The organism is Aeromonas sp. s4 (genome assembly GCF_040907855.1).
GTDB lineage: Bacteria > Pseudomonadota > Gammaproteobacteria > Enterobacterales > Aeromonadaceae > Aeromonas > Aeromonas caviae.
Genome location: NZ_JBFOCP010000026.1, coordinates 1 through 56949 on the forward strand (window position 1 = coordinate 1; position 56949 = coordinate 56949).

Genomic DNA, 56949 nt, shown 5'->3' on the forward strand with positions numbered 1-56949 from the left:
ATGCTGTAGGGGGTCTGACCCTCCATCATCCTGCCCTGATGTGGCCGCTGGGTGTTGTAGTGTTCCAGGTAGCTATCCAGGTCTGTCTGCATCTGCTCCACCGACTCATACCAGGTCGTCCTCCCCTTGATACGGAAGTGCTCATCCAGCAGTGTGCGGTGCAACCGCTCGATAAAGCCATTGCTCTGCGGCCTGCGTACCTTGGTTGTCCGGTGTTCAATTCCCTCCAGTTGCAGAAACAGCTCGTAGGGATGATGGTCAGGGCGCCCACAGAACTCGCGCCCGTTATCTGACAGGATGGTATAGACCCGTGCCTCGTGGGTTTCAAAGAATGGCAGCACCGTTTCGTTGAGCACATGGACCGAGGTGATGGGCAGCTTGCTGGTGTAGAGCCGCCCCCAGGCGTGGCGGCTATAGCAGTCCAGCACGGTTTGCAGATACACCTTGCCGACCCCCTTGAGCGCGCCGACGAAGAAGGTGTCGACCGCCACCAGTTCCCCGGTGTAGTGGACCTCAATCTGGCGTTCGCGAAACTCGGGGCTGAAGCGCTCGAGCAGGCGAATTTGCTCGTCATTGAGCTCAATCGTTTGTTCCCGATGGGTTTTCTCAAGGCGCAGCAAGCGGTCGTGTTTGGAGAGCAAATCGTGACGTTGCCACACGCCACGCACGCCGCCGGCACTGACGTTGATGCCTTGCAGAGCTAGTTCTTGCGCGACCCGCAGCGGACCGTGAGTAGGCCTGGTGAGGGAGTAATCGAGGATGGCCTGCTCAATCTCGGGCGCGACCCGGTTGGGATGAGCCCCTTTACAGCCGGGCAGTTTGTCGAGCAAGCCCTCGGCGCCATAGGTCTGGTAATTACGACGGATTTCGTAGAACTGCTGACGACTGTAGCCGATGAGCTTGCAGGCTTTGCTGACGTTATTGAGCTCTTTGGCGAGTTCTAGCAGGCTGAGTTTACGACGTGCTACTTTCTCGTTGGTGGTCATACGGTGACTCCAGATAACACGGTAGGGGTACCGTTTTGTTATCCGGTTTGAAGCCGTATGACCACTCCCTTTTGTGGGCAACTGTCAGGTGAATACCATCTCCATACATTCTGACAATCGCGAATAACCCTGCCACGATATAAGCAATGGTCGGAAGGTCTCCTTGCAGGGTTGCTATCGGCAGCCTTGGAATAGCCAAGGCTCGTCGGTGTCACTATAAGCTGGATTTATGGGTTTTCCGCTGATGACCCAACTTCTGCTTATAGTGGCTGCCGCCAGCACACAAATGCTTGTTGCGGTCCACTTATCGGCCACAGGCCGCTTGTCAGATGTGCTGCCGATTCCATGACACGCTCAGAAAAAAAGAGGGTCGCTTTACCCTTGCGACACCCATCTGCGCTCTATTTGCTGCTTACGGCTTACTGCCCAGGTGATTACCCGGTTGCCGGGATAACACCGGCTCCAGACGCCACAACTAATGTAAGACGGCGCCACTCAACAACTACAGATAGTTCCCCTGTCGTAGGGCAGTCAGCAACTCATCCACCAGCCTTGCCGGCGTTTAGCAGGTGGATTTCCGGCAGCTCCGGTGCCTCGTAGGCGGAGTCGATACCGGTGAAATTGCGGATTTAGCCCTCGCGCCTTCTTGTAGGCCCCTTGGGATAGCCGCGAGCAGTGCATCGACATTCTCCTCGATAAAACCATCAGTCAAGTTGATGGGTTTATCTAATTTTGCAGGTCCTCCTTCATCATTGTAAGCACAATATTTTCACCTCCAATTAGCTGATACAAGGTAAAGGAAAACCTATCAGGAAGAGAATTATGAGAGCCTTATCTTGACACACCACCAATACATGGAATAATTATGATAATTGAATGCCCGAAATGTTTTAAGAAAAATGATTTACATCTAGAGGCAAAAGTTAAATGTGGTCATTGCCAAGAAGAATTAACAGGAAGCACTTTCAAAAAACCGATTATGTCAGGCGGCGCTATATTAGTTATTGGCCTAGTGAGTGGACAAATAGCTGACTATGCTTTGTTTGATAATCGATATCCAATGCACGTCGAGTATTCTATTGTTGATGCATGTGCCAACTCAAGTCCTGAGCTGATAAGTAAAAATATCTATATTGATAGAAGGAATGTTTGTTTATGTGCAATGCAAGGCACTATGAATGAGATCTCATACATCAGATACAAGGTTGATAAAGAAAGCTTTTTATCAGCGTTTCGAAAAAACTCTAATGAGTGTATGAGGCGGGAAGGCTAGCTTCACCGCCTTTTCTTATCTAGAGTTATTTGCCACTTTTTGAAGGTGCGTTTCCTCTTCCTCCTCCTGAGGGATTGCCCGTCGTCGACGGCCAGTTACCACCTGTTCCTGTGTGTGAAGAAGGGCCTCGACTACTGCCCCCCTTACCAGCATTACCTGCATTACCTGAATGTGAAGTGCTACCTTTTGCCATATCTCATCACTCCCTATATAAGTTCACATATCCAGAGTCATACTGGACATGTAAACATTAATGATGATGTGGGGGACATTTGGAGACAAAGATGCAACCAGATGATTTTGCAGTAAAAATTAAAAATGAGATGTCTAGGATCGGCTGGAGCCTTAATGATTTTGTCATGGAGTATGATAAGTATCACTCATATAAATCAAAGCTCACCATTGACTCGCTAAAAAAACAGTTATCAAGAAAAACAACCAACCAATCCTTACTTAAAAATTACCTTGACTTCATCTATCAGCATGAGACATGGAGGAAACTAGATAATATCAAGCCCTTATTTATCGATGATGAACTTGAGGGTGAATTCATTATTGAAATGGCCAAAATATCATGCGAAATCACAAAGACACTGAAAAAAACCTAGTTTCCTCCACCGTCTGAATGCAACAATCTGGCATACAGCTTGGTAAGTACTCATCTCGGTCACAGACAGATTTTCTTTTCCTTGACCACCTGCACTGAGGCAACAATGCAGTGTCGTGAGACAGGAATTTCGAGAGATGGAAGTAAATGTAATCCCTTTGACCAACACTGTCGGAACTTTATCAGGGGGAATTAGAGGCGCTCGACAATATAGAGCTAATCTGCGGAGGGAATCCTTTATTTTCACGTTTATTGCGCCCAAGTTCAGCCAGCAATAGACAAAGGGGCAAACGCCCCCCTGTTTATCAAAATTCGACGCTGACAACCGACCTTAATCAATCAACCCCCGCTGCCGCAGAGCCGTCAGCAGCTCATCCACCAACACCGCCACCGGCTTGCCGGCGTTGAGCAGATGGATTTCCGGCTGCTCGGGCGCCTCGTAGGCGGAGTCGATACCGGTGAAGTTACGGATCTCGCCCGCCCGCGCTTTTTTGTAGAGCCCCTTGGGATCGCGCTCTTCACACACGCTAAGGGGCGCATCGACAAACACTTCGACGAACTCCCCTGCACCCACGAGATTGCGCACCAGCTCCCGCTCGGCACGAAACGGCGAGATAAAGGCGGTGAGGACGATCAGTCCCGCATCCACCATGAGTTTTGCCACTTCGCCGACCCGGCGGATATTCTCCTGGCGGGCGGCGTCATCGAAGCCGAGATCGCCACAGAGGCCGTGGCGCACATTGTCCCCATCCAGCAGATAGGTGTGCTTGCCCGAGGCGGCCAGCGCCTGCTCCAGCGCCCCCGCCAGGGTGGACTTGCCAGCCCCGGAGAGCCCGGTAAACCAGATCACCAGGGGCTTTTGCCCCTTCTGCTCGGCCCGGCTCTGTTTGTCGACGGCATGGGCATGCCACACGATATTGCTCATCCAACACTCCTTGATTGGCGCTCACGCCTCAAAACTTAAACTGTCCGGCACCACAGGGAGCCACCTCGGACTATCAGCCGACAACGTGCTGATGCCATGGCATTGCTCACCCAACACTCCTTGATTGGCGCTCACGCCGCGATACTGAAAACTGTCCGTTACCGCAGGGAGCCGCCTCGCACCATGAGGCGGCAAGGTGCTGATGCCCTGATATTGCGCATGCAACACCCCCTGATTGGCGCTCACGCCCGGATGCCAGTGCCCTGGCACTCCCCTGCATCATAAGCAGCCTTGATAAAAGCCGCGTTAACATAAGCAGCCCTTAACACATCCCCCGGTATCAGACCTTAAAACGGAAACAGCAGGGGCACCATGACGATCACCCCGATGCTGTAGGCCAGGGAGACAGGCAGGGCTAATTTAAGATAATCCGGCATCTTGTAGTTGCCCGCCGCATAGACCATCAGGTTGGTCTGGTAGCCGTAGGGCAGGATAAAGCTGGAACTCGCCCCGAACAGCACCGCCAGAATGAACGGCATGGTCGAAACGTCCATGCTGAGCGCCAGCTGGAATCCCATGGGGAAGGCCAGGGCCGCCGCCGCGTTGTTGCTCATCAGCTCCGTCAGCACCAGGGTAAACAGATAGATCCCCACGAAGGCGATAAAGGGACTGGCCCCGTTGAACTCCCCCATCAGCCAGTCGGCGATGAGCTTGGCCAGGCCGCTCTTCTCCAGCTGATCGGCGATGGCGAGCGCCCCGCCCACCACCAGCCAGATATCCAGCGGAAAGCGGCGGCGGATCTCGTCCAGGGTCAGGATGCGGGAGAAGAGCAGCACCACCAGCATCACCAGCAGCCCCTTGAAGAGCGGCACCAGATCGAGCACCGACAGGGTCAGCACCCCGAGGAACCCCGCCACCACGGCGGCGCTGCGCGTGGCATCGAGCCGGGTGGAGGCCTCCAGCCCGCTCACCACCACGAACTCCCGGGAGAGGGACTTGTTGCCCGCAAACTTGGGGCCGGGGGCCAGCAGCAGGGTGTCCCCTGCGTGCAGCTCAATCTGGCCGAGGCCGCCGGTGAGCTGGGTCTCGCCCCGGCGCACCGCCAGCACCACCGCATCGAAATGGGTGCGAAACTCCGCATCCTTGATGGTCTGCCCCACCAGGCGCGAGCTGTGGCTGACGATCACCTCCACCAGGTGCTGGCCGTTGAGGCGGTGCTGGCCGTAGAGATCCAGCCCTTTGAGCTCCTGCAACACGCCGACGCTCTCCACGTCGCCGCAAAACAGCAGCATGTCCCCCTCGTGCAGCTCGTGTTCCGGCTGCACCGGGCAGATCACCTGGTTGCCCCGGATGATCTCGGCAAGATAGAGGCTTTTCAGGCTGCGCAGGCCGTTCTCCTTGACGCTGCGCCCGGCCATCGGCGAGCCGGGGCCCACCTTGGCCTCGAGAAAATAGCCGGATTCCCGGCTCATCTCGGTGTCCTGCTCAGGCAGGTGGCGGGCAAACAGCAGCACGGCGATGAGGCCGGTCAGCAGGGTCCCCGCCCCCACCATGAAGAAGTCGAACATGCCGAGCGGCTTGGCCCCCATCTTGATGAGGAAGCTGTTGACGATGAGGTTGGTGGAAGTGCCGATCAGGGTCAGCACACCGCCAAAGGTCGCCGCGAAGCACATGGGCAACAGCAGCCGTGAGGGCGCATGGTTGGGGTTGCGTTTGACCGCCCCCAGCATGGACGCCACCACGGCGGTGTTGTTGACGAACGCCGACAGGAAGGCGGTGGAAAACCACACCTTCACCAGCACCTTGTTGAAGGAGCCGGTGCCTACCAGGTTGGCAAACCAGCTCATGACCCGGGTCTTCTCCACCGCGAGCGACACCAGCAGCAGCAACACCAGGGTCAGCAGGGCGCTGTTGGTGTAGCCCGCCACCACGGCGTTGATGTCCGCCAGGCCGCTCAGGTAGGTGATGAGCACGGCGCCCGAGAAGAGCAGCGCCGGCCGGAGTTTGCCCTGGATCAGCAGGGCGACGAGGGCAGCCAGCAGACCCAGCACCAGGGATTGTTGCCAGGTCATGGGCTTACTCCTTGCCGGAATCGTTGCTGATGGTCAGCGCCTGCCAGTGGGGGAAGTGCTTGCGCACCAGGGCGTTGAGCTCCACTTCGAACTCGCTGTATTGCCCTGCCATCACCTTGGCCGCCAGCCCTTCCACTATCATGCCGGCACCGACGGTGACGTTGGTCAGCCGGTCGATGAGGATGAAGCTGCCGGTGTCGCGGATCTCCTTGTAGGGGTCGAACGCCACCGGGTCGGTCAGGCTGAATTCGCACAGGCCGATCTCGTTGAGCTTGAGCTCGGAGGCGGGCAGCTCGTCGAGCTTGTTGATCTCGATGCGGTGGCGGATGGCCTCCACCTGGCCACGGCTCTTCTTGGTGGCCAGCTTGACGTCATAGACCCGGCCCGGTTGCAGGGACTCTTCCCCCATCCAGACGATGTGAGCCAGCACGTTCTGGGTCACCTGGGGCTTTTTCGCCGCATCCACCAGCAGGTCGCCCCGGCTGATGTCGATCTCGTCCGCGAAGGTGACCGTGATGGCCTGACCCGGCAGGGCGTACTCCAGATCCCCGTCGAAGGTGACGATGCGGGTCACCGTGCTCTCTTTGCCGGACGGCAGCACGGCAAGCTTGTCGCCCACCCGCAGGATGCCGGAGGCCAGGGTACCAGCGAAGCCGCGAAAATCGAGGTTGGGGCGGTTCACGTACTGCACCGGCAGGCGCACCGGGTGACGCTCCAGCTCGCGCTCCACTTCGGCAGACTCCAGCAAGGAGAGCAGGGTCTCGCCCTGGTACCAGGCCAGCTTGTCGCTCGGGTTGACCACGTTGTCACCGTCCAGGGCCGAGACCGGCACGATGTGGATGGTGTCGACGCTGAGCTTCTTGGCGAACTCGCGGTAATCGGCGCTGATGCGCTCGAACACCTCCTGGCTGAACTCCACCAGGTCCATCTTGTTCACTGCCACCACGAACTGCTTGATGCCGAGCAGGCTCGCGATAAAGCTGTGGCGGCGGGTCTGATCCAGCACCCCCTTGCGGGCGTCGATCAGGATGATGGCCAGATCGCAGGTGGAGGCGCCGGTGGCCATGTTGCGGGTGTACTGCTCATGGCCCGGGGTGTCCGAGATGATGAATTTGCGCTTGGCGGTGGAGAAATAGCGGTAGGCCACGTCGATGGTGATGCCCTGCTCGCGCTCCGCCTGCAGGCCGTCCACCAGCAGGGCCAGGTCCAGCTTTTCGCCGGTGGTGCCGAGCTTCTGGCTGTCGGACTCCAGTGCCTTCAGCTGATCTTCATAGATCTGCTGGGAGTCGTGCAGCAGGCGGCCGATGAGGGTGCTCTTGCCGTCGTCCACGCTGCCGCAGGTGAGAAAACGCAGCAGGCTCTTGTGCTGCTGGGCGTGCAGGTAGGCTTCAATGCCCTGTTCGCTGATGGCGGTCTGAATGTGGTTGTTCATGTTGCGATTCCTTAGAACATTTTTTAGAAATAGCCCTGACGCTTCTTCTGCTCCATGGAGCCGGCCTGATCGTGGTCGATGAGCCGCCCTTGCCGCTCGCTCGAGGTGGTGATCAGCATCTCTTCGATGATCTCCGGCAGGGTGGTGGCATTGGATTCGATGGCCCCGGTCAGCGGGTAGCAGCCGAGGGTACGGAAGCGCACCAGCTCCTGCTTCACTTCGTCTTCCGGGCCGATGGGCATGCGATCGTCATCCACCATGATCTTGATGCCGCCGCGATCCACCACGGGGCGCATGGCCGCGAAGTAGAGCGGGACTATGTCGATGTTCTCGAGATAGATGTATTGCCAGATGTCCAGCTCGGTCCAGTTGGAGAGCGGGAAGACACGGATGCTCTCCCCCTTGTTGACCTGGCTGTTGTAAACGCGCCACAGCTCCGGGCGCTGGTTCTTCGGATCCCAGCGGTGGGACTTGTCGCGGAAGGAGTAGACACGCTCCTTGGCGCGGGATTTCTCCTCGTCGCGACGGGCACCACCGAAGGCGGCATCGAAGCCGTATTTGTTGAGCGCCTGCTTGAGCCCCTCGGTCTTCATGATGTCGGTGTGCTTGCTGCTGCCGTGCACGAAGGGGTTGATGTCCATGGCCAGACCGTCCGGGTTCTTGTGGACGATGAGATCCAGCCCGAACTTTTTGGCGGTCTCGTCCCGGAACTTGATCATCTCCTTGAACTTCCAGTTGGTGTCCACGTGCAGCAGGGGGAAGGGGATCTTGCCCGGATAGAAGGCCTTGCGGGCCAGGTGCAGCATGACGGAGGAGTCCTTGCCGATGGAGTACATCATCACCGGGTTTTCAAATTCGGCGGCCACCTCGCGGATGATATGGATGCTCTCGGCTTCCAGTTGCTGCAGGTGAGTCAGTCGCTCGCGGGTGACACCTGCACGGATGCTCTGTGCATCGGATGGCTGCAGTTGGGTCAGTCTTTCACGGTCCATGTCTGGGTCCTCGGTTCATTGCTATCGCACCTGCTCGGGGCGCGGTGTTGGTTCAGTTCGGTGCCGCCTTGGCCGCACCGTCAAATCGATTCGGGTCTCGCCTCTCAGGCCAGGCTCACCAGCTTGAGCTCGTGGCCGCTTGCTGCCTCCTGCCCTTGCCCCTGTTCGCCAAACCAGGCGAGTTGCTGGCGCAGGGCCACCACTTCACCGATGACGATAAGCGACGGGCTCACCGCCTGCTGGGCCAGCTCGGCCAGATCCGCCAGGGTGCCGGTCAGCACCCGCTGACGGGCCGTGGTGCCCCGCTCGATGATGGCGATGGGGGTGGCGGCGCGTCGGCCATGGCTCACCAGTTGCTGCTGGATATGCTCGGAGCGCATCAGCCCCATGTAGATGACCAGGGTCTGGTTGGTGGCCGCAAGCTGCTGCCAGTCGGGCTCCTTGCCCTCCTTCTGGCAGTGGCCGGTGATGAAGACGGCACTCTGGGCATGGTCGCGGTGGGTGAGCGGAATGCCCGCATAGGCGGTGGCACCGGCGGCGGCGGTGATGCCGGGCACCACGGAGAAGGGAATGCCCTCCTCGGCCAGCACTTCCAGCTCCTCGCCACCACGGCCGAACATGAAGGGATCGCCCCCCTTGAGGCGCACCACCCGGTTGCCCGCTTTGGCATATTCCACCAAGAGGCGATTGGTCTCTTCCTGGGGCACGCTGTGGGCCCCCGCCTTCTTGCCGACCGACACCAGGGTGGCATCGCGGCGCACCAGGTCCAGGATCTCGGGGGAGACCAGCTGGTCATAGAGCACCACTTCGGCCTGCTGGATCTGTTGCAGCGCCTTGAGGGTCAAGAGGCCTGGATCCCCCGGGCCCGCCCCCACCAGCACCACTTCGCCCACTTCGGTACGGGCTTTGTCCAGTCCCTCGTTCAGCCACTGCTCGGCACCCTGCCAATCGGCTTTCTCAATCAGACCGGCCAGGGTGTTGGAGGCAAAGGCGCGCTCCCAGAAGCGGCGGCGATCGGAGAGGGAGGCAAGCACCTGCTTGGCCCGGCTGCGCACCCGGCCGGAGAGCTCCGCCAGACCGCCAAGATGGCGGGGCAGCAGGCTCTCGAGCCGCTCGCGCAACAGGCGCACCAGCACGGGGGCCTTGCCGCCGCTGGAGACGGCCACCACGATGGGGCTGCGATCGATGATGGAGGGGAAGATAAAGCTGGAGCGCTCGGGGTCATCCACCAGGTTGACGAACAGACCGCGCTCGGTGGCGCTCTGGTAGACCAGGGCGTTGACCTCGAGATCGTCGGTCGCGGCCACCACCAGGATCTGCCCTGCCAGGTGGGCCGGGTCGAAACGCGCCGCCACATGGGTGAAGCGACCGGCAAATTCATGGAACTCGGGCTCGAGCGCGGGAGAGACCAGGGTGATCCGGGCACCTGCCGCCAGCAGCAGGCGCGCCTTGCGCAGGGCAACCTCGCCCCCGCCCACCAGCAGTACCGGGCGGCCTTCCAACCTGGCAAACATAGGTAAATAATCCATCAGGGCCCGCTCCTCGGCATCGCGACATCTGGGGCGACTATAGGCAGGAGCGCTTATCCCTCAAAATAATAAAAAATGCTCTTTAATGCGTTTTGGTAATTAGTAAAGCCGTGTGGCGGCAATAGAGAAGCGAATCTGCTTGTGGTGGATGGCACCAGACCCTAGGCTAGTGAAAGTGTTTCATAAGGAGCTTAATCATGAATGAGTCATTGATTGTATTGGGGATCTTCATATTCCTGGTACTCGCCACCCTGAGTGCCGGCATCAAGATAGTGCCCCAGGGTTACAACTGGACCGTGGAGCGCTTCGGCCGCTACACCCGCACCCTCTCCCCGGGCCTCAACCTGCTGATCCCCTACATCGACCGCATCGGTCACAAGATCATCATGATGGAGCAGGTGCTGGACATCCCGGCCCAGGAGGTGATCTCCCGGGACAACGCCAACGTCACCATCGACGCCATCAGCTTCGTGCAGGTGGTGGATGCCCGCAAGGCGGGCTACGAGGTCAACGATCTCACCAGTGCCATCCGCAATCTCACCATGACCAACATGCGGACCGTGCTCGGCGCCATGGAGCTGGACGAGATGCTCTCCCAGCGCGACACCATCAACGAGAAGCTGCTGCGCACCATGGATGCCGCCACCGCCCCCTGGGGCATCAAGGTGACCCGGATCGAGATCAAGGATGTGCGCCCGCCCCTCGCCCTGGTGGAAGCCATGAACGCCCAGATGAAGGCCGAGCGCCAGAAGCGGGCCGAGGTGCTGGAGGCCGAAGGGGTGCGCCAGTCCAAGATCTTGAAGGCCGAGGGGGAGAAGCAGTCCCAGATCCTGAAAGCCGAGGGTGAGCGTCAGGCCGCCTTCCTCGCCGCTGAAGCGCGGGAGCGGGCCGCCGAGGCGGAAGCCAAGGCGACCCACATGGTCTCCCAGGCGATCGCCGAGGGCGACATGCAGGCCATCAACTACTTCGTGGCCCAGAAATACACCGAGGCCCTGGCCCGCATCGGTGAAGGCCCCAACAGCAAGATCATCATGATGCCCCTGGAAGCGGGCAGCCTGATAGGCTCGGTGGCGGGCATGGCCGAGCTGTTCAACAAAGACGGCAAGGCGGGCAAATCATGACAGCCCTGTTCGAGGGGCTGACCCACTGGCACTGGCTGGGACTCGGCTTCGTGCTGCTGGCCATCGAGGTGATGGGGTCGGTGGGCTTTCTGCTCTGGACCGGCATCGCCGCCCTGGAGGTGGGACTCTTGCTGCTGGTCTGGCCCTTTGGCTGGCAGGCGCAGTTGCTGCTCTTCGCCCTGCAATCCCTGCTCACCACCTGGGCCTGGTGGCGCTGGCAGCATCGCCGGGATCGCTCCGGGCTGGATGCCGCCGCTCCCATCAACGAGCGGATGCAAAGCTACATGGGCCGCGAGCTGACCCTGCTGGACGAGGTCAGCCAGGGGATGAGCCGGGTGCATCTGGACGACACCGTCTGGACGGTGCGCTGCAACGCGCCGCTGCCGGCTGGCAGCCGGGTCAAGGTGGTGGGGGCCGACTCCCACATCCTGCTGGTGGAACCCCTCGGCTGACCGGGCAACGCCCCGTCATGGCTATAAAAAAACGGGCCCGGCGCGAGTGCGCCGGGCCCGTTTTTCAATGAGGTGCTGGCTTAGTTGGCCTTGGCATCGCTCACGGCAGCTTCAGCCTTGGTGGCCACGTCAGCGGCAGCCTTCTCGACAGTAGCGGAAGCTTCGGAAGCAGCCTTCTCGACGGTAGCAGACGCTTCGCTAGCGGCTTTCTCGACAGTGGCAGCAACGTCTGCGGCCGGGGTCGCAGCCGGAGCGGCAGCTTCTTCTTTCTGACCACAGGCGGTCAACATCAGACCCAGGATACCGGCTACCAGTACTTTGTTCATGTGCATACCCTCAAAAAAAGATGGAGAGATGGTGCAGGGACCATCACTGTACGCCCCGGCTCCTGTCGGCACACCGGCCGCTGGAGCCCGAAGGCGCGCGAAATATATCCCCATATGCGGCCGATGAAAACGCGTATCACAATGATATTTTCTCGTTGGCATGATAAGAAACACTGCTGCAACGACAAATATTAATATAAAACACCCATTCATCACCAGATTCGCACAACAAATCGCCAATTACCTGACGATTGCCAGTCAGCCATTGTCTTTCTGTCAGGCTCTCGGCGCTGCCGGATAACGCCGTCAGTCAGACAGCTTCTGACAAGGCAGGCGCCGCCCCTGCTGGTCGCTCTCCCGGGCCAGGTCCAGCAAGGCCATCACCGCCAGGGCCTCGTCGGCGGGCACCGGGTTCTCCCCTTCTCCCCGGATGGCGGCGCAGACACCGCGATAGTAGGCGCCGTAGTCCCCCGCCTCGCCAGCCACGGTCTGCTGCAGGAGCTGACCGTCCCGGATCTGGCTGAGCTGGCCGGGGGCGGGATCCACGCCCCAGTCCGCCGCCGGAGGCCGCTTGCCCTCCTTGAGCTGCTCCTCCTGCACGTCCATGCCGAACTTGATGAAGGAGCCCTGACTGCCGTGCACCACGAAGCGGGGCATCACGGCCGACACCAGACAACTGCCGTGCAGAATGACCCGCATCTCGCCGTAACCCAGCACCACATGGAAGTAGTCGTCCGCCAGGGCCCCGGGGCGCTGCTTGCCCAGATCCGCCTGCAACCAGTCCGGCTGGCCGAACAGCTGAAGCGACTGATCCAGGATATGGGGGCCGAGATCGAACCAGAGACCGGAGCCCGGGCCGCCCGCCTCGCGCCAGCGCTGGCGCACCTCGGGGCGATAACGATCGAAGTGGGATTCGAACTGGGCTACTTGCCCCAGCGCCCCCTCCGCCAGCAGACGGCGCACCGTGAGGAAGTCCCCGTCCCAGCGCCGGTTGTGGAAGATGCTGAGCAGCCGTTGCTGCTTCTCCGCCAACTCGACCAGCGCCTTCGCTTCGGCCAGATCCAGGGCGAACGGCTTGTCGATCACCACGTGCTTGCCCGCCAGCAGGGCCTCGCGAGCGATGGGGGCATGGGTGTCGTTGGGGGTGGCGATCACCACCAGATCGAGGCTGTCATCGGCCAGCACCTGCTCCAGGGTGCCGACCCGGGTGCCGGGCAACGCGGCCTGTACCTTGGCGGCATCCCGGCTCACCACCCAGCGCAGGGTCAGGCCCGGGGTCGTGGCCAGGAAGGGGGCGTGAAAGGTCTGTCCTGCAAAGCCGTATCCCACCAGGGCGGCGTTGATTGTGTGGCTCATCCGGTTTTCTCCACGGGTCTGTGATCATGCGAGGCAGGCGGGTCGCCTGAAAAAGAGAAGGGGGCTCAAGGCCCCCTGAGTGTGCTCATCAGAGCACAGGATTTATTGCAAACACAAGCGGCGCCCCTGGCGGGTCATCAGCATCACCAGCGGGGGCAGCAGCAGCCACATGTGCAGGGCCAGCTGGCTCAGGGGATCCGGCATCAGCCAACCGGTGATCCCCACCAGGGCGCCGGAGCCGCTCATCTGGAACAGGCCGAGCAGGGCGGCCGCAGTCCCGGCGCAGTGGCCGAAGGGGGCCAGCGCCATACCGGCGGCGGCGCCCAGGATCATCGCAAAACCGATGCTGGAGAGGAACACCGGGCCCATCATGGCCAGCGGGTGCGGGATGTGCATGGCCAGGGTCAGGGTGATGGCGGAGAGCAGCAGCACCAGCAGGCCGATACGCAGGGTCCGTCTTGGCCCTACCCGGGCGATGAAGCGCGGGGCCAGGAAGCAGGCCAGGATGTTGAGTGCCGCATTGGCGGTGAACCAGTGGCTGAAGCCACTCATGTCCAGCCCCAGGGTCACCATCAGTTGTACCGGTGCCGCCGTCACGTAGGCGAGGATCACCGCCATCGCCAGCATGCACAGCGCCGCGTTGAACAGGAAGCTCGGGGAGCGCAGCACCGGGCTGTAGCGGGACCAGCTGATGAGCGGGCCAGCACTGCTGGTCTCCTCAGGGCGGGTTTCCGGCATCCGCCACAGCAGCCAGCTGCCGACCACGACGGCGTAACCCGCCATGAACCAGAAGTTCGCCGACCAGCCCGCCTTGGCGGTGAGCCAGCCACCCAGCAGGGGCGCCAGTGCGGGGATAAAGCAGATCGCACCGTTCAGATAGGAGATCATCTGACCGCTCTTCTTGGGGCCATAGCTGTCACGGACCACCGAGAAGGCGGCCACCGAGGTGGCGCAGGCCCCGAAGCCTTGCAGCACCCGCGCCAGCATCAGCTCGCCCAGGCTGGCAGCAAAGCCGGCTGCCAGGGCGCTCAGGCCATAGAGCAGCACGCCCCCCAGGGCGATGGGTTTACGCCCGTAGCGATCGGCGAGCGGCCCCACCAGCAGTTGCCCCAGCCCCATGCTGAACAGGAACCAGGTAATGGTGCCCTGCATCAGGGTCACTTCGGCCCCCAGCTGCTCGGCCATCTGGGGAATAGCAGGCAGATAGATGTCGATGGCCAGCGGGCTGAACAACACCAGGAGTACAAGCAAAAGAATCAATGGCATCAGTCACCTCAAGCCCTAGGAATATCGATTGGGCCGCGAGTCTACTGACTCAGAGTAATGAATTGAAATGGTATTTAATCACTTCGGTTATTCCCCACTGGAAACATGTATCTCTTCTACCTCTCAGGGGGTGGAACCCGGATCCCCCGTTGGCACCGGATCCCGGGCAATTGGCGCTTTTACTAAACCCCTCCCCCGCATAGAATGCGCAGATTATTTTTGCGGAGGTGTGTGATGAACAAGCTTGTCCTGGCAACAGGGAACCAGAAAAAGGTGAAGGAATTGGCCGCCATGCTGGCCGATATGAAGATCCAGGTGATCCCGCAGAGCGAGTTTGCAGTCTCCGATGCCGACGAGACCGGCACCACCTTCGTCGAGAATGCCATCATCAAGGCCCGCCACGCCGCCCGCGTCACCGGCCTGCCCGCCGTGGCCGACGACTCCGGCCTCGAAGTGGATCTGCTGCACGGCCGCCCCGGCGTCTACTCCGCCCGTTTTGCCGGTGCCGGTGCCAGCGACAAGGAGAACATCGACAAGCTGCTGGCCGAGCTCAAGGGCGCGCCGGATTACCTGAAAAGCGCCCGCTTCTGGTGCGTGCTGGTCTACATGCGCCACGCCGACGATCCCACCCCCATTATCTGCCAGGCCAGCTGGGAGGGGATGATCATCGACGAACCCCGCGGCCAGCACGGCTTTGGCTACGACCCCGTGTTCTTCGTCCCCGACCACGACTGCACCTCGGCCCAGATGCCGGCGGAGCTCAAGAACCAGCTCAGCCACCGCGGCCAGGCCCTGGCCAAGCTCAAAGCGGCCCTGGCGGCGGTCAACTAAAGCGCTGTCTCCCGCCGCGTTGTCATCTACAATGGGGGCCGTCGGCCCCCGTTTCGTTCGCGGCGCCCCGCCCGTTGTCACCGACAACCAGGGCCACCCGACCCCTTTTGATTGTTGAATACTGGAAATCCCATGCTGCAACTGCCGCCCCTCTCCCTCTATATCCACGTGCCCTGGTGCGTCCAGAAGTGCCCCTACTGCGACTTCAACTCCCACGCCCAGAAGGGGGAGCTGCCCCACCTCGAGTACGTGGCGGCCCTGCTGGAGGATCTGGAGCAGGATCTGCACTGGGCCCAGGGGCGCCCCCTCTCTTCCATCTTTATCGGTGGCGGCACGCCGAGCCTGCTCTCCGTCGACGCCATGCAGGCGCTGCTGGACGGAGTGCGTGCGCGCATCGAACTCACCGCGGACTGCGAGATCACCATGGAGGCCAACCCGGGCACGGTGGAGGCGGACAAGTTCGCCGGCTTCCAGCGGGCCGGCATCAACCGCATCTCCATCGGGGTACAGAGCTTCCAGCAGGAGAAGCTGACCCGGCTCGGCCGCATTCACGGCCCCGAAGAGGCGCGCAAGGCCGCCGAGCTGGCCCACGCCATCGCGCTTCCCACCTTCAACCTGGATCTGATGCACGGCCTGCCGGATCAGAGCCTGGACGATGCGCTCTATGACCTGCAGCAGGCCATCGACTGCGCGCCGCCGCACCTCTCCTGGTATCAGCTCACCATAGAGCCGAACACGGCATTCGCCTCCAAGCCCCCCACATTGCCGGAAGATGACACCCTGTGGGACATCTACGAGCAGGGCCACGCCATGCTGACCGCCCAGGGCTATCAGCAGTACGAGATCTCGGCCTATGCCAAAGAGGGGTATCAGTGCCGCCACAACCTCAACTACTGGCGCTTTGGCGACTATCTGGGGATCGGCTGCGGCGCCCACGGCAAAGTGACGGATCTCGCGAGCCAGCAGATCCTGCGCACCGCCAAGGTGAAGCATCCGAAAGGTTATCTGGATCCGAGCCGCCCCTATCTGGACAGCCAATGGCAGGTGAGCGCGGACGATCTGCCCCTCGAGTACTTCATGAACCGGTTCAGATTGTTTGAACCTGCCCCCAAGGCGGAGTTCGAGGCCTTCACGGGGCTACCGCTGGAGCGGGTGGAGACCATGCTGGCCATCGCCCGGACCAAGGAGCTGATCGAGGATCTCGGCGACAGCTGGCAGCTCACGTCCCTGGGGCATCGCTACCTCAACGTGCTGCTCGAACTCTTTATGGACGAGTGAGCACGGGTTCACTCTCTTGCGTCAAGACCGCAAGTCAGCACCAGCGAATAGAAAAACAATCAGGGCGCCATTGGCGCCCTGATTGTGTTAGCTGATGCCTTGCGGCAGAAACCCGCTCAGCAGCAGACGCTTACCATCTGCTGTTGGCCGGGCTCCCACCGCTTGCCGTGCTTGGCCTTGCGCTGATAGCTGCCCTTGCCCTTCTTGCTCGGCTCGACCCGGGCCTGGAACAGGGGGGAGGTCACCAGTGCCTTGAGGTGGTTGTCCTGAATGATGCCGCGCTGATGTTCGCAGGCGGGTTCGGCGGTGACACAGGTCACCTTCTTCTTGGCCATATGGGCTCCTTGATGGGGTTGTCGTGTTTGCCTATCGTCCCTGCCTGGAAGGGCAGGTGGCGAAAAACGCGCCGATTGTGCGCCTCTTGCCTCCCCCGTGCAAGCTGTCAGGCGGGGTGATAGATAACCCGCACCAGGCCGCTTGGCAGCACGGCGCTCGACACCGGTCTCAACCCTGCGGGGAGAGGCCCGGTAAAGAGCGGGATCCCGCCCCCCAGGGTGACCGGCACCCAGAACAGGGTCAGCTCGTCCACCAGGGCCCCCTGCAGACCCTGCCTCACCAGCTCCCCGCCATCCAGATAGAGGTGACAGCTTCCCCCCTGCCACAACTCGTCCAGCACCTGCGCCAGCGCCCCCTGCCGGAAGGAGACCCGAGGACGGGGGTCGGCGGGCCTGTGGGTCAGTACCACCAGCGGCTTGTCCCCGTAGGGCCACTCGGGAAAGGCGCTCACGATATCGTAGGTGTTGCGCCCCATCAGCAGGGTGTCCGCGCTCGCCATCAGGGCACTGTAGCCGGTCTCCTCCGGCCCGTCGCCACCATAGGGGGCCAGCCATGCCAGATCGCCCCCCTCCCCGGCGATGAAACCGTCGAGGGAGAGGGCGAGAAAGGCGGAGACCCGGGGCCGGCGCAGCTCAGTGCTCATGGTCGTGGTGCTCGTGGCGGGAAGGGGCGCCGGACTCCAGGGTCTCGAGGATGGCGCAGTGCTCCGCCGAGCGCGGGCCGCCGCAGCAGATGTCGGAGAGGGCCTTCAGGTTCTCGCGAAAACGGGTCAGCTCCAGGAGCTTCTGCTCCACCTGTTCGAGCTTGGTGTCGGCCACCGCCTTCACCTCCTGGCAGGTGACCTTGGCCTTGTTGGTGTCGAGGGCGAGCAGCTCGCCGATGTCCGCGAGGGAGAAGCCCACCGACTTGGCGCGGATGATGAACTCCAGCCGCCGCCTGTCCTGCTCCCCGTAGAGGCGATAACCGGATTCGTTGCGAATGCCCGGCGAGATGAGGCCGTTCTTCTCGTAAAAGCGCAGGGTGTCGGCCTTCACCCCGCACGCCTTGGCCAGTTCACCGATCCGATACATGGTCCTCTCCCCCCGCATGACATTCCCGACATGGTACTCAATATAAACCGGCCTCCACTATCACCTCTTTGCCCGGCGATTGCCAGTCAAAGGCAGGAAAGCAGCAGCTAACCCCCCACTTGCCGGCCATTTATCCCCAAAACACTGAAAAGACAAACGTTTCACAAAAATTCACCAGAAAACGTTTAACGCCGCATCCCACAAGGGTTTGTCTCTTTAAAAAATCCACCACAGGTCACATTTTTTGTGTAGAATACGCGCCCACAAGAGAGCGTCGCGTCAAGCGGGCATTTCCTAAAACGCTTTTGCCAACGGCCGCCCCGGGCGAGAGTGGTTTGCGAAATCCCCCACTTCCATTTATTTGGGGACTCTCTGTGTGTTGAGCCTCGCCTCCCATGGAACGGTCCCCGTTATGCTGAGGACGATAGTGTGATGGAACAAGCTCGACCCATTCGCCGTGCACTGCTGAGTGTGTCTGACAAGACTGGCATCCTGGAATTTGCCAAGGCACTCGACGCGCGTGGTGTGGCCCTGCTCTCCACCGGTGGTACCGCCAAGCTGCTGGCCGATGCGGGCCTGCCGGTGACCGAGGTGTCCGACTACACCGGATTCCCCGAGATGATGGACGGCCGGGTCAAGACCCTGCATCCCAAGGTACACGGCGGCATTCTCGGCCGTCGCGACCGGGATGACGCCATCATGGCCGAGCACGCTATCTCCCCCATCGATATGGTCGTCGTCAACCTCTATCCCTTCGCCGCCACCGTGGCCAAAGCCGGTTGCACCCTGGAAGACGCCGTCGAGAACATCGACATCGGCGGCCCGACCATGGTCCGCTCCGCTGCCAAGAACCACAAGGACGTCACCATCGTCGTCAAGGCCTCCGACTATGACCGCGTCATCGCCGAGATGGATGGCAACGGCAACAGCCTGACCCTCTCCACCCGCTTCGATCTGGCCATCGCCGCCTTCGAGCACACCGCCGCCTACGACGGCATGATCGCCAACTACTTCGGCACCCTGGTGCCCTCCTACGGCGAAAACAAGGAAGGCGACGAAGAGTCCCGCTTCCCCCGCACCTTCAACAGCCAGTTCATCAAGAAGCAGGACATGCGCTACGGCGAGAATAGCCACCAGGCTGCCGCCTTCTACGCCGAAGAGCAGGCCGCGCCGGGCTCGGTGGCAAGCGCCATCCAGCTGCAGGGCAAGGCCCTCTCCTACAACAACATTGCCGATACCGACGCGGCGCTGGAGTGCGTGAAGGAGTTCAGCGAACCGGCCTGCGTCATCGTCAAGCATGCCAACCCCTGCGGCGTCGCCATCGGTGACGACCTGCTGGCAGCCTACGATCGCGCCTACCAGACCGACCCCACCTCGGCCTTTGGCGGCATCATCGCCTTCAACCGCGAACTGGACGGCGAGACCGCCGCGGCCATCGTCGCCCGCCAGTTCGTGGAAGTGATCATCGCCCCCAGCATCAGCCAGGCAGCCCGCGAGGCGGTCGCCGCCAAGCAGAACGTGCGCCTGCTGGAGTGCGGCCAGTGGACTGCCCCGGCGCAAGGCTTTGACTTCAAGCGCGTCAACGGCGGCCTGCTGGTGCAGGAGCGCGATCTGGGCATGGTGACGCTCGGGGATCTGACCGTGGTCAGCCAGCGTCAGCCCACCGAGGCCGAGCTGCAGGATCTGCTGTTCTGCTGGAAGGTCGCCAAGTTCGTCAAATCCAACGCCATCGTCTACGCCAAGAACGGCCAGACCATCGGCGTGGGCGCCGGTCAGATGAGCCGCGTCTACTCTGCCAAGATCGCCGGCATCAAGGCCGAGGATGAAGGGCTGACCGTGGCGGGCTCCGTCATGGCCTCCGACGCCTTCTTCCCGTTCCGCGACGGCATCGATGCCGCTGCTGCCGCGGGCATCTCCTGCGTCATCCAGCCAGGTGGCTCGATGCGCGACCAGGAGGTGATCGACGCCGCCAACGAACACGGCATGTGCATGGTGTTCACCAACATGCGTCATTTCCGTCACTGACAGCCCAGGGCCGCCGATGGCGGCCCTGCCTCTTTAGCACCGGATCCTTTCCACTGGCAGTGCCACCGCAGCGCCAGTGAACTCAGACAGAAGCGAGCGAGACGATGAAAGTACTGATCATTGGCAACGGCGGCCGTGAACACGCCCTGGCCTGGAAGGCCAAACACTCCCCCCTGGTGACCCAGGTCTTCGTGGCACCGGGCAATGCGGGCACCCAGCTTGAGCCGGGCATCGAGAACGTCGCCATCCAGGCCACCGACATCGAGGGCCTGCTGGCCTTCGCCAAGGCGAACCAGGTCGGCCTCACCATCGTCGGACCGGAAGCCCCCCTGGTGAAAGGGGTGGTCGATGCCTTCCGCGCCGCCGATCAGACCATCTTCGGCCCGACCGCCGCCGCTGCCCAGTTGGAAGGCTCCAAGGCCTTCACCAAGGACTTCCTGGCCCGCCACGCCATCCCCACCGCCGATTACCAGAACTTCACCGAGGTGGAGCCGGCGCTGGCCTATCTGCGCGAGAAGGGCGCCCCCATCGTCATCAAGGCCGACGGTCTGGCCGCCGGCAAAGGGGTGATCGTCGCCATGACCCTCGACGAGGCAGAAGCGGCGGTGCGTGACATGCTCTCCGGCAATGCCTTCGGCGATGCCGGCGCCCGGGTGGTGATCGAGGAGTTCCTGGACGGGGAAGAGGCGAGCTTCATCGTCATGGTGGACGGCGAGCACGTGCTGCCCATGGCCACCAGCCAGGATCACAAGCGCGCCTTCGACGGTGACACCGGCCCCAACACCGGCGGCATGGGGGCTTACTCCCCGGCCCCCGTGGTGACCGACGAAGTGCACCAGCGCGTGATGGAACGGGTGATCATGCCGACCGTGCGCGGCATGGCTGCCGAGGGCAACGTCTACACCGGCTTCCTCTACGCCGGCCTGATGATCGATGCCGAGGGCAACCCCAAGGTGATCGAGTTCAACTGCCGCTTCGGCGACCCCGAAACCCAGCCCATCATGCTGCGGATGCAGTCCGATCTGGTGGATCTCTGCCTCGCCGCCTGCGCCGGCCAGCTGGATCAGAAGGAAGCCGTCTATGACCCCCGTGCCGCCATCGGCGTGGTGCTGGCGGCGGGTGGCTATCCCGGCGACTACACCAGCAACCACCCCATCAGCGGTCTGCCGGTGGACGAAGTGGCAGGGGAGAAGGTGTTCCATGCAGGCACCCGCCTGGAAGGGCACACCAGCCTGACCCAGGGTGGCCGCGTGCTGTGCGCCACCGCCCTCGGCCACACGGTGCAGGAAGCCCAGCAGCGGGCCTATGCCCTGGCTGGTCGCATCCAGTGGGACGGCATCTTCTATCGCAAGGACATCGGCTGGCGTGCCATCGAGCGCGAGCAGGCCGAATAAGGGCCGGATCCCGATCACTCAAAGGGCCTGCGGGCCCTTTTTTTGTTGCACGGCGTCTGTACGGGCAGTGAAATCGTCCATGGATGATGACTTTCAAAAACAAAAACACCTGAAAAACTCACCTGACGTTAAAAAACCGATGTGTGATAAATAATGGCAGCATGATTCACTGCCTGCGGGCCCCTTCCCGGACCAGATGCGCGCCCTTGTATCCCTGCCGGAGGCGAGATCCGGTGGCCGTTCTCTTTCGGCTACATTCCCACAGCAATCCCCTGCACAATTCGTCACAATTGGTCGCACTTTCTTCATACAATGATCGCCCTTTCATGGCATCATGATGCGTGAAACCGCACTCAAATGAGTGCTATAACAACCTGCAATCTCGTCGTTTCATAAGGAAATCCCATGCTGAAAACTGTGCGTCCCCTGCTGCTGCCCCTGATGTTTGGCCTGATGGCCCTGCCTGCCATGGCCGGCGATCTGGAGCAGCCGATGAAGAAGATCGGCTTCAACTACAAGCAGGCCGTCAAGGCCGACGACGCGGCCACCATGGAGAAATACATCAAGGAGATGAAGGCCCAGCTGGACGTCGCCAAGGGCAAGAACATGCCCGCCGTCAAGAAGGAGAAGTTCCTGGAAGGCATGACCGAAGTGCAGACCGAGCTGGATGCCAGCCTGGCAGCCCTCAAGGCCGGTGACGAAGCCAAGGCGCGCGAGCACCTGGCCAAGGTCAACGACCTGAAGAAGGAGTACCACAACTATGCCAAGCAAAAAGGCTGATCCCTTCCACTGGGATGCTCTGGTGCGCCTCACCCACTGGGGTGTGGCGGCCATCTGTATCGGCAACCTCTGGCTCAACGAGGCGGGCGAGGAGTGGCACGAGCGGATGGGATACGCCGTCATGGTGCTCATCGGCATACGCCTGCTGTGGGGGCTCACCTTCGCTCGCGGCCACGCCCGCCTGCGCGCCCTCATCCCGAGCCGGGAGGATTTTCGCCATCAGGCCGACGCCCTGCGCGAACGGACCCCGCCCACCCCGGGCCATCACGGCAGCGGCAAGCTGGCGGTCTGGGCACTCTGGCTGCTGGTACTCGCCACCGCAGGGACCGGCTGGTTCCAGAACACCGAGACCGGCTTCGATCTGGGGGCGGACGACTGGCACGAGTGGTGCACCTGGGCACTCCAGGGCATGATCGCCCTGCACCTGTGCGCCATCGCCTACACCTCCTGGCGCCAGCGCAGCAACCTGGTCACCCGCATGCTGCCAGGGCGTCGTGCCCGGGCCAGTACCGGGCAGCAGGAACCCAACGTCTGAACGTTCACGGGGCCCTGCGGGGCCCCTGTTCATCCCCTTCGCTACCTGCTTGACGGGATCTCGCACCGATCTGCCCCCCTCTGCCCCCTCCTGCTGCCACCGAATGGCATGAAAGCATTTTCATTCACATTTCTTAATTAATTCAGCTTGTTCGATTTTCAACCACGTCGATTTCATGAATGCTACGGAGCTGAACGAGGTTGTTTGTTGTCCGTTCGACTACACGACAGTGATACGTCAATAACAAGATCGAAGGGAAAATCGTCATGCACAACACACTGTTTCGAACCGCCCTGCTGGCGGCGGCACTCGGCTCTTTCAGCCACACTGCCAGCGCCGAAGGAGTCATGGTTCACCTGTTCCAATGGAAGTTCAACGACATCGCCAACGAGTGCGAGACCGTGCTCGGGCCCAAGGGGTTCGGTGGCGTCCAGATCACCCCACCCGCCGAGCACAAGCAGGGCAGCCAGGTCTGGTGGACCGTCTATCAACCGGTCAGCTTCAAGAATTTCAACAGCTTCGGCGGTAGCGAGGCAGAGCTCAGGAGCATGATCGCCCGCTGCAACGCGGCCGGGGTCAAGGTCTATGCCGACGCCGTCTTCAACCAGCTGGCATCGGGTTCGGGCACCGCCACCGGCGGCGGCAGCTACAACTCGGGGCAATACCAATATCCCCAGTTCGGCTACAACGACTTCCACCACAGCGGCGACATCACCAACTACGGTGACAGCAACAACGTCTGGAACGGCGCCCTCTACGGCATGCCGGACCTCAATACCGGCTCATCCTACGTCCAGGATCAGATCGCCACCTACATGAAGACCCTGCTCGGCTGGGGCGTGGCGGGCTTTCGCATCGATGCGGCCAAGCACATGGCGCCGGCCGATGTGAAGGCCATTCTCGACAAGGCAGGCAGCCCCAGGGCCTACCTGGAGGTGATCGGCGCAGGCGGGGAGTCCCCCGACATCCAGCCGGGCCGCTACACCTACATCGACACCGTCACCGACTTCAAATACGGCACCGATCTCGCCGCCAACTTCAACGGCCAGATCAAGAACCTCAAGACCCTGGGCGAGAGCTGGGGCCTGCTCCCCTCCAACAAGGCCTTCGTCTTCGTGGTCAACCACGACCGCGAACGCGGCCACGGCGGTGGCGGCATGCTCACCTTCATGAGCGGTGCCCGCTACGATCTGGCCAACACCTTCATGATGGCCTGGCCCTATGGCTGGAAGCAGGTGATGTCCGGCTATCGCTTTGAAAACATGGGTACCTATGAAACCGACAAGGGGGCGCCGGGCAGCACGCCCTGCACGGACAGCCAGTGGAACTGCGAACAGCGCCGACCGACCATCATGAACATGGCCCTGTTCCACAACCGGACCGAAGGCCAGCCCGTCAGCAACTGGTGGGACAACGGCAACAACCAGATCGCCTTCGGCCGCGGCGACAAGGGCTTCATCGCCATCAACAACGAGAGCGGCAGCCTGGTGGCCTCGGTGCAGACCGGCCTGCCGGCCGGCGAGTACTGCAACCTCCTGGGGGGCAATGACTACTGCAGCGGCGGTTATGTCACCGTCGATGGCAGCGGCAAGGCCAGCCTGAACGTCCCCGGCATGAAGGCGGCCGCCATCATCGCCGGTTGCACCAAGGCCAGCCCCTGCGGTGGTTCCGTCCTGCCGGGCAACAAGTTCAGCAGCATGAACCTGCGCGGTACCCACAACGCCTGGGGCAATACCCCCATGACCGTCAATGCCAACCGTGTCTGGTCCGCCACCCTCACCCTGACCGGCAACGGTGACGCCACCGGTGCCCAGCGCTTCAAGTTCGACGTCTTCGGCAACTGGGCCGAGAACTACGGCGACAACGAAGGGGATGGCATCGCCGACAAGGGCAGCAGCAAGGATATCCTGGTCAGCGGGGCGGGCACCTACAGCATCACCCTGAGCGAGAGCGATCTGCGCTACACGGTCACCCCCCTCACCAGCAACCAGGCACCGGTCGCTACCCTCTCCCCCAAAACCCTCAGCGTCAAGGCGGGGGAGAGCGTGGTGTTCGACGCCTCCGCTTCCAGCGATGATGACGGCGTGGTGAGCTACAGCTGGTCCAGCGGGGGCACCGCCGCCACGGAGACAGTCCGGTTCGATACCCCGGGTACCCATACCGTGACGGTCACCGTGACCGATGCGGAAGGGTTGACCGCCAGTGCCAGCGCCACCGTGACCGTCACCGACGACAACGGCACCTACGCCAGCGAACTGCCCACCCTGAACTTCCGCGGCACCCCCAATGCCTGGGGATCCCTTGCCATGACACTGGTCGCCGACAATCAGTGGGAAGCCCTGGTCACCTTCGACGGTCAGACCAACCAGCGCTTCAAGTTCGACGTCAAGGGGGACTGGACCCAGAACTACGGCGACACCAACAAGGACGGCGTGGCCGAACTGACCGGCAGTGACATCCTCACCCCGGTCATCGGCCAGTACCGGGTACGTTTCAACGATCAGACCCTGCAATACAGCCTGACTCCGGTGAGCGTCACCTATGCCAAGAATGTCGCCAGCCTCAACATTCGCGGCACCACCAACAACTGGGGCACCACCCCCATGTCCCTGGTCGGTGATCACCTCTGGCAGGCCAGCGTCACCTTCACCGGCAGCGGTGATGGCAACGGCGGCCAGCGCTTCAAGTTCGACGTCAAGGGGGACTGGACCCAGAACTACGGCGACACCAACAAGGATGGCGTGGCCGAGCTGGCCGGGGCAGACATCACCACGGCAGTGGTCGGTGCCTATGTGGTGCGCTTCAACGACCAGACCCTGGCCTACAGCCTGAGCGCCCAGTAAGGCTGGACACACGCCAGGGCCATTGCGCCCCGGCGCCGAACCAGGCCTCCCGCCATCGGCGGGAGGCCTTTTTCATGGCCCCATGACCCGTTCCCCGCCAGCCTGTCGGCAGGCATACTGATCCTTCATCCCCATGCAGGAGCGCATATGAAACAGTTGAACACCCTCAAGGCCGAGGGACGGATCGAGGAAGCCCGTCAGCACGGTCTGCTGCAACTCATCGAGCACCCAACCCACGCCGAGCTGCATTACGAAGTGGCCGGACTGCACGACATGCTGGGGCGAGAGGCCCAGGCCATTCCGCTCTATCAGAAGGCTGTGTCGCTGGGGCTTGGCGAGTCGTCGCTGCGCGGAGCCCTGCTTGGACTTGGCAGCTCCTATCGCACCACGGGCCGTCATGCCGAGGCGCTGGCCACCTTTGACGAGGCCCTGTCCCGCTTCCCCGATGCCGTGGAGTTCAAGGTGTTTCGTGCCATGACCTGCTACAACCTGGGGCGCAGCAAGGAGGGGATGGAGACGCTGCTGGGGATCCTCGCGACCACCACCACGGATCCCGCCCTGCTTCCCTACCGGCGCGCCATGGCGCTCTATGCCGAGGATCTGGACAGGCGCTGGTGAGCGCCAGAAACGACAAAGCCGCTCAAAAGAGCGGCTTTGTCTGAAAATGGTGGCCCCTGGGGGACTTGAACCCACGACCAATCGATTATGAGTCGACTGCTCTGACCAACTGAGCTAAGGGGCCATTGATGCTGGTTAGCGGCGTGGATTATAGGGGATGGCGGATACCCCGTCCATAGTCAGATCAACCACTTGGCGAGATTTCATCCATATTCAAGCGGTTCCATGACCCCTCTTCACGCCCATGCCAGCACGGATAAAACAAAGCCCCGCACGGCGGGGCTTTTTGTTGCAATGTCAGGCTGACAGAACCCGGGACTACTCGTCCAGGAAACTGCGCAGCACTTCCGAGCGGCTCGGATGGCGCAGTTTGCGCAGGGCCTTGGCTTCGATCTGACGGATACGCTCACGGGTGACGTCGAACTGCTTGCCCACTTCCTCGAGGGTGTGGTCGGTGTTCATGTCGATACCGAAGCGCATGCGCAGTACCTTGGCTTCCCGTGCGGTCAGCCCGGCCAGCACTTCGCGGGTCGCGTTGCGCAGGCTCTCGCTGGTGGCCGCATCCGCTGGCAGAGCCAGGGTGGTATCTTCGATGAAGTCGCCCAAGTGGGAGTCTTCATCATCACCGATGGGCGTCTCCATGGAGATGGGCTCCTTGGCGATTTTCAGTACCTTGCGGATCTTGTCTTCCGGCATGCCCATGCGCATGGCCAGCTCTTCCGGGTTCGGTTCACGACCCATCTCCTGCAGCATCTGGCGGGAGATACGGTTGAGCTTGTTGATGGTCTCGATCATGTGCACCGGGATACGGATGGTACGGGCCTGATCCGCGATGGAGCGGGTAATGGCCTGACGGATCCACCAGGTGGCATAGGTCGAGAACTTGTAGCCGCGACGATATTCGAACTTGTCGACCGCCTTCATCAGACCGATGTTGCCCTCCTGGATCAGATCCAGAAACTGCAGACCGCGGTTGGTGTACTTCTTGGCGATGGAGATAACCAGACGCAAGTTGGCCTCGACCATCTCTTTCTTGGCACGGCGGGCTTTGGCCTCACCAATGCTCATGCGGCGGTTGATGTCCTTGATCTGGGCGATGGACAGGCCGGTCTCTTCTTCGATCTGCTGCAGCTTGCCGATGGAACGCAGTACTTCTTCGTCCATCTCGAGCAGGCGGGGAGACCACGCCTTGCCGGCCTGCTTCTGGTATTCGAACCAGGCAGTTTCGCACTCGTTGTTGGTGAAGGCCGCGACGAAGGTCTTCTTCGGCATCTTGGCCTGCTCAACGCAGAGCTTCATGATGATGCGTTCCTGCACGCGGACACGCTCCATCATCTCCCGCATGTTGTTGACCAGGCGATCGAACTGCTTGGGCATCAGGCGGAATTGACGGAAGACATCGGCCAGCTGGGCGATGGCATTCTGGGTGTCGTCGTGGGCGCGGCCATTCTGCTGAATGGAGAGACGAGTCACCTCGTACTGGGCACGCAGTTCGCCGAATTTCTCGCGAGCGACTTCCGGATCCGGGCCACCGTCGCCATCATCGTCGGTGTTGTCGCCGTCTTCGTCTTCGTCCTCATCTTCGTCTTCGTCTTCGTCGGCGAGGTCGTCCTCGCTGAGCTCGGAGCCGATATGAGTGGCGGTCGGTGCCACGTCATCCACTTCGTTCGGATCGATGAAGCCGGAGATGATGTCGGACAGGCGAAGCTGCTCGGCTTCGTATTTGTCATACTGTTCGAGCAGATAGGTGATGGCTTCAGGGTACTCGGCGACGGAGCTTTGTACCTGGTTGATACCGTCTTCAATCCGCTTGGCGATGTCGATTTCGCCTTCGCGGGTCAGCAGTTCGACGGTACCCATTTCCCGCATGTACATGCGGACGGGATCGGTCGTGCGACCAATCTCAGATTCAACAGATGCCAGAGCCTGGGCCGCTGCTTCGGCAGCGTCCTCATCGGCGGTACCACCTTCAGCCATGATAAGGTCATCGGCATCCGGAGCGTTTTCAACCACTTGAATGCCCATATCGTTGATCATCTGGATGATGTCTTCGATCTGGTCTGAATCGACAATGTCTTGCGGGAGGTGATCGTTCACCTCGGCATAGGTCAGGTAGCCCTGTTCTTTACCTTTGGCAACGAGGAGTTTAAGCTGAGACTGCGGGGTTTGCTCCATAGAACTCATCCGGTTGGTGTTGCTAGGTTGCGCGTACAGTGCGCTGCTGCGCAAATAGCCAATTCTAATAGAAAACCGCCAGACATGCTATGTCTGGTTGCGGCGTCGGTCATGAGAAACCCCTGCCCGCAGTGTTGTCGGGGCCAGGTGGTTATAAAGTGTTTGCTTTCAATCCCGTCGATTCGGGCAACGCTATTCATATTGGGACTGCTCACTCAAATATCAAGCCCCACTCTCATTTCTTTTCTCAATCTGCACCTCTCTGATCAGCATCATCAGCTCCTGAGTTTCCTCAGAGCTTAGCCCTTCCTGCGCCACCTTGGCCTGCAATTCTTCGATCCGTTGCTTCAGGAAAAGGTTGATGAAACCGACAAAGGTATCCTGCAATTCTCCCAGAATATCGGGCTCCTGGTCGAGCTTTACCTCTTCAAACAGGTCATGCATCGCCAGCTGGGCAAGTATTTCTCCCTCTTTTGTGCCGCGCCAATGCTCCAGCAGGATACCCGTTGTCACTCCCGGCTGGATCAGGATCTGCTGGTGCAGTTGCAGCAGGAAAGGGATCCCCTGCAGGCGCAGCCCGACCAACTCGGGCATGGCCGGCAGCTCGGCGGTGATCGCCGGATACTGCACCATCAGTGCCAGAGCCCTGCGGATCGGCGTCAGTTTGGTCGCCTTGGGTTTGTTAACTTCCGCCTTGGGCTGGCTGTTGCGGGCAAACAGCTCGGTAATCCGCTGCTTGTTTTCTCCCCAACGCATCATGCTGGAGAGTCGGGTAATCAACCCCTCGCGAGTGAAACCTTCCGGTACCCGACGAATCAGCTCGGCGGCCTTGTTGGCCACTTCAAACTTGCCTGCCTCACCGGAAAGAGCCGCATCGCGCCCGAGGCGTTCGAACATGAAATCCGCAAACGACTGGGCCTTGTCGAGCAGCGCTTCGAACCCCTCCTTGCCGATCTGGCGTACCAGCGAGTCGGGATCCTCGCCATCCGGCAAAAAGACGAACTTGAGTTCACGGCCGTCCTGCAGGTGGGAGAGCGCGTTGTCCAGCGCCCGCCAGGCCGCTTCCCGACCGGCGTTGTCGCCGTCGTAGCAACAGACCACCTCTGCCGTGGTACGGAACAGGGTGTGGATGTGATCGCTGGTGGTCGCAGTCCCCAGTGCCGCCACCGCATAGTCGATGTCGTACTGGCCGAGCGCCACCACATCCATGTAGCCTTCCACCACCAGGATCCGGCGCGGATCCTTGTGTGCCTGCTTGACCTCATAAAGGCCGAACAGCTCTCGCCCCTTGTGGAAGATGGGGGTTTCGGGGGAGTTCAGGTACTTGGGCGTGCCATCCCCCAGCACTCGGCCACCGAAGCCGATGACCCGGCCGCGTTTGTCCCGGATCGGAAACATGATGCGATCGCGGAAACGATCGTAGCTGCCCGGGCCGCTGTCACGGGGGATCAGCATACCGCCCGAAATCAGCAGTTGTTCGTGATCCCTACTGGCGCCAAAGCGGCGACGCACCTGATCCCAGTCCCCAGGGGCATAACCGATGTTGAAGCGCTTGACCACCTCGCCAGTCAGGCCCCGGCCTTTCAGATACTCCACCGCCTGAGGCGCGTTCTTGAGATTGCTCTCATAGAAGCGCGCAATCTGGTTCATCAGCTCGAACAGATCCTTGCTGACGGCTGGTTGGCTATGGCTTGATCCACCCGCCGTTTGCTCACGGGGGACCTGCATACCGTGCAGGCTTGCCAGCTCTTCGATGGCATCGGGGAATTCCAGGCCGTCGTACTCCATGACAAAGCCGATGGCATTGCCGTGGGCACCACAACCGAAACAGTGATAGAACTGCTTCTCCTGGCTGACGGTAAAGGAGGGGCTTTTTTCGTTATGAAAAGGGCAGCAAGCCTGGTAGTTCTTACCGGCTTTCTTCAACCGCACACGGGAGTCGATCAACTCGACTATGTCCGTGCGTACGAGCAGATCATCGATAAAGGATTGCGGGATCCTGCCAGCCATAACCGTCCTGTTTCATTGCATAGGAAATAAAAAAGCCGCGCATTCCAATGGGAAGCACGGCTTCTTCGACCAAACAAGAGAGTTGCCTGTTACGCCAAGCGGGTTTTCACCTGAGCACTGACGGCGCCGACATCGGCACGCCCCTGAATTTTTGGCTTCAAGACAGCCATGACTTTACCCATGTCAGCCATGACGGCAGCACCACTTTCAGTGATGGCTTGCTCGATCAGGGCGGCAATTTCGTCTGCGGTCAGCTGTTGTGGCAGGAACTCCTGCAGCACAACGATCTCGGCGGACTCTTTGTCGGCGAGATCCTGGCGACCGGCAGCTTCAAACTGGCTGATGGAATCGCGACGCTGTTTGACCATTTTGGTCACGACAGCGAGGATCTCTTCATCATTGAGCTCGACACGGGTATCGACTTCACGCTGCTTGATTTCTGCCATCAACAAGCGGATAGCACCCAACCGAGGCTTGTCTTTGGCAAGCATGGCGAGCTTTTGCTGATCCTTGAGTTGATCCTTCAGAGACACGGCATGATCCCTTGATTAGTACAGGCGGATACGACGTGCGTTTTCGCGGGACAGCTTCTTGGCGTGACGCTTGACAGCGGACGCTTTGGCGCGCTTGCGAATGGTAGTCGGCTTCTCGTAGAACTCACGGCTACGAACTTCGGACAGGATACCGGCCTTTTCGCAAGAACGCTTGAAGCGACGCAGAGCAACGTCAAACGGCTCATTTTCACGGACTTTGATTACTGGCATGTGCCTTTCACCTCAGTGATAAATTGTTAGCTGACCTTCAATCGATCAGCATGTCTTAAAATGGTGCGAAATTATACTCTGGACAGGGAATGAAAGTAAACCCGCAGAGATCGCTCTGGTTTAAAAAACCCGCGAAGGTTACCATAGCCGTCTCATTTTAGCAGTGAAATTTTTTAGCAATGCGTGTATTGGGCATAGAGACATCCTGTGACGAAACCGGGATCGCGATCTTCGATGATCAAAAAGGGATCCTTTCCCACCAGTTGTACAGCCAGGTCAAGCTGCATGCGGACTACGGCGGCGTCGTTCCCGAGCTCGCCAGCCGGGACCATGTACGCAAGACGATCCCCTTGATCCAGGCCGCCTTGAAAGAGGCCGGACTTGGCAAGGATGACATCGATGGCATCGCCTATACCGCGGGGCCAGGTCTGGTTGGCGCCATCCTGGTCGGGGCGACCATAGGCCGCTCGCTGGCCATGGCCTGGGACAAGCCGGCCATCGCCGTACACCACATGGAAGGCCACCTGCTGGCCCCCATGCTGGAAGAGAAGGCCCCCGAGTTCCCCTTCGTGGCGCTCTTGGTTTCCGGCGGCCACTCCATGCTGGTCCGGGTCGACGGTATCGGCAGCTATCAGCTGCTGGGCGAATCGATCGACGATGCCGCCGGTGAGGCGTTCGACAAGACCGCCAAGCTGATGGGTCTGGACTACCCCGGTGGTCCGCTGCTCTCACGGCTGGCGGAGAAGGGCATCAAGGGACGTTTCAACTTCCCCCGTCCCATGACCGACCGTCCCGGGCTCGACATGAGCTTCTCCGGCCTCAAGACCTTTGCCGCCAATACCATAGCAGCCAATGGCGACGACGAGCAGACCCGTGCCGACATCGCCCGGGCGTTTGAGGATGCGGTGGTCGACACACTGGCCATCAAGTGCCGTCGCGCCCTGAAAGAGACCAGTCTCAATCGTCTGGTCGTGGCAGGCGGCGTCAGCGCCAATCGTCATCTGCGCGCCCAGCTGGCCGAGCTGATGGAGAGCCTCAAAGGTGAAGTCTTCTACCCGCGCACCGAATACTGCACCGACAACGGCGCCATGATCGCCTATGCCGGCATGCAACGCCTGAAGGCGGGAGTCTTCGAACCCCTCGTCGTCAAGGCCGTGCCGCGCTGGCCGCTGGACACTCTGGATCCGGTGTGATCCGGAGGATCCACGACAAAAAGAAAGGGGCCTGCGGCCCCTTTTTCATCTTGATGACGGTATTCATACCCGTTTAGTTGGTGCGGAACAGCGCCTCAATGGACAGCCCCTGCCCCAGCAGAATTTCCCGCAGACGGCGCAACCCTTCCACCTGGATCTGGCGCACCCGCTCGCGGGTCAAACCAATCTCGGCGCCCACGTCTTCCAGGGTGGCCGGTTCATAGCCGAGCAGACCGAAACGGCGGGCCAGCACTTCGCGCTGCTTGGGATTTAGCTCCTCCAGCCAGTGCACTATGCTGCTGCGCATGTCATCTTCCTGGGACTCCAGCTCGGGCCCCATGCCGCGCTCGTCGGAAAGTACGTCCAGCAGCGCCTTGTCGCGATCGCCACCAATGGGAGTATCCACCGAGGTGATCTTCTCGTTGAGCTTGAGCATGCGATTCACATCGTCCACAGAGCGATCCAGTGCAGAGGCGATATCCTCGGCGGTCGGCTCATGGTCGAGACGATGGGAAAGCTCGCGCGCAGTGCGCAGATAGACGTTCAGCTCCTTGACCACATGGATGGGCAGACGAATGGTCCGGGTCTGGTTCATGATGGCCCGCTCTATGGTCTGGCGGATCCACCAGGTGGCATAGGTGGAGAAGCGGAAACCGCGCTCGGGGTCAAACTTCTCGACCGCGCGAATAAGACCGAGGTTGCCCTCTTCGATGAGATCCAGCAGCACCAGGCCGCGGTTGTTGTAGCGCCGGGCAATCTTGACCACCAGGCGCAGGTTGGATTCAATCATGCGCTTGCGCGCCGCTTTGTCGCCACGCAGAGCACGGCGGGCGTAGTAGACTTCCTCTTCGGCCGTGAGCAAGGGGGAGAAACCAATCTCCCCCAGATAGAGCTGGGTGGCGTCCATTACCTTGTTCAGCTCGGGCGCCATCAGTTCATCGGAAATGGTCTCTTCGGCTTCGGCCGCCACTTCCTGAACCTCTTCTTCCTCCTGAACCTCCAGCTCCTCGTCGAACTCTAACTCTGCATCCTGCATTACCAGTTGTTCTTGGCTCATGATATCTCTCCCTGACCTACACCAGAGTAAGACTCAGCTCTCTGAGTTAACGCTTTGGCAAATAGCCCATCGGGTTGATCGACTTGCCTTTGTACCGGATTTCAAAGTGCAAGCGCACATCCGGCGCATCCGTGCTACCCATATTGGCGATAACCGCTCCGCCCTTCACGGTGTCTCCCTCCTTGACCCTCAACTCATCGTTGTGAGCGTAGGCGGAGAGGTAGTCATCGTTGTGCTTGAGAATTATCAGCTTGCCATAACCTCGCAGTGCACTGCCCGCATAGACCACTTTGCCGCTGCTCGCAGCGTAAATGGGTTGGCCCTTCTGGCCGGAAATGTCGATGCCCTTGTTGCCTTGTTCCGCAACGGAGAAGCCTTCAACGATCCGCCCTTTGGTCGGCCAATGCCAGGAGAGTGTTGACGAGGAACTGACGGTTTTTTGTTCTTTCGCCTGAGCGTATGCTGTTGACGAGGCAGGAGCAATCGTTTTCTGAGCAATAAATGGTGTGGTCGTACCTGCCGGAGCCGTGGCCAGGGGTTTGGGCCCCGTGCTGGTCACAACCGGTGTGGTTGCTGCCACCATCTGACCACCCGAGGAACCCGCGCCCCCCACATTGAGCACCTGACCCACGTGCAATGCATAAGGAGCCTGAAGGTTGTTGCGCTGGGCCAAGGCCTGGTTGGAGAGACCGAACTGGCGACCGATGCTGCTCAAGGTATCGCCACGGCGCACCTCGTAACTGCCAGACCCCGTCACACTGCCACGACTGACAGGGCTGCCGACGGTTGCCACCGCCATGGGGGCGGAAGCCCCATCGAGCCTGAGCTGCTGGCCGGGATAAATGTTATAGGGGGGAGTGATGCCATTGATGCTGATAAGCGAAGCCACATCCATGCCAGAACGAAATGCAATGGAGTAGAGAGTGTCTCCTTTGACCACGGTGTACCCGTTGCCTGCAATGCCGGGCTTGGTCATACCTTGACGCACGGGGATGGTCGAAGCGACCTGATCATTGCCCAGGCTGTGCACCGGAGCCGCAGTCTTGCTGGAGGAACAGGCAAGCAGCAGCCATGACAACACGACGACACCGCTACCTTGCCAAACACGCGAACACATAGTGGATCCTTAACGACTAAACCAGAAATAGGCCGCAACGGCCAAACCAATACAGAGCCAGCCCAGCACATCCACATAGTGCATCAGCTTGCGCTCCATCTTCTCGCCGCCCCAGCGCATCAGACCTGCAACCAGGAAGAAGCGCATGCCACGACCGATCAGCGAGGTCAGGATGAAAGGCAACAGTGCCATGTGGAGCAAGCCAGCCGTGACGGTAAACACCTTGTAGGGGATCGGCGTGAAGCTGGCAATAAAAATAACCCAGATGCCCCACTGCGCGAACCACTGCTCGGCCAGGGCAATCTTGTCCTCATAGCCAACCGAGGTCACCAGCGGCTGCACCACTGGCTCCCACAGGGCATAGCCGAGCAGATAACCAAACAGGGCGCCCAGCACCGAAAAGAGAGTGGCCAGCGCGGCATAGTGCCAGGCGCGATGAGGTTTGCCGAGCGCCATGGGCGCCAGCATCACATCCACCGGGATGGGCCAGAAGATGGATTCAATAAAGGCGGTGATGGCCAGATACCAGAGGGCATACTTGTGGCGTGCCCACTGCATCACCAGAACATAAAGGCGGGAAAACAACTTCACTCGACATCTCCGTCAATCAGGGGAACGAAACGTACCGGCTCCAGGATCCGGCTGGTGAGCTGGGAGCCCGATCGCTCGATGAGCTGCAGGGTCTGCTGGCCATCACCCACCGGCAACACCAGACGACCACCGTCAGCCAGCTGATCGGTCAGGGCCTTGGGGACCTCACTGGCCGCCGCCGTCACCAGAATGGCGTCGAAAGGGCCCTTGTTGGGCCAACCTAGCCACCCATTGCCGTGCTTGGCCGACACATTGTGCAGATCGAGCTGGCGCAATCTGCGCCGGGCCTGAAACTGCAGCGACTTGATCCGCTCCATGGTGTAGACATGCTCCACCAGGTGGGCCAGTACCGCCGTCTGGTAGCCCGATCCCGTCCCGATCTCCAGCACATGGGCCGGATCGTTCTGGATCAGCAGCTCGGTCATGCGCGCCACGATGTAAGGCTGGGAGATGGTCTGCCCATGGCCGATGGGCAGGGCCGTATTGTCCCAGGCCTTGTGGGCCATGGCCTCATCCACGAACAGCTGGCGCGGCACCTTCGCAATCGCCGCCAATACGCGGAAATCGCGGACATCCTGGGCAATCAGTTGATTCAACAGGCGCTGTACTATCACAACGTCATCCCTGCAGATCCAGCCACGCGCCCAGGGTCGACAGACTGCCGTAGGCCGTCATGTCGATGGTCAGGGGAGTGATGGAGACATAACCCTGCTCGATGGCGGCAAAGTCCGTTCCCTCTCCCGCATCCTGCTGGTTGCCGGGGGGGCCAATCCAGTAGACGGGCTGACCACGGGGATCCTCGGTGCGGATCACCGACTCCGCCCGGTGGCGATTGCCAAGACGCGTCACCCTGATCCCCTTGATCTGCTCGAGCGGCAGGTCCGGCACATTCACGTTGAGGATCTGATCCGCAGGCAACGGATGCACCATCAGCCCCCGCACCAGCTTGGCGGCGTAGTGGGCCGCACTGGCGAAATGAGTCTTGCCCACCAGCGATACGGCGATGGAGGGGAAACCAAGATGACGCCCTTCCGTCGCGGCCGCCACCGTCCCCGAGTAGATGACGTCATCCCCCAGGTTGGCCCCGTGATTGATACCGGCCACCACCATGTCGGGCTCAGGGCGCAGCAGTTCGTTGACCGCCAGATGAACGCAGTCGGTCGGCGTCCCCTTGACCGCATAACTCTTGATGCCGTGAAAACTGGACGCATCGAGGCGGGTGACCCGCAGCGGAACTTCCAGCGTCAGGGAGTGGCTGGCACCGCTGCGGTTGCGATCCGGTGCCACCACCACGACCTCGCCACAGGCACGCAACGCCTCGCTGAGGGCGCGAATGCCCTCGGCGTGTACCCCATCGTCATTACTGACCAGAATTCGCATCGGTTGAGTTCCTGAAACCGTGATCGGCCTCTTCGGCCAGCATTAACTCTCGTACCACGCTGGTGGCAAAGGCACCGGCCGGCAGGAAGAATGACAGGATCAGCACCTCGTCCTCCCGTTGCCAGCTCATCTGCTCCGGCTTGAGCAGCAGCGGGCGCCTGTCCTGATCCAGCCCGGCTTTCTCCAGTCCTTCGCACCAGTCACCATAAGGAGCCAGCACTTCTTGCTCGAACTCGGCAGCCGCGCCCTGGCTCGCCAGACGGCCACGGCCCCACTGGGGAGCGGTCAGCTGCACGTCTCCGGAGGCAAGGCGAGCCTCCAACTCGGGAGTCACGCTCTCTTCGCTGAAGATGGAGTGGCTGCCCTTGAGCATCACGCAGTCGCCTACCAGCAGCTGATGGGCCAGTCCCTGCTCGATGCGGGCGCTGACGATGGCATTGAACAGCATGCTGCGAGCGGCGGATAGATAGAGGGAGCGCTTGTTGCGATCCTTGATCCGTTTGCCGGCGAACATCGCCTTGGCGGCCTCCAGGTTGTTGCCACCTCGGCCGAAACGCTGCTCGCCGTAGTAGTTGGGCACCCCCTGGGTTGCTATCGCCTGCAAACGGGATTCCAGCCCGTCGGCCTGCTCCAGCCCGGTGAGACGCAGGGTGAAGTGGTTGCCCTTGAGATAGCCGACCCGCAGCTTCTTGTTGTGGCGCTTCACCTCAAGGATCCGGATGTTGTCGTTCTCGATGACCGAGAGATCCGGCTCGCCCTTGCCCGGCAGATGGATGCCGAACCACTGTTCGGTCACCGCATGGCGATCTTTCAGACCAGCCCAGGTCACTGCATTGCGGGCAACCCCGGCCGCATCGGCCAGCAGGCCAGCCACCCAGGCAGTATTCTCGCCGGTTTTGCGTACCCGGACGAAGATGTGTTCACCCTCGCCGCAAGGTTCGAACCCGAGATCTTCATTGACCACGAAGTCGGCGGCCTCGGCCTTGAGGATGCCGCGAGCAGTGGGCGTCCCGTGCAGATAGGCAAGTTGTTCAAGCATCATTGTTTCACCAGCAAGACGACGGCTTCGGTGGCGATCCCTTCCTTGCGCCCCGTGAATCCGAGTTGTTCGGTGGTGGTCGCCTTGACGTTCACCCGGTTCAAATCACATTGCAGATCCGCGGCCAGCACGGCGCACATGGCGTCGATATGGGGGGCCATCTTGGGGGCCTGGGCGATGATGGTCACATCCAGGTTGCCGATGGCATAACCTGCGAGCTGCACGCGGGCAAAGACATCCCGCAGCAGGATGCGGCTGTCGATGCCCTTGAATTCGGCGGCGGTATCGGGGAAGTGGCGGCCGATGTCGCCAGCGCCGATGGCCCCCAGCAGGGCATCGCTCACCGCATGCAGCACCACGTCACCATCGGAGTGGGCCATCAGGCCCTGTTCATAGGGCACTGCCACCCCGCCCAGCATGCAGGGACCGACCCCGCCAAACTTGTGAACATCAAAACCATGTCCGATCCGCATCATGCCTACGCCCTCCTCAATACACGGAAATCTGTCTCATCAAAACCATGTCCGGTGCGGATCATGCCTGCTCCTCTGGGGATGAATCGGGTCGTGCCGACCGGCACGCACGTTGTTGCTGTAAATAGAGCCCGGCCAGGGAGAGATCTTCCGGCCGGGTCACCTTGATGTTATCGGCCCGCCCTTCCACCATGCGCACGGGGAAACCGGCGCGTTCCATGGCGGAGGCTTCATCGGTGATGGCGGCGCCGAGCGCCAGCCCCTCCTCCAGCGCCCGCTTGAGGGGGCGGACCAAAAACATCTGGGGCGTCAGGGCATGCCAGAGCTGCTCGCGATCCACGGTGGCGAGGATATTGCCGGCCGCATCGGTGCGCTTCATGGTATCGCGCACCCGGCTGCCGAGGATGGCACCGCCAGAGGCCATGGCGGCAGCAATGAGCGCATCGAGATCCTCGTGGGTCAGACAGGGCCGGGCGGCGTCATGCACCAGTGCCCACTCCCCTTCTGCCACGTGCAACGCATTGAGCACCGAGAAGGCGCGCTCGCTTCCCCCTTCCACTCGCAGCACCCGCGGATCGGTTGCCACGGTCAGGGTCTCAAACCAGCGGTCGTGGGGCGCCAGCGCCACGATCACACGGGCGATGGCGGGATGGGAGAGCAGACGCTCCAGGGTGTGCTCCAGAATGCATTTCCCTGCCAGGGAAAGGTACTGCTTGGGGCAACTGGCCCCCATGCGACTGCCAATACCGGCAGCCGGGACGATGGCGGTCAGGCCGCTCAGGCTATCAGTCATCGTAGGGGGCACCATCAGGCTCCGTCACCTGATCCTTTTCTTTGGGAATGATTCGGTAGAAGGTCTCGCCCTGCTTGATGTAGCCAAGATCGTTGCGCGACAACTCCTCGATGGCCTCAAGGCCAGAGGTAAGATCGTCGATTTCCCGGTAAATCAGGCTGTTGCGGTCCTTGAGTACCAGGTTGTCCTGTTGCTGCCGCTCGATGGCGGTGGAGAGTTCCCGATAGTCGGAGAGGCCGTTTTTCCCCAGCCAGAGGTCATATTGCAGCCCTCCCAACAGGAGGAGCAGGATAAGAGTGAGTAGCCGCATGCACTGAGTCTCCTTCAAGCGGCCTAGTTTCCCATATTCGCAGGCAAGACAAAAGAAAGCCTGTGTGCCGGATGGGTTGGTCGGAATAAAAAATGCAGGTCGCACACGCCCATAAGCGCAGAACGAAAAAGCCCCGCCAGATGGCGGGGCTTTGTGAAGCATGAACGCAGGCGAAAATTAAGCCTGGTTCTTCACTTCTTTCAGACCACGGAACGGAGCCTTGGCACCCAGGGCTTCTTCGATACGGATCAGCTGGTTGTACTTGGCAACACGGTCAGAACGGCTCATGGAACCGGTCTTGATCTGGCCAGCAGCGGTACCCACAGCCAGGTCGGCGATGGTCGCGTCTTCGGTCTCACCGGAGCGGTGGGAGATGACGGCAGTGTAGCCAGCGTCTTTGGCCATCTTGATGGCAGCCAGAGTTTCGGTCAGGGAACCGATCTGGTTGAACTTGATCAGGATGGAGTTGGCGATGCCGTTGTCGATACCGCGCTTCAGGATCTTGGTGTTGGTTACGAACAGGTCGTCACCCACGATCTGGATTTTCTTGCCCAGTTCGGCGGTCTGGTAGGCGAAGCCTTCCCAGTCGGATTCGTCCAGGCCATCTTCGATGGAGACGATCGGGAACTTGGTGGTCAGGTCAGCCAGGAAGTCGGAGAAACCGTTGGAGGTGAAGATACGACCTTCGCCCTTCAGGTTGTACTCTTTCTTCTCTGCGTCGTAGAACTCGGACGCAGCACAGTCCATGGCCAGGGTGATGTCGGTGCCCAGTTTGTAACCGGCAGCGGCAACGGCTTCAGCGATCACTTCCAGCGCTTCGGCGTTGGATTTCAGGTTCGGAGCGAAACCACCTTCGTCACCGACGGCAGTGTTGTAGCCCTTGGACTTCAGCACTTTGGCCAGGTTGTGGAACACTTCTGCGCCCATGCGAACGGCTTCTTTCAGGGTCTTGGCGCCAACCGGCTGGATCATGAACTCCTGGATGTCGACGTTGTTGTCGGCGTGCTCACCACCGTTGATGATGTTCATCATGGGCAGCGGCATGGAGTAGACACCCGGGGTGCCATTCAGCTCGGCGATGTGGGCGTACAGCGGCATGCCTTTGGCAGCAGCGGCAGCTTTGGCGTTGGCCAGGGAAACAGCCAGGATGGCGTTGGCGCCGAACTTGGATTTGTTCTCGGTACCGTCGAGGTCGATCATGATCTGGTCGACAGTGGCCTGGTCCTTGGCATCTTTACCCAGCAGAGCCTGAGCGATCGGGCCGTTGACGGCTTCGATGGCTTTCAGCACGCCTTTACCCAGGAAACGGCTCTTGTCGCCGTCACGCAGTTCCAGCGCTTCGCGGGAACCGGTGGACGCGCCAGACGGAGCGGCTGCCATACCAACAAAACCACCTTCCAGGTGAACTTCGGCCTCAACGGTCGGGTTACCACGGGAGTCGATGATTTCACGACCGATCACTTTAACGATCTTGGACATGTGTATTTCCTCAGGTTTCGTAAAAAAACAACAAAAATATGCCAAAAAAAGCGGCTGTGGCACAGAGCCCCAACCGCATTTATTTTCAATTACTTCAAATTACGCTTCTGATACTCGCCCGCCGCCTTCACAAAACCGGCGAACAGGGCGTGGCCATCACGGGGAGTCGAGGTGAACTCCGGGTGGAACTGCGCGGCCACGAACCAGGGGTGATCCGGGATCTCGATGATTTCCACCAGCTTCTTGTCGGCGGAGAGACCGGTCACCTTCAGACCTGCCGCTTCAATCTGCGGCAGCAGCTTGTTGTTCACTTCATAACGGTGACGGTGGCGCTCGTAAATGGTCGGGCTGCCGTACATCTGACGCACCTTGGAGTCTTCCACCAGGTGGCAGAGCTGGGAGCCCAGACGCATGGTACCGCCCAGATCGGACTTCTCGGTCCGGGTCTCGACGTTGCCTTCGTCATCCACCCACTCGGTGATGAGACCGACCACGGGGTACGGGCTGTCTTTCTTGAACTCGGAGGAGTGAGCCCCTTCCATGCCCGCCACGTTGCGGGCGTATTCGATCAAGGCAACCTGCATGCCCAGGCAGATACCGAGGTAGGGGATCTTATTCTCGCGGGCATATTTGGCGGCCAGGATTTTGCCTTCCACACCGCGCTCGCCGAAGCCACCCGGCACCAGGATCGCATCCAGACCTTCCAGCAGCTCGGCGCCACGGGTCTCGATGTCCTGGGAGTCGATGTACTTGATGTTGACGGAGAGACGGGTCTTCAGGCCACCGTGCTTGAGCGCTTCGTTGACGGACTTGTAGGCATCCGGCAGGGAGACATACTTGCCCACCATACCGATGGTGACTTCGGCAGTCGGGTTGGCCTCTTCATAGATGACCTGTTCCCACTCGGCCAGGTCGGCTTCTTTGCACTCGATGCCGAAGCGCTCGGTGATGTAGCCGTCCAGACCCTGGGATTTCAGCAGCGCCGGGATCTTGTAGATGGAGTCGACATCCTTCATGGAGATGACGGCGCGCTCGGGCACGTTGCAGAACAGGGCTATCTTGGCACGCTCGTTGGCCGGAATGGCGCGGTCGGAGCGGCAGATCAGCACATCCGGCTGGATACCGATGGAGAGCAGCTCCTTCACGGAGTGCTGGGTCGGCTTGGTCTTCACCTCGCCGGCGGCGGCCAGGTAAGGAACCAGGGTCAGGTGCATGAACATGGCATTGTTGCGACCCACGATGGCCGCCAGCTGACGAATGGCTTCAAGGAACGGCAGGGACTCGATGTCGCCCACGGTACCGCCCACTTCGACGATGGCAACCTGATGGCCTTCGGCACCGGCAATCACCCGCTCCTTGATGGCGTTGGTGATGTGCGGGATCACCTGGATGGTGGCGCCCAGATAGTCACCACGACGCTCTTTGCGCAGCACGTCGGCATAGATGCGGCCGGTGGTGAAGTTGTTGCGGCGGGTCATCTTGGTGCGGATGAAACGCTCGTAGTGGCCCAAATCCAGATCGGTTTCGGCCCCGTCCTCGGTTACGAACACTTCACCATGCTGGGTCGGGCTCATGGTGCCCGGATCCACGTTGATGTACGGGTCCAGTTTCATGATGGTCACATCCAGACCACGGGCTTCCAGAATGGCTGCCAGAGAAGCTGCGGCAATGCCTTTGCCGAGGGATGAAACAACGCCACCAGTCACAAAAATATATTTGGTCGTCATGCTGAACCTGAAAGAAGTTTAGGGAATTTTAAGGGGTGCTTCGGGGATGAAGCAGGACGGGGAAACAGTATACCAAAACCCCCACTCCCAAACAATGAACAAAAATCTATCAGGCTCCCCGCCGCCCCGTCTTGCGCCAAATCAACTTTGCTCGGTTTCCTTGGCCTTGTTCCAGGCCTCGTCCAGCTTCTCCAGGGAGCAATCCGTCATTTTCAGACCTTCTGCGGCAATAAAGTGTTCAACCTGACGAAAACGACGCTCAAACTTGGTGTTGGCAGCCCGCAGCACCTGCTCGGGATCCTTGCCCAGATGGCGCACCAGGTTGACGGTGGCAAACAAGAGATCGCCGAGCTCGTCGCTCACCCGAGTCTCGTCCACGTCTACCATCAGCGCCTCTTCCATCACCTCCTCGATCTCCTCGTGGATCTTGTCCACCACGGGCCCCAGGGTCTTCCAGTCAAAACCGACGGTGGCGCAGCGCTTCTGGATCTTGGCTGCCCGGGTCAGGGCAGGCAGGGAGAGGGGGATATCGTCCAGCACGCTCTCCTTGTCGAGCGCCGCACGCTCTTTCGCCTTTTCCGCCTCCCAGTTCGCTTTGACCGCCTGCTCGTCACCGAGATCGGCATCGGAGAAAACATGGGGGTGGCGGCGAATGAGCTTCTCGCTCACGGTATCGACGATGTCGGCAAAGTCGAACAACCCCTGCTCCTTGCCGAGCTGGGCATAGAACACGACCTGGAACAGCAGATCACCGAGTTCCCCCTTCAGCCCTTGCCAATCTTCGCTCTCGATGGCATCCGCCACCTCGTAGGCCTCCTCCAGGGTGTGCGGCACTATGGTCTGGAAGCTCTGCTTGAGATCCCAGGGGCAGCCCCCGTTCGGGTCACGCAATCTGGCCATGATGTCGAGCAGTTGGGGAAGGTCGTAGCGTTGGGACATGGGCAACTCACTTTCGATTCGGTAAATGGGGTTCATGAATATCCGCTCACGCCACTGTTCCAGATGATATGGAGCCATGGCGGACGGAGATGGGGCGCATGATATCCGTCTTCAATGCTCTACAAGGAGGGAGAAAATGCAGACCGGCCACTGGGGCCGGTCGGTTGAGCATTACAGCCGCTTGGCGCTGATCACGTCGTTGAGCTGACTGAGCTTGGCCAACGCTCGGTTGAAGGCGTTGATGTTGTAAATCTCCAGCTCCATGTCTATTTCGGCGGTCTGCTCGCGCACGTTGGAGCGCGAACGCACTCCCATCACGTTGATCTTCTCGTTGGCGAGCACGGTGGTGATGTCGCGCAGCAGGCCGGACCTGTCGTTGGAGAGAATGCGGATGGTGAGACCGTAACCGCCGGAGTAGTTCTCCCCCCAGACCGCATCGATCAAGCGCTCCGGGTTGCGACGCGACAGCTCCTTGAGCTGCTCGCAATCCTCCCGGTGGATGGAAACCCCCCGTCCCATGGTGATGAAGCCCTGGATGGCGTCCCCCGGGATGGGCTGGCAGCAGCGGGCGATGTGAGTCATCAGGTTGCCCACCCCTTCCACCACGATGTGATCCTTGGGTTTGGGGCGGAAGGGCACATTGGCCTTCTGCTCCAGCTTCTCCAGCAGACGGCGATCTTCTTCTTCCGCCGTCGGCTTGTTGTAGCGGGTGTCCAGATAATTGAGCAGCTGGTTGATGCGGATGTCGCCGCTGCCGATACCGGCCAGCAAATCTTCCAGCTCCTCCGCATGGAAGCGCTCCAGCACTACCTTGTCCACCTTGGAGAGGGTGAGGTTGTGTCTGTCCAGCTCTTTCTCCAGCAGCTCCTTGCCGGCGGCGATGTTCTTGTCCCGGTCCAGCTTTCTGAACCAGGTGGCCACCTTGGCCCGCGCCCGGCTGGAGCGCAGGAAGCCGGCGTTCGGGTTCATCCAGTCGCGACTCGGGTTCGGCTCCTTCTGGGTGATCACCTCCACCTGATCACCGGTTTGCAGCGTATAGGTGAAGGGCACGATACGACCGTCGATCTTGGTGCCGATGCAGCGGTGACCGATCATGCTGTGCACGTGATAGGCGAAGTCGAGCGGCGTCGCCCCTGCCGGCAGGTCGATGACATCGCCCTTGGGAGTGAAGACATAAACCCTGTCCTCGAACACCTGACTGCGCAGATCGTCCAGCAAGGAGCCGCTCTCCGAGAGATCCTCCTGCCAGGCGAGGAGTTTGCGCAGCCATTCGATCTTGTCTTCGAAGGTGCTGGTCTTGGCAGCGGCCTGTGCCCCTTCCTTGTAGCGCCAGTGCGCGGCCACACCGAGCTCCGCATCCTGATGCATCTGCTCGGTACGGATCTGGATCTCCACTGTCTTGCCCTCCTCCCCCACCACCACGGTGTGGATGGACTGGTAGCCATTGGGCTTGGGGTTGGCGACATAGTCGTCAAATTCGCGGGGAATATGGTGGAAATGGGTGTGAACGATACCGAGCGCCGCGTAGCAATCCTGCAGCCGCTTGGTGATCACCCGCACCGCGCGCACATCGAACAGCTCGTTGAATTCGAGGTGCTTCTTCTGCATCTTGCGCCAGATGCTGTAGATGTGCTTCGGTCGGCCATAGACCTCGGCCTCGACGCCGGCCTCGGCCAGGGCATCGCGCAGGGACTGCACGAATTCGCGGATGTAGCGCTCGCGGTCGAGCCGTTTCTCGTCCAGTTGCTTGGCGATCTGCTTGTAGGTGTCCGGGTGCAGGTAGCGGAAGGCGAGATCCTCGAGCTCCCACTTGAGCTGACCGATACCGAGGCGGTTCGCAAGGGGAGCATAGATGTTGGTGATCTCCTGGGCCATCAGCACCCGGGTCTCCTCATCCGCTTTCTTCGCCTCACGCAGGCAGGCAATGCGCTCCGCCAGCTTGATGACCACGGCGCGCACGTCCTCGACCATGGCGAGCAGCATGCGGCGCACGTTGTCCACCTGCTCCGGCGAGGTTTCGCTGCGGTGAAGGGTTTGCAGGGAGCGAATGGCCTCCATCTCCAGCACCCCTTCCACCAGCTTGGCGATCTTGGGGCCGAAGTCCTCGTTCACCTTTTCCTGGCTGATGAGACCCGCTTCGACGAAGGGATAGAGAATGGCGGCCTTGAGGGTGGCGAGATCCATGCTGAGCATCAGCAGGATGCCCACCATCTCGACCCCGCGCACCAGCAGGCGGTTGGTGAGCGCTTCGTCACCCAAGGTCAGGCAATACTGGTAGACGGTTCGCAACTGATTCTTGTCACTTTCACTCAGGGTAAGGGAACTGACCCACTCATCCAGAGTGAAATTGTCTTTCAAATGAATATCGCGCACCGCAACCATGGTATCAATCCTTAAAAGTGTGGGGTCGAAAGCCGATGCTCTCCTCATCCCCTCATCAACTGATGACTGCCTCAAATGGGGATGCATGAAAGAGTTTTCAAGGCATGTCACCGCGCAAGGTGACAGGGCTCTTCCCCGCATCCGATCCACTATCGACGACCTAGATTACCCTAATCACTCCCGCTCAAACAGCGCTGCCGCCGCTGGAAAACCAAGATAACCGCATTCTGCCCTGCCCGTTGAAGGCAGCGAAAAACACCTGTTTTACCTCACTCTGGCAGCATCATGCACGTCGAAAAATCATCACGACCGCATCTTGATTCACCCAGAATAATGCGGTCGCCTCGACTCAGCCCCGTTCGAACAGCGCCATGGACTCCAGATGACCGGTGTGGGGGAACATGTCCAGCATCCCCAGACGGGTCAGCTTGTAGCCCCCCTGCACCAGCACCTGACTGTCACGGGCCAGGGTGACCGGGTTACAGGAAACATAGACCACCCGTTTGGGGGAAAGTGCCACCACGTGGCTCATCACCTCCAGCGCCCCGGGTCTGGCCGGATCCAGCAGTACCAGATCGAACCCTTCCCGGGCCCAGGACATGCCCACGATGTCGCCGCTCAAGTCCGCCTTGTAGAAGCGGGCGTTGTCGATACCGTTGCGGCGGGCATTCTCCTGTGCACGCGTCACCATGGCGAACTCCCCTTCCACCCCCACCACTTCGCGGGCCTGACGGGCCAGCGGCAGGGTGAAGTTGCCGATGCCGCAGAAGAGGTCCAGCACCTTGTCATCCTTGCCTGCGTCGAGCCAGCTCAATGCCTGCTCCACCATGCGCTGGTTGACGGGCCCGTTGACCTGGATGAAGTCGCCAGGAGCGAATGCAAGAGACAGGCCATCCAGCGTGTAACTTGGCTGAGACTGTTGACGCAGAGGTTCGATCTGCTCGTCCGCCGCCTGCAGATAGAGGTCTATCCCCTGGGCGGTGGCAAACTCGGTCAAGTGAGCCCGATCCGCCTCGGTGGGGCGACCGGTGTGGCGCAGCAGCATCAGAATGCCCTGCTCCCCCTGAATGAGTTCCGCATGGCCCAGTTCGCGCTGGCTCTTCAGCCGGTTGAGGCATTCGCGCAGAGGGGCGATAAGGGCGGAGAGGGGCTCGGCCAGCACAGGACAGCCGGCAATCTCTACCAGATCGTTCGACTGGCGACGACGAAAGCCCACCCGGGTACAGCGACCGTTCTTGTCAAACTTGATGGCCAGACGGCAGACCCGGCGGTAGGCGCGGGACTCCCCCGTCAGCGCAGGTGCCAGCGTAGGCGCCTGGATGTTGCCAAGGCGCTCGAACAGGCTGACCAGTCCCGCCTCCTTGGCCGCCAGTTGATCTCCCTCTCCCAGGTGCTGGGCACTGCAACCGCCACACTCGCGATAGTGGTCGCAGAAGGGGGCTACCCGGTTGGCCGCCGGCGTCACCACCTGTTGCAGGGAGGCGTGGGCATAGTGCTTCTTGTCGTCGATGATGCGGGCCTTGATGGCCTCGCCGGGCAGCGCCCCTTCGACGAAGATGGCCTTGCCCTGATGACGGCCGATACCGACACAGTGGTGATCCAGACTGTCTACCGTAAATTCAATACGTTGGGGCTGGGTGGATTTCTTTTGGGGCTTGAAAAACTGGGCCATAAAACTTGGTGCCTATAGGTGGCTATGTCATGATTGTGGAATCTGCGGCAGACCATTGTCCCACAAGAATAATCGTATGACCAAATACGGCCTGAGGGCCCCAGCCGTGGCATCCGCCCCATCGTCCATTCTGACCAAAAGTGGCCCATTGATATGACCGGATACGGCCTGAGACCCCGTACAGCGACAGTGACTGTATTGCCTGCCCGACCCCGGTGCCTGCATGCGCCCCGGGTCATGGCTTCTCTTGCGAAAGGCGGGTCGGCGGCATGACCAAGTACGGTCTCAGGGCCCGGGTGCTGGCCTTCACCATCTTGCCGACCCTCATCATCGGCGGCCTCATCGCCGGCTATTTCACCTTCCACCGCTATCAGCAGCTGGAAAACAACCTCATCGATCAGGGCATCAACATCATCGAGCCCCTGGCCATCGCCAGCGAATACGGCATGACACAGCACAGCCGCGAATCCCTCAAGCGGCTGATCGGGCTCACCCATCGCAAAAACTCGCCCTTCATCAAGTCCATCGCCGTCTTCACCCAGGAGAACCAGCTGTTCGTGACGTCCAACTACCACAGGGACTTCAGCCAGCTTCGTCTGCCGGACGGCAGCGTCATCCCGGCCCTGACCAGCGTCTCCGTCAACGGCGATGACATCATACTGCGCACCCCCATCCAGGCAGAGACCAGCCTGGACGGCTTCCCGCTGCCAAGCGACCTGGAGCCGCCGGTCATTGGCTACATCTCCATGCAACTCGCCACGGATAGGGCCATCGTCCTGCAGTACCGCGACGCCTTCTTCGCGGTCATCATCGTGCTCATCGGGCTGGCCATCAGCGCCCTGTTCGGCTTCCGTCTGGTCAAGAGCGTGACCCAGCCCATCACCGACATGGTGCAGGCGGTGCACCGGATCAGGGAGGGGCGACTCGATACCCGTGTCAGCGGCCAGCTCACCGGCGAGCTGGACATGCTCAAGAACGGCATCAACGCCATGGCCAAGGCGCTCTCCGAATATCACGAGGAGATGCAGCAGAACATCGATCAGGCGACGTCGGATCTGCGGGAGACCCTCGAGCAGATCGAGATCCAGAACGTCGAGCTCGACATGGCGAAGAAGCGCGCCCAGGAGGCGGCCAGGGTCAAGTCCGAGTTCCTCGCCAACATGTCCCACGAGCTGCGCACCCCGCTCAACGGGGTCATCGGCTTCACCCGCCAACTGCTCAAGACCAGCCTGACCCCGAGCCAGACCGACTACATGCAGACCATCGAGAAGTCGGCGCGCAACCTCCTTGGGATCATCAACGACATCCTCGACTTCTCCAAGCTGGAGGCGGGCAAGCTGCAGCTCGAGCACATCCCCTTCAGCCTGCGGGACACCCTCAACGAGACCATGCACCTGCTGGGGCCGAGCGCCCACGACAAGCAGCTCGAACTCTCCCTCCAGGTGGATGCCGCCGTGCCGGACTACCTCACCGGCGACCCCATGCGCCTGCAGCAGGTGCTCACCAACCTCACCGGCAACGCCATCAAGTTCACCGAGCGTGGCAACGTGGACGTGCGTGTCGAGCAGACCGGGGAATCCAGCGGCAACAAGGTGCGCCTGCGGGTGCTGATTCGCGATACCGGCATCGGCATCTCGGAAGAGCAGCAACGCCAGTTGTTCCAGGCCTTCAACCAGGCAGACTCCTCCATCTCCCGCCGCTATGGGGGCACCGGGCTCGGGCTCGTTATCACCCAGAAGCTGGTGCAGCAGATGGGGGGCCAGATCCGCTTCGAATCCGAACTCGGCAAGGGGTCGGTCTTCTCGTTCCACCTGGATCTGGATGTCTCGCCCCTGCCCCAGAGCGAGCGGCTTCCGCTGGATCGCATCCAGGGCAAGCGGGTCTGGCTGCTGGAGCCGGATCCCTTCACTCACGCCTCCCTGCTCGCCCTGCTGGGAGAGTGGCACCTGGATGTGCACTCCCTGACGGTGGACGAGGAGTGGCCCCCGATGAGCAGCCAGGACATGGTGCTCATCGGCAGCAGCACCCTGCACAGCCCGCAGCAGGTGATTGCCCGTCTCGACGGACTGGACGGCCAGCAGAACACCATAGTGCTGCTCAGCAGCCACGAGCCGGCCCTCTACGACGCCATGCTGGCCCACGGCGCCGTCCACTGCCTCTCCAAGCCCATCAACCATCGCAAGTTGCTGCACGCCCTGCTCTCCCCCGAGGCGGTACGCCGTGCCCCCCTGCCCGCGCCGACGCCGCGCAGCGTGCAGGCGGTCAAGGTGCTGGCGGTGGATGACAACGCCGCCAACCTCAAGCTCATCGCCGCCATGCTCAAGGAGATGGTGACCGAGGTGGTGGTGTGCAAGAACGGCAAGGAGGCGGTCAACCTGGCCCAGAGCCAGCCGTTCGACATCATCTTCATGGATATCCAGATGCCCGTCATGGACGGCATCAGCGCCACCCAGGCGATCCGCCACCACTCCCTCAACACCGAGACCCCCATCGTCGCGGTCACCGCCCATGCCATTCCCGGTGAGCGGGAGCGCCTCATTCGCCAGGGCATGGACGACTACCTGGCCAAGCCCATCGACGAGGGGATGCTGGCGCAGCTCATCACCGACTTCGCTCACCGGCGGCACCAGAATCACGGGGATCAGCAGATAGACTGGCCCCTCGCCGTGCGTCAGGCCGCCGGCAAGCCGGCCCTCGCCCGGGAGATGCTGACCATGCTGCTGGCCAGCTTCGACGAGGTGGAGCCCATCCTGGCGGCGGCGCTGGAAGGGAGTGCCGACGATGCAGACGTGCTGGCCCAGCTCCACCGCCTCAACGGTGGCTGCGCCTACTCCGGGGTGCCGGGTCTGCAACGCCTGCTCTCCCAGCTCGAGCAGCAGCTGCGCGACGGGGTCGCCGTGAGCGATCTGGAACCCGAATTGCTGGAGCTGCAGGATGCCCTGGAGCAGGTGAGGCAGGAGGCCCCCCGCTACCTGGCCCTGACCGACTGAGGCGCTTTTTCTGACTGGACAGGCGGCAGGTGGTAACATCTGCGCCGTTTCCACAGGAGTCAACATGACCAACAACGATATTCTGCGCCGCCTGCGCTATGCCCTCAGCATCAGTAACGACCAGATGGTCGAGATCTTTGCCAAGGGCAATCTGGCCATCACCCATGCCCAGTTGCACGGCTGGCTGATGAAAGAGGCCGAAGAGGGCGAGGTACAGGAAGCGGGCTTCGCCGCCTGCCCGGACTCGGCACTGAGCCAGTTCCTCGACGGCTTCATCGCCCTGCGCCGCGGTGTGCGGGAAGATGCCCCGCCCCAGGTGATCCCGAACCGGATCAACAACAACCTGATCCTGCGCAAGCTGCGCATCGGCCTCAACTACAAGGAAGAGGAGATGCTGGGCACCCTCAAGCTCGCGAACTTCAACCTCTCCAAGTCCGAGCTGAGCGCCCTGTTCCGCGCCAGGGATCACAAGCACTATCAGGATTGCGGGGATCAGATCCTGCGCAACTTCCTGATTGGCCTCACCGCCAAATACAGGCCCGGGCCCTGATGACCGCCTCCGGCCAGGTGCGAGGCTAGACCATGGGCTGGCGCCGCCTGCTGGCTCCACGCCCGACGAGCGGCGGCGCGTGCCGGTTCGCGGCGCGCTGGCGCTGGTCACTGCCCCTCATCCTGCTGCTCGGCGCCTGCCAGCCTGCGCCCTATCGTCTCAATCAGGAGCATCAGAGCGCCAGCCAGAACGAACGCATCGCCTTTCTCATCCTGCACTACACGGATGAAGAGGATGCCCGCTCCCTGCGCCTGCTGACCGAACCGGAGCACAAGGTGAGCGCCCACTACCTGATCCCCCGCGACACCGACGAGCAACCGTTCCCGGTCTACCAGCTGGTGCCCGACAGCCAGCGGGCCTGGCACGCCGGACGCAGTCGCTGGCATCACTACGCCGGGCTCAACGCCAGTTCGCTCGGCATCGAGATAGTGAATCTCGGGTATGACGAGAAAGACGCGGCCCTGCCCGCCCATCTGAGACACTGGCAACCCTATCCTCCTGCCCAGACCGCCGCCCTCGGCGCACTCGCCCGGGATCTGGTCGAACGCTACCAGATACCCCCCACCCAGGTGCTGGCCCACAGCGATGTCGCCCCCGAGCGCAAGCAGGATCCCGGCCCCCGGTTCCCCTGGCGCGAGCTCGCCCTGCGCTACGGTGTCGGCGCCTGGCCCGACGAGGCCCGGGTGGCCGAGCTGCGCCAGACGCAGCTCATCCCCTGGGATGCGCTGCAATGGCAGCAGCAGCTTGCCCGTTACGGCTACGGCCTACCCCAGCACGGCGCCTGGGATGAGCAGAGCCGCGCCGTCCTGCGCGCCTTCCAGCTTCACTTTCGCCCCGCCCTGGTCACCGGCGAGCCGGATGCCGAGTGCCAGGCCATCCTCACCGCCCTGCTGGAGCGCTACTTCCCGGAACCAGGCTGAGACGCCCCTTCCCTTTCGCCCTCTGCACACGGATGCCCGGCCCCATGCCAGATGAACACGGGGTTCACCCCGCCTTCCATTCCTGAAAACCACAAGGGACGCCGAAGCGTCCCTTGTGGTTGCGATACCTGCGAAGCGGCATCAGATCCCCTGACGGGCTTCCTGCATCAGCGCACGCATGTCGCTGACCGCCTTGGCCAGACCGTCGAAGGCGGCGCGGCCGATGATGGCGTGACCGATGTTGAGCTCATAGAGCTCGGGGATGGCGGCGATAGCCTTGACGTTGTGGTAGTGCAGACCGTGGCCCGCATTGACCTTCAAGCCCTTGCCAGCGGCGTAGGAAGCACCGGCGGCGATGCGCTTGAACTCGGCGTTGCGCTCGGCATCCGTGGTGGCATCGGCGTAGCGGCCGGTGTGGATCTCGATGAAGGGAGCACCGCTCGCGGCGGCCGCATCGATCTGCAGCGGATCCGCATCGATAAAGAGCGACACCTGGGCGCCCACGGCGGCCAGGCGGGTCACCGCATCGGTCACCTTGTCCAGCTGGCCCGCCACGTCCAGACCACCCTCGGTGGTCACCTCGGTGCGCTTCTCCGGCACCAGGCAGACGAAGTGGGGCTTGATGCGGCAGGCGATGCCGATCATCTCCTCGGTCACCGCCATCTCCAGGTTCATCCTGGTCTGGATGGTCTGGCGCAGGATCTCCACGTCCCGGTCGGTGATGTGGCGGCGATCTTCCCGCAGGTGGACCGTGATGCCATCGGCACCGGCCTGCTCGGCCACGAAGGCGGCCTGTACCGGATCCGGATACTGGGTGCCGCGGGCGTTGCGCAGGGTGGCGATATGGTCGATGTTCACACCCAGGTAGATCTCGCTCATTGCTTACTCCTTGATACAGGTCATCTGTGAATGCCGGAGCGGGTGGAGCCCGCTCCTCTGTCCATGTGCCGCCGCAGGCCGGTTCTGGTCGCGGCGACAGCATTATTGTTCATGAAAGGCGATGTCATAAACACAAAACATCACCAGATAATAAAAATCAGCTTGAAACACTGCCTTTTCGCTTCAAAAAGAGCTCCCTGCTCTTCAGTTGACGCTTGCCGAGATAGGGCTGCAGCGCCAGTCGGCTGAAACGCTTGGCCGCCTGCAGCAAGGGAGGCGTGTCAAAACGCCCCTCGGCGAAGGCCAGCAGGTGGGCGCCGAGGAACAGGGTACGGGGATCCGGCGCCCGCTCGCAAGCGACAAAGCCGAGCTCCCGCTCGAAGCCGTAGAGCAGGGTGGGGTCGATGGGGGAGTCGTCGTCCGCGGCATATTCGAAGTCCACCGCGTAGCCCAGGGCCTGCAGCAGCAGGAACTCGAAGCGGCGCAGGGGCAGCTCCGGGGTCTCTCCGTCCGCCAGTGCCATGATGGCACGGGCATAGGCGTCGAACACCTCGGGGAAGGGGGTGTGCGCTTCCAGCAGGTAGTAGACCAGCTCGTTGAGATAGAGGCCGTAGAAGAGACGATCCCCGCCGAGGCGCAACGAGTGATCCGGGCACTCCACCTGGGTGAGGTTCTTGAGATCCCCCTTGCCGCGCCAGGCAATGGTGAGCAGGGTGAAGGGCTGAAGCAGCCCCTTCAGAGAGGAGCGTGGCCCGCGGGAACCGCGAGCCACCAGGGTGAATCGACCGCTATCCTGGGTGAAGACCTCGACCAGCTGGCTGGTCTCCCGATAGGGCCGACTATGGATGACGAAAGCCGGGGTCAGCAATCAGTCGTCGCCATACCCGAGGCTGCGCAGGGCCCGCTCGTCGTCGGCCCAGCCGGACTTGACCTTGACCCACAGCTCGAGATGCACCTTGTTCTGGAACAGCCGTTCCATGTCGATGCGCGCCTCTGTGCCGATGGTCTTGATCTTCTCGCCCTTGTTGCCGATGACCATCTTTTTCTGGCCTTCGCGCTCCACCAGGATGAGCCCGTGGATGTGGTAGAGACCGGTCTCCTCCACCTTGAAGCGCTCGATCTCCACCGTCACCGAATAGGGCAGCTCCTCGCCGGTGAAGCGCATCAGCTTCTCGCGGATGATCTCGGAGGCCATGAAGCGGGAAGAGCGGTCGGTCACGTAATCTTCCGGGAAGAAGTGGACGTTCTCCGGCAGCAGATCCTTGGCCCACTCGCGGATCTTCTCCACGTTGGTGCCCTTCTCGGCGCTGATGGGCAGGATGTGGGCAAAGTTCATCTGCTGACCCAGCCACTCGAGGTGCGGCAGCAGATCCTCTTTCTCCTTGACGTTGTCGATCTTGTTGACCGCCAGCACCACGGGGCACTTGAGGTGGCGCAGCTTGCCCAGCACCATCTCGTCATCCTTGGTCCAGTGAGTGCCGTCCACCACGAACACCACCATGGCCACGTCCCCCAGGGAACTGGTGGCGGCGCGGTTCATCAGACGGTTGATGGCCCGCTTCTCCTCGATGTGCAGACCCGGGGTATCCACATAGATGGTCTGATGGTTCTCCTCGGTGTCGATCCCCAGGATCCGGTGACGGGTAGTCTGGGGCTTCTTCGAGGTGATGCTGACCTTCTGGCCGAGCAACTTGTTGAGCAGGGTGGACTTGCCCACGTTGGGGCGGCCCACGATGGCGACAAAGCCGCAATAGGTGGTATCTGTCATGACCGCGTTCCCAATGCTGATGGAGTGAAAAGAGCGCACAGTGCCGGATCCGTCATGGTGCTCATGACAGCCGTTCCAGTGCTTGCTGCGCCGCGGCCTGTTCGGCCTTGCGGCGGCTGGAGCCGATCCCGACCAGCGGGCCATCCAGGCCATCCACTTCGCACTGGACGGTGAACTCCTGGTTGTGGGCCTCGCCCTTGACGTTGGTCACCGTGTAGGTCGGCAGGGATTTGCGGCTGCCCTGCAGGATCTCTTGCAGACGGGTCTTGGGATCCTTCTGTTCGATCCCGGGCTTGATCTCGCCAAGGCGGCTGGCATACCAGCCGAGCAGGAGGCTGCGCACCCGCTCCAGATCCGTGTCCAGATAGATGGCGCCAATCACCGCCTCGACGGTGTCGGCCAGGATGGACTCGCGGCGAAAGCCGCCGCTTTTCAGCTCCCCCGGCCCCAGGATAAGGTGATCCCCGAGGTCGAATTCCCGGCCCAGCTCGGCCAGCGTCTTCTCGCGCACCAGGGTGGCGCGCATCCGGCTGAGATCCCCTTCCGCCGCCTGCGGGAAGCGGTGGAAGAGGTCATCGGCAATCACCAGACTCAGGATGGAGTCCCCCAGAAATTCCAGGCGCTCGTTGTGACGGGACCCTGCGCTGCGATGGGTCAGTGCCCGGGTCAGCAGCTCAGGATCCTGAAAGACATGCCCGAGACGGGACTGCAGTCTGTTCATCTTGATATTCATTTACTTGATTCCGCCAATGCGGTTGAAGCGCACACCGGTCGGCACCCAGCTCGGCAAGCTGGACCCTTCCTCGCGCTCGAATTCGAAACTGATCCAGATGGCGACCGCCTTGCCCACCAGGTTCTGCTCGGGCACGAAACCCCAGAAACGGCTGTCGGTGCTGTTGTCGCGGTTGTCACCCATCACGAAATAGTGGCCTTCCGGCACCACCCACTCGTCGGGGTAGGTGCCTGGCTGGCGATAGTAGCGGTCCACCAGGTCCGGCATCAGCGGGTTGCGCAAGGTCTCGTGGGAGACATCGCCCAGCTGTTCGGTGTAGCGATCCAGCGGGATCCCCATCTGGCTGAACTCGCCGCGCTGCTCGAACTTGACGTCCAGCTTCTGGAAGCCGGGGCACGTTTTCCCTTCCTGCTCATCGCACTTGGGCCGGATCATCAGCTCCTTGTTGCGATAGATGACCCGATCGCCGGGCATGCCGACCACCCGCTTGATGTAGTCCACCCGGGTATCCAGCGGATACTTGAAGACCACCACATCACCGCGCTTCGGCTCACCGGTCTCGAGGAACTTGGTGTTGGTCACCGGGTCCTTGAGGCCGTAGGCAAACTTCTCCACCAGGATGAAGTCGCCCACCAGCAGGGTCGGCATCATGGAGCCGGACGGGATCTGGAACGGCTCGAAGATGAAGGAGCGCAGGATCAGCACCAGCGCGATCACCGGGAAAACCCCGCCGGTCTGTTCGATCCAGACCGGCATGGGGGCCACCTTGGCCAGTGTCTTCTCGTCCACATCCGGACCGGCATTGGCACGGGCGGCGGCAATCTTGGCCGCCCGCTGCTTGGCCCAGACCAGCTTGTCGAGCGTCCAGATAATGCCGGTCAGCAGGGTGACGACGACGAGGATCAGGGAAAAGGTGCTTGCCATCGATTAATCCTTTCCGACGTGGAGAATGGCGAGGAAGGCCTCTTGCGGCACGTCCACACGGCCCAGAGACTTCATCCGCTTCTTGCCTTCTTTCTGCTTGTTCAACAGCTTCTTCTTCCGGCTCACGTCACCACCGTAGCACTTGGCGGTGACGTCTTTACGCAATGCCTTGACGGTGCTGCGGGCGATGATCTGGTTGCCGATGGCGGCCTGGATGGCGATGTCGAACATCTGGCGCGGGATCAGCTCGCGCATCTTCTCCACCACCTGGCGACCGCGATACTGGGCGTTCTCCTTGTGGGTGATGATGGCCAGGGCGTCGACCCGCTCGCCGTTGATCATGATGTCCAGACGGACCATGTCGGAGGTTTCGAAACGCTTGAAGCCGTAGTCAAGGGAGGCGTAGCCGCGACTGGTGGACTTCAGACGGTCGAAGAAGTCGAGCACCACTTCCGCCATCGGGATCTCGTAGGTCAGCGCCACCTGCTTGCCGTGGTAGACCATGTTGGTCTGTACGCCGCGCTTCTCGATGCAGAGGGTGATGACGTTGCCCATGTACTCCTGCGGCAGCAGGATGTGGCACTCGGCGATGGGCTCGCGCATCTCCTTGATGTTGTTGATGGCGGGCATCTGGGCCGGGCTGTCGATGTGGATGGTGGAGCCATCGTTCAGCTCGATCTCGTAGACCACGGTCGGCGCGGTGGTGATGAGATCCAGATCGTATTCACGCTCCAGACGCTCCTGGATGATCTCCATGTGCAGCATCCCGAGGAAGCCGCAGCGGAAGCCGAAGCCCAGCGCCGTGGAGCTCTCCGGTTCGTAGAACAGGGAGGCATCGTTGAGGGAGAGCTTCTCCAGCGCATCGCGGAAGGACTCGTAGTCATCGCTGGAGATGGGGAACAGGCCCGCATAGACCTGGGGCTTCACCTTCTTGAAGCCGGCCAGCGCCTTCTCGGCACCGTGCTTGGCCAGGGTCAGGGTATCCCCCACCGGCGCACCGTGGATGTCCTTGATGCCGCAGACGACCCAACCTACCT

General features: G+C 61.2%; 52 protein-coding genes, 1 tRNA gene and 1 pseudogene (1 of these 54 only partly in view). 16 read left to right on the top strand and 38 right to left on the bottom strand.

The genetic code is table 11. The features are described 5' to 3' along the window. Both AB5Y89_RS06970 and AB5Y89_RS06975 read right to left on the bottom strand, forming a co-directional pair. On the bottom strand, positions 1–986 hold a 986-nt coding region (locus AB5Y89_RS06970; protein WP_368223271.1), incomplete at its 3' end, for an IS481-like element ISAs19 family transposase. A 502-nt stretch (positions 987–1488) separates the two neighbouring features. Next, positions 1489–1698, bottom strand: a pseudogene (locus AB5Y89_RS06975) (adenylyl-sulfate kinase); the annotation flags it as partial. A 153-nt stretch (positions 1699–1851) separates the two neighbouring features. Between AB5Y89_RS06975 and AB5Y89_RS06980 the strand changes: the two are divergent. Next, complete coding sequence (locus AB5Y89_RS06980) at positions 1852–2259, top strand: hypothetical protein (RefSeq protein WP_129146497.1); 408 nt, start codon at positions 1852–1854, stop codon at positions 2257–2259. A gap of 284 nt (positions 2260–2543) precedes the next feature. Next, entirely contained in the window at positions 2544–2867 is a 324-nt protein-coding gene (locus AB5Y89_RS06985; protein WP_226044687.1) for a hypothetical protein, read from the top strand. Between the two features lie 330 nt (positions 2868–3197). Here AB5Y89_RS06985 and cysC read toward each other — a convergent pair whose 3' ends face one another. From cysC to cysG, 5 genes are all read right to left on the bottom strand, one after another. After that, positions 3198–3791, bottom strand: coding sequence for an adenylyl-sulfate kinase (gene cysC, locus AB5Y89_RS06990; protein WP_368223274.1), 594 nt, complete (start codon positions 3789–3791; stop codon positions 3198–3200). A 347-nt stretch (positions 3792–4138) separates the two neighbouring features. Continuing rightward, positions 4139–5863 (bottom strand): SLC13 family permease, encoded by a 1725-nt coding sequence (locus AB5Y89_RS06995; RefSeq protein WP_042007068.1) that lies wholly within the window; start codon positions 5861–5863, stop codon positions 4139–4141. Positions 5864–5867: 4 nt separating this feature from the next. Then, positions 5868–7295 (bottom strand): sulfate adenylyltransferase subunit CysN, encoded by a 1428-nt coding sequence (gene cysN / locus AB5Y89_RS07000; protein WP_368223276.1) that lies wholly within the window; start codon positions 7293–7295, stop codon positions 5868–5870. 23 nt (positions 7296–7318) lie between these two features. Beyond that, a complete protein-coding gene (gene cysD / locus AB5Y89_RS07005; RefSeq protein ID WP_052224733.1) occupies positions 7319–8287 on the bottom strand; it encodes a sulfate adenylyltransferase subunit CysD in 969 nt (322 codons plus the stop codon). Positions 8288–8391: 104 nt separating this feature from the next. Continuing rightward, on the bottom strand, positions 8392–9816 hold the full coding sequence (cysG, locus tag AB5Y89_RS07010) for a siroheme synthase CysG (protein WP_368223279.1): 1425 nt from the start codon (positions 9814–9816) through the stop codon (positions 8392–8394). Between the two features lie 197 nt (positions 9817–10013). Here cysG and AB5Y89_RS07015 point away from each other — a divergent pair, with 197 nt between their 5' ends. Together AB5Y89_RS07015 and AB5Y89_RS07020 are read left to right on the top strand one after the other, a co-directional pair. Next, on the top strand, positions 10014–10937 hold the full coding sequence (locus AB5Y89_RS07015; protein WP_029314806.1) for an SPFH domain-containing protein: 924 nt from the start codon (positions 10014–10016) through the stop codon (positions 10935–10937). Continuing rightward, positions 10934–11389 (top strand): NfeD family protein, encoded by a 456-nt coding sequence (locus AB5Y89_RS07020; RefSeq protein WP_010675601.1) that lies wholly within the window; start codon positions 10934–10936, stop codon positions 11387–11389. Before AB5Y89_RS07015 ends, AB5Y89_RS07020 begins: the two co-directional genes overlap by 4 nt. A gap of 80 nt (positions 11390–11469) precedes the next feature. On the opposite strand, the gene AB5Y89_RS07025 is transcribed toward AB5Y89_RS07020, so the two are convergent. The 3 genes from AB5Y89_RS07025 to AB5Y89_RS07035 all read right to left on the bottom strand — a co-directional run bounded on the left by AB5Y89_RS07025 (position 11470) and on the right by AB5Y89_RS07035 (position 14337). Further along, positions 11470–11715 carry a hypothetical protein gene (locus AB5Y89_RS07025; RefSeq protein ID WP_010675602.1) on the bottom strand — a complete coding sequence of 82 codons (246 nt, stop codon included), beginning with the start codon at positions 11713–11715 and terminating at the stop codon, positions 11470–11472. 306 nt (positions 11716–12021) lie between these two features. Next, positions 12022–13071 (bottom strand): oxidoreductase, encoded by a 1050-nt coding sequence (locus AB5Y89_RS07030; RefSeq protein ID WP_010675603.1) that lies wholly within the window; start codon positions 13069–13071, stop codon positions 12022–12024. A 102-nt stretch (positions 13072–13173) separates the two neighbouring features. After that, entirely contained in the window at positions 13174–14337 is a 1164-nt protein-coding gene (locus AB5Y89_RS07035; RefSeq protein WP_039040832.1) for a multidrug effflux MFS transporter, read from the bottom strand. A 234-nt stretch (positions 14338–14571) separates the two neighbouring features. On the opposite strand from AB5Y89_RS07035, the gene rdgB reads away from it, so the two are divergent. Next, on the top strand, positions 14572–15168 hold the full coding sequence (rdgB, locus tag AB5Y89_RS07040; RefSeq protein ID WP_010675605.1) for an RdgB/HAM1 family non-canonical purine NTP pyrophosphatase: 597 nt from the start codon (positions 14572–14574) through the stop codon (positions 15166–15168). Between the two features lie 132 nt (positions 15169–15300). Then, complete coding sequence (gene hemW, locus AB5Y89_RS07045; RefSeq protein WP_052815213.1) at positions 15301–16446, top strand: radical SAM family heme chaperone HemW; 1146 nt, start codon at positions 15301–15303, stop codon at positions 16444–16446. Between the two features lie 116 nt (positions 16447–16562). On the opposite strand, the gene AB5Y89_RS07050 is transcribed toward hemW, so the two are convergent. The 3 genes from AB5Y89_RS07050 to zntR form a co-directional block, all read right to left on the bottom strand. Further along, positions 16563–16781 carry an alternative ribosome-rescue factor A gene (locus AB5Y89_RS07050; RefSeq protein ID WP_042016330.1) on the bottom strand — a complete coding sequence of 73 codons (219 nt, stop codon included), beginning with the start codon at positions 16779–16781 and terminating at the stop codon, positions 16563–16565. A gap of 107 nt (positions 16782–16888) precedes the next feature. Then, positions 16889–17425, bottom strand: a complete 537-nt coding sequence (locus tag AB5Y89_RS07055; protein ID WP_368223281.1) for a dihydrofolate reductase family protein — start codon at positions 17423–17425, stop codon at positions 16889–16891. Beyond that, positions 17415–17852, bottom strand: coding sequence for a Zn(2+)-responsive transcriptional regulator (gene zntR / locus AB5Y89_RS07060; RefSeq protein WP_041211075.1), 438 nt, complete (start codon positions 17850–17852; stop codon positions 17415–17417). Before zntR ends, AB5Y89_RS07055 begins: the two co-directional genes overlap by 11 nt. Before the next feature lie 432 nt (positions 17853–18284). On the opposite strand from zntR, the gene purH reads away from it, so the two are divergent. The 6 genes from purH (at position 18285) to AB5Y89_RS07090 (ending at position 26047) form a co-directional block, all read left to right on the top strand. After that, a complete protein-coding gene (gene purH / locus AB5Y89_RS07065; protein ID WP_010675610.1) occupies positions 18285–19877 on the top strand; it encodes a bifunctional phosphoribosylaminoimidazolecarboxamide formyltransferase/IMP cyclohydrolase in 1593 nt (530 codons plus the stop codon). A gap of 104 nt (positions 19878–19981) precedes the next feature. Further along, on the top strand, positions 19982–21271 hold the full coding sequence (purD, locus tag AB5Y89_RS07070) for a phosphoribosylamine--glycine ligase (protein ID WP_069651882.1): 1290 nt from the start codon (positions 19982–19984) through the stop codon (positions 21269–21271). A gap of 405 nt (positions 21272–21676) precedes the next feature. Then, positions 21677–22051: a cytochrome b562 gene (locus AB5Y89_RS07075; protein WP_368223284.1), complete on the top strand. Its 375-nt coding sequence runs from the start codon at positions 21677–21679 to the stop codon at positions 22049–22051. Further along, a complete protein-coding gene (locus AB5Y89_RS07080; protein ID WP_223955773.1) occupies positions 22032–22586 on the top strand; it encodes a cytochrome b/b6 domain-containing protein in 555 nt (184 codons plus the stop codon). The genes AB5Y89_RS07075 and AB5Y89_RS07080 overlap by 20 nt, the downstream gene beginning before the upstream one ends. A 266-nt stretch (positions 22587–22852) precedes the next feature. Then, positions 22853–25429: an alpha amylase C-terminal domain-containing protein gene (locus tag AB5Y89_RS07085; RefSeq protein ID WP_368223287.1), complete on the top strand. Its 2577-nt coding sequence runs from the start codon at positions 22853–22855 to the stop codon at positions 25427–25429. Between the two features lie 147 nt (positions 25430–25576). Next, on the top strand, positions 25577–26047 hold the full coding sequence (locus tag AB5Y89_RS07090; RefSeq protein ID WP_201901922.1) for a tetratricopeptide repeat protein: 471 nt from the start codon (positions 25577–25579) through the stop codon (positions 26045–26047). A 47-nt stretch (positions 26048–26094) separates the two neighbouring features. On the opposite strand, the gene AB5Y89_RS07095 is transcribed toward AB5Y89_RS07090, so the two are convergent. From AB5Y89_RS07095 to rpsU, 5 genes are all read right to left on the bottom strand, one after another. Then, positions 26095–26171 (bottom strand) — tRNA-Ile (locus AB5Y89_RS07095). A 194-nt stretch (positions 26172–26365) separates the two neighbouring features. After that, a complete protein-coding gene (rpoD, locus tag AB5Y89_RS07100; RefSeq protein ID WP_368223379.1) occupies positions 26366–28261 on the bottom strand; it encodes an RNA polymerase sigma factor RpoD in 1896 nt (631 codons plus the stop codon). Positions 28262–28444: 183 nt separating this feature from the next. Then, entirely contained in the window at positions 28445–30232 is a 1788-nt protein-coding gene (dnaG, locus tag AB5Y89_RS07105) for a DNA primase (RefSeq protein ID WP_069651885.1), read from the bottom strand. 89 nt (positions 30233–30321) lie between these two features. Next, complete coding sequence (locus AB5Y89_RS07110; protein WP_010675618.1) at positions 30322–30765, bottom strand: GatB/YqeY domain-containing protein; 444 nt, start codon at positions 30763–30765, stop codon at positions 30322–30324. A gap of 15 nt (positions 30766–30780) precedes the next feature. Continuing rightward, positions 30781–30996 carry a 30S ribosomal protein S21 gene (gene rpsU, locus AB5Y89_RS07115; RefSeq protein WP_005309452.1) on the bottom strand — a complete coding sequence of 72 codons (216 nt, stop codon included), beginning with the start codon at positions 30994–30996 and terminating at the stop codon, positions 30781–30783. A 179-nt stretch (positions 30997–31175) separates the two neighbouring features. Between rpsU and tsaD the strand changes: the two genes are divergently transcribed. Continuing rightward, complete coding sequence (gene tsaD / locus AB5Y89_RS07120; RefSeq protein ID WP_069651886.1) at positions 31176–32189, top strand: tRNA (adenosine(37)-N6)-threonylcarbamoyltransferase complex transferase subunit TsaD; 1014 nt, start codon at positions 31176–31178, stop codon at positions 32187–32189. Positions 32190–32262: 73 nt separating this feature from the next. Here the strand turns inward: tsaD and rpoS are convergent, their stop codons facing one another. From rpoS to rlmD, 14 genes are all read right to left on the bottom strand, one after another. Then, positions 32263–33246: an RNA polymerase sigma factor RpoS gene (gene rpoS / locus AB5Y89_RS07125; protein WP_010675620.1), complete on the bottom strand. Its 984-nt coding sequence runs from the start codon at positions 33244–33246 to the stop codon at positions 32263–32265. A 46-nt stretch (positions 33247–33292) separates the two neighbouring features. Then, positions 33293–34363 (bottom strand): LysM peptidoglycan-binding domain-containing protein, encoded by a 1071-nt coding sequence (locus AB5Y89_RS07130; RefSeq protein ID WP_010675621.1) that lies wholly within the window; start codon positions 34361–34363, stop codon positions 33293–33295. Positions 34364–34372: 9 nt separating this feature from the next. Continuing rightward, positions 34373–34954 (bottom strand): YqaA family protein, encoded by a 582-nt coding sequence (locus tag AB5Y89_RS07135; protein ID WP_368223291.1) that lies wholly within the window; start codon positions 34952–34954, stop codon positions 34373–34375. Beyond that, positions 34951–35568, bottom strand: a complete 618-nt coding sequence (locus AB5Y89_RS07140; RefSeq protein WP_010675623.1) for a protein-L-isoaspartate(D-aspartate) O-methyltransferase — start codon at positions 35566–35568, stop codon at positions 34951–34953. Before AB5Y89_RS07140 ends, AB5Y89_RS07135 begins: the two co-directional genes overlap by 4 nt. Positions 35569–35572: 4 nt before the next feature. Then, positions 35573–36334 carry a 5'/3'-nucleotidase SurE gene (surE, locus tag AB5Y89_RS07145; RefSeq protein WP_104454747.1) on the bottom strand — a complete coding sequence of 254 codons (762 nt, stop codon included), beginning with the start codon at positions 36332–36334 and terminating at the stop codon, positions 35573–35575. Continuing rightward, positions 36315–37373: a tRNA pseudouridine(13) synthase TruD gene (gene truD, locus AB5Y89_RS07150; RefSeq protein ID WP_368223381.1), complete on the bottom strand. Its 1059-nt coding sequence runs from the start codon at positions 37371–37373 to the stop codon at positions 36315–36317. The genes surE and truD overlap by 20 nt, the downstream gene beginning before the upstream one ends. Then, positions 37373–37849: a 2-C-methyl-D-erythritol 2,4-cyclodiphosphate synthase gene (gene ispF / locus AB5Y89_RS07155; protein WP_368223293.1), complete on the bottom strand. Its 477-nt coding sequence runs from the start codon at positions 37847–37849 to the stop codon at positions 37373–37375. Before ispF ends, truD begins: the two co-directional genes overlap by 1 nt. Before the next feature lie 58 nt (positions 37850–37907). Further along, positions 37908–38639: a 2-C-methyl-D-erythritol 4-phosphate cytidylyltransferase gene (gene ispD, locus AB5Y89_RS07160; protein ID WP_048208397.1), complete on the bottom strand. Its 732-nt coding sequence runs from the start codon at positions 38637–38639 to the stop codon at positions 37908–37910. Beyond that, complete coding sequence (gene ftsB / locus AB5Y89_RS07165) at positions 38632–38949, bottom strand: cell division protein FtsB (RefSeq protein WP_010675628.1); 318 nt, start codon at positions 38947–38949, stop codon at positions 38632–38634. Before ftsB ends, ispD begins: the two co-directional genes overlap by 8 nt. 177 nt (positions 38950–39126) lie before the next feature. Continuing rightward, the gene (gene eno / locus AB5Y89_RS07170; protein WP_043154803.1) at positions 39127–40428 is read right to left on the bottom strand and encodes a phosphopyruvate hydratase; all 1302 of its coding nucleotides are present in this window, start codon (positions 40426–40428) and stop codon (positions 39127–39129) included. Between the two features lie 89 nt (positions 40429–40517). Next, complete coding sequence (pyrG, locus tag AB5Y89_RS07175) at positions 40518–42155, bottom strand: glutamine hydrolyzing CTP synthase (protein ID WP_039041042.1); 1638 nt, start codon at positions 42153–42155, stop codon at positions 40518–40520. A gap of 141 nt (positions 42156–42296) precedes the next feature. Further along, a complete protein-coding gene (gene mazG, locus AB5Y89_RS07180) occupies positions 42297–43094 on the bottom strand; it encodes a nucleoside triphosphate pyrophosphohydrolase (protein ID WP_213320120.1) in 798 nt (265 codons plus the stop codon). Between the two features lie 171 nt (positions 43095–43265). Next, on the bottom strand, positions 43266–45476 hold the full coding sequence (gene relA / locus AB5Y89_RS07185) for a GTP diphosphokinase (RefSeq protein ID WP_010675631.1): 2211 nt from the start codon (positions 45474–45476) through the stop codon (positions 43266–43268). 349 nt (positions 45477–45825) lie between these two features. Further along, complete coding sequence (gene rlmD, locus AB5Y89_RS07190; RefSeq protein WP_182721717.1) at positions 45826–47148, bottom strand: 23S rRNA (uracil(1939)-C(5))-methyltransferase RlmD; 1323 nt, start codon at positions 47146–47148, stop codon at positions 45826–45828. Between the two features lie 269 nt (positions 47149–47417). Between rlmD and barA the strand changes: the two genes are divergently transcribed. The 3 genes from barA to AB5Y89_RS07205 all read left to right on the top strand — a co-directional run bounded on the left by barA (position 47418) and on the right by AB5Y89_RS07205 (position 51608). Beyond that, positions 47418–50138, top strand: a complete 2721-nt coding sequence (gene barA / locus AB5Y89_RS07195; protein ID WP_182976337.1) for a two-component sensor histidine kinase BarA — start codon at positions 47418–47420, stop codon at positions 50136–50138. 64 nt (positions 50139–50202) lie between these two features. Continuing rightward, on the top strand, positions 50203–50688 hold the full coding sequence (locus AB5Y89_RS07200; RefSeq protein ID WP_368223295.1) for a DUF1456 family protein: 486 nt from the start codon (positions 50203–50205) through the stop codon (positions 50686–50688). A gap of 32 nt (positions 50689–50720) precedes the next feature. Beyond that, entirely contained in the window at positions 50721–51608 is an 888-nt protein-coding gene (locus AB5Y89_RS07205; protein ID WP_368223297.1) for an N-acetylmuramoyl-L-alanine amidase, read from the top strand. 141 nt (positions 51609–51749) lie between these two features. Here the strand turns inward: AB5Y89_RS07205 and pdxJ are convergent, their stop codons facing one another. From pdxJ to lepA, 6 genes are all read right to left on the bottom strand, one after another. Beyond that, positions 51750–52487, bottom strand: a complete 738-nt coding sequence (gene pdxJ, locus AB5Y89_RS07210; protein ID WP_010675636.1) for a pyridoxine 5'-phosphate synthase — start codon at positions 52485–52487, stop codon at positions 51750–51752. Between the two features lie 157 nt (positions 52488–52644). Continuing rightward, positions 52645–53355: a DNA repair protein RecO gene (gene recO / locus AB5Y89_RS07215; protein WP_039040537.1), complete on the bottom strand. Its 711-nt coding sequence runs from the start codon at positions 53353–53355 to the stop codon at positions 52645–52647. Continuing rightward, positions 53356–54255 (bottom strand): GTPase Era, encoded by a 900-nt coding sequence (era, locus tag AB5Y89_RS07220; RefSeq protein ID WP_041211854.1) that lies wholly within the window; start codon positions 54253–54255, stop codon positions 53356–53358. It abuts the gene before it with no gap. Positions 54256–54316: 61 nt separating this feature from the next. Then, positions 54317–54988: a ribonuclease III gene (gene rnc, locus AB5Y89_RS07225; protein WP_010675639.1), complete on the bottom strand. Its 672-nt coding sequence runs from the start codon at positions 54986–54988 to the stop codon at positions 54317–54319. Next, positions 54989–55912, bottom strand: coding sequence for a signal peptidase I (gene lepB, locus AB5Y89_RS07230; RefSeq protein ID WP_010675640.1), 924 nt, complete (start codon positions 55910–55912; stop codon positions 54989–54991). Positions 55913–55915: 3 nt separating this feature from the next. Continuing rightward, positions 55916–56949, bottom strand: partial view of a translation elongation factor 4 gene (gene lepA, locus AB5Y89_RS07235; protein ID WP_042016225.1) — the 3' portion only. Its footprint extends 760 nt past the window's final position; 1034 of the gene's 1794 nt are visible here — the last part of the coding sequence; the start codon falls outside the window, past its right edge; it ends in the stop codon at positions 55916–55918.

What these genes read in the sequence shown, in the direction of transcription:
- tsaD (WP_069651886.1), top strand. Translation starts at nt 31,176, where the DNA reads ATGCGTGTATTGGGCATAGAGACATCCTGTGACGAAACCGGGATCGCG.
- truD (WP_368223381.1), bottom strand. Translation starts at nt 37,373, where the DNA reads ATGCTTGAACAACTTGCCTATCTGCACGGGACGCCCACTGCTCGCGGC.
- purD (WP_069651882.1), top strand. Translation starts at nt 19,982, where the DNA reads ATGAAAGTACTGATCATTGGCAACGGCGGCCGTGAACACGCCCTGGCC.
- AB5Y89_RS07075 (WP_368223284.1), top strand. Translation starts at nt 21,677, where the DNA reads ATGCTGAAAACTGTGCGTCCCCTGCTGCTGCCCCTGATGTTTGGCCTG.
- AB5Y89_RS07030 (WP_010675603.1), bottom strand. Translation starts at nt 13,071, where the DNA reads ATGAGCCACACAATCAACGCCGCCCTGGTGGGATACGGCTTTGCAGGA.
- AB5Y89_RS06985 (WP_226044687.1), top strand. Translation starts at nt 2,544, where the DNA reads ATGCAACCAGATGATTTTGCAGTAAAAATTAAAAATGAGATGTCTAGG.
- purH (WP_010675610.1), top strand. Translation starts at nt 18,285, where the DNA reads ATGGAACAAGCTCGACCCATTCGCCGTGCACTGCTGAGTGTGTCTGAC.
- pyrG (WP_039041042.1), bottom strand. Translation starts at nt 42,155, where the DNA reads ATGACGACCAAATATATTTTTGTGACTGGTGGCGTTGTTTCATCCCTC.
- rdgB (WP_010675605.1), top strand. Translation starts at nt 14,572, where the DNA reads ATGAACAAGCTTGTCCTGGCAACAGGGAACCAGAAAAAGGTGAAGGAA.
- hemW (WP_052815213.1), top strand. Translation starts at nt 15,301, where the DNA reads ATGCTGCAACTGCCGCCCCTCTCCCTCTATATCCACGTGCCCTGGTGC.
- AB5Y89_RS07025 (WP_010675602.1), bottom strand. Translation starts at nt 11,715, where the DNA reads ATGAACAAAGTACTGGTAGCCGGTATCCTGGGTCTGATGTTGACCGCC.
- rnc (WP_010675639.1), bottom strand. Translation starts at nt 54,988, where the DNA reads ATGAATATCAAGATGAACAGACTGCAGTCCCGTCTCGGGCATGTCTTT.
- cysC (WP_368223274.1), bottom strand. Translation starts at nt 3,791, where the DNA reads ATGAGCAATATCGTGTGGCATGCCCATGCCGTCGACAAACAGAGCCGG.
- AB5Y89_RS07080 (WP_223955773.1), top strand. Translation starts at nt 22,032, where the DNA reads ATGCCAAGCAAAAAGGCTGATCCCTTCCACTGGGATGCTCTGGTGCGC.
- dnaG (WP_069651885.1), bottom strand. Translation starts at nt 30,232, where the DNA reads ATGGCTGGCAGGATCCCGCAATCCTTTATCGATGATCTGCTCGTACGC.
- AB5Y89_RS07015 (WP_029314806.1), top strand. Translation starts at nt 10,014, where the DNA reads ATGAATGAGTCATTGATTGTATTGGGGATCTTCATATTCCTGGTACTC.
- cysG (WP_368223279.1), bottom strand. Translation starts at nt 9,816, where the DNA reads ATGGATTATTTACCTATGTTTGCCAGGTTGGAAGGCCGCCCGGTACTG.
- ispD (WP_048208397.1), bottom strand. Translation starts at nt 38,639, where the DNA reads ATGACTGATAGCCTGAGCGGCCTGACCGCCATCGTCCCGGCTGCCGGT.
- pdxJ (WP_010675636.1), bottom strand. Translation starts at nt 52,487, where the DNA reads ATGAGCGAGATCTACCTGGGTGTGAACATCGACCATATCGCCACCCTG.
- mazG (WP_213320120.1), bottom strand. Translation starts at nt 43,094, where the DNA reads ATGTCCCAACGCTACGACCTTCCCCAACTGCTCGACATCATGGCCAGA.
- AB5Y89_RS07035 (WP_039040832.1), bottom strand. Translation starts at nt 14,337, where the DNA reads ATGCCATTGATTCTTTTGCTTGTACTCCTGGTGTTGTTCAGCCCGCTG.
- AB5Y89_RS07085 (WP_368223287.1), top strand. Translation starts at nt 22,853, where the DNA reads ATGCACAACACACTGTTTCGAACCGCCCTGCTGGCGGCGGCACTCGGC.
- AB5Y89_RS07205 (WP_368223297.1), top strand. Translation starts at nt 50,721, where the DNA reads ATGGGCTGGCGCCGCCTGCTGGCTCCACGCCCGACGAGCGGCGGCGCG.
- AB5Y89_RS07050 (WP_042016330.1), bottom strand. Translation starts at nt 16,781, where the DNA reads ATGGCCAAGAAGAAGGTGACCTGTGTCACCGCCGAACCCGCCTGCGAA.
- rpsU (WP_005309452.1), bottom strand. Translation starts at nt 30,996, where the DNA reads ATGCCAGTAATCAAAGTCCGTGAAAATGAGCCGTTTGACGTTGCTCTG.
- cysD (WP_052224733.1), bottom strand. Translation starts at nt 8,287, where the DNA reads ATGGACCGTGAAAGACTGACCCAACTGCAGCCATCCGATGCACAGAGC.
- ispF (WP_368223293.1), bottom strand. Translation starts at nt 37,849, where the DNA reads ATGATGCGGATCGGACATGGTTTTGATGTTCACAAGTTTGGCGGGGTC.
- rpoS (WP_010675620.1), bottom strand. Translation starts at nt 33,246, where the DNA reads ATGAGCCAAGAACAACTGGTAATGCAGGATGCAGAGTTAGAGTTCGAC.
- AB5Y89_RS07055 (WP_368223281.1), bottom strand. Translation starts at nt 17,425, where the DNA reads ATGAGCACTGAGCTGCGCCGGCCCCGGGTCTCCGCCTTTCTCGCCCTC.
- AB5Y89_RS07200 (WP_368223295.1), top strand. Translation starts at nt 50,203, where the DNA reads ATGACCAACAACGATATTCTGCGCCGCCTGCGCTATGCCCTCAGCATC.
- AB5Y89_RS07090 (WP_201901922.1), top strand. Translation starts at nt 25,577, where the DNA reads ATGAAACAGTTGAACACCCTCAAGGCCGAGGGACGGATCGAGGAAGCC.
- zntR (WP_041211075.1), bottom strand. Translation starts at nt 17,852, where the DNA reads ATGTATCGGATCGGTGAACTGGCCAAGGCGTGCGGGGTGAAGGCCGAC.
- AB5Y89_RS06995 (WP_042007068.1), bottom strand. Translation starts at nt 5,863, where the DNA reads ATGACCTGGCAACAATCCCTGGTGCTGGGTCTGCTGGCTGCCCTCGTC.
- AB5Y89_RS07020 (WP_010675601.1), top strand. Translation starts at nt 10,934, where the DNA reads ATGACAGCCCTGTTCGAGGGGCTGACCCACTGGCACTGGCTGGGACTC.
- rlmD (WP_182721717.1), bottom strand. Translation starts at nt 47,148, where the DNA reads ATGGCCCAGTTTTTCAAGCCCCAAAAGAAATCCACCCAGCCCCAACGT.
- era (WP_041211854.1), bottom strand. Translation starts at nt 54,255, where the DNA reads ATGACAGATACCACCTATTGCGGCTTTGTCGCCATCGTGGGCCGCCCC.
- AB5Y89_RS06980 (WP_129146497.1), top strand. Translation starts at nt 1,852, where the DNA reads ATGATAATTGAATGCCCGAAATGTTTTAAGAAAAATGATTTACATCTA.
- ftsB (WP_010675628.1), bottom strand. Translation starts at nt 38,949, where the DNA reads ATGCGGCTACTCACTCTTATCCTGCTCCTCCTGTTGGGAGGGCTGCAA.
- lepB (WP_010675640.1), bottom strand. Translation starts at nt 55,912, where the DNA reads ATGGCAAGCACCTTTTCCCTGATCCTCGTCGTCGTCACCCTGCTGACC.
- relA (WP_010675631.1), bottom strand. Translation starts at nt 45,476, where the DNA reads ATGGTTGCGGTGCGCGATATTCATTTGAAAGACAATTTCACTCTGGAT.
- eno (WP_043154803.1), bottom strand. Translation starts at nt 40,428, where the DNA reads ATGTCCAAGATCGTTAAAGTGATCGGTCGTGAAATCATCGACTCCCGT.
- surE (WP_104454747.1), bottom strand. Translation starts at nt 36,334, where the DNA reads ATGCGAATTCTGGTCAGTAATGACGATGGGGTACACGCCGAGGGCATT.
- barA (WP_182976337.1), top strand. Translation starts at nt 47,418, where the DNA reads ATGACCAAGTACGGTCTCAGGGCCCGGGTGCTGGCCTTCACCATCTTG.
- cysN (WP_368223276.1), bottom strand. Translation starts at nt 7,295, where the DNA reads ATGAACAACCACATTCAGACCGCCATCAGCGAACAGGGCATTGAAGCC.
- AB5Y89_RS07130 (WP_010675621.1), bottom strand. Translation starts at nt 34,363, where the DNA reads ATGTGTTCGCGTGTTTGGCAAGGTAGCGGTGTCGTCGTGTTGTCATGG.